The following is a 57,671-nucleotide window of genomic DNA, read 5'->3' as shown; positions in this document are numbered from 1 at the left end:
TAAAAAATATGAAATATTATGAATTTACATCTATTGCTTTTGATTATGGTATCAAAAATATAGGTGTTGCTGTAGGTCAAAATATTACTAAAACAGCAACACCATTAAAACCTATAAGATCTAAAAATGGTGAACCTAATTGGAATGATATAAAAAAAATTATTGATAACTGGCAACCAGAAATAATTATTGTAGGATGGCCTATTAAAATGAATGGTAAACAACAATATATTACAAAAAAAACTTTATATTTTTCACAAAAATTATATTCTATTTTTAAAATTATTGTTCATCTTTATGATGAAAGATTAAGTACTAAAGAAGCTATATATAATATATCAATGTACAAAAAAAAAATAAGAAGTAAATATGACATTAATTCTCTTTCTGCGGTTGTAATATTAGAAAGCTATTTTAAAAGAAAACATATTATAAATTAAAAACAATAAATAAATATATATATATATATATATATTTTTTTTTTATAAATTAATAATATAATAAATATATTATATTAAAAAAAAAAAGGAGGTTATTTTATGATAATAATAAATAGTATTATCAAAAAGATAATGAATTAAAAATTAAATAAATAATTATATATATATATATAATTATTCTTTTTTAAATAATAATTATAATAAAGTTTATTTAATTCATTAAAATTTTAAATTAGAGTATACATGATAATTTCGATGTTTGTTTCAAAAAATTTTCTTGATGCTTATACTATGTTGCTTTTTATGAGATTATGGATGGAAATAGCCAGGTCTGATATTTATAACCCAATATCAATAATTTTAATAAAATTTACTAAAATTACATTTTTTCCATGGAAAAAAATATTAATATGTTTAAGTTATTTTTATTTTTTTATTATATTAAAAATGTATATGTTAGTAATAACTAAATATTGTTTTTTATATTTTTTATACTCACATATGTTTGATTTTAATTATGTATATTTATACATAGGAATGTTTTCTTTATTAAAATCTTATGGATATATAATGTTTTGGAATATTACTATAAGATCTTTAATAAGCTGGATAAATAGAAAAATTAATGTAGTAGAGTATTTTTTTATTGAACTTACAGAGCCTATATTAAGAGTATGCAGACTTTTTGTTCCTAAAATAGGAGAAATTGATATTTCAGCTATGGTAATAATATTTACATTATATTTTTTAAACTTCATAGGAGCTAATCTCTTTCCTGATGTGTGGTATTTATTATAAAAAAAAAAATTTTAATAAAATTTTATGCGATATAATTATGAAAAATATACCTTTAAGCCTATATGTGCATATACCCTGGTGCAAAAAGAAATGTTTTTATTGTGATTTTCATGCACATTTAATTGATGAAAATTCAAAAAAATATATCAGTAAATATATCACTCATTTAATAAATGATTTAAAAAATGATATTAAATTAATTAATAATAGAAAAATTAATACTATTTATATAGGTGGGGGCACACCATCTTTGTTGTCTATTGATAACATTAAATTTCTAATAAATAATATAAAATACTACATCAAATATAGTAAAAACATAGAAATTACTATAGAAGTTAACCCTGATGATATATATAATATAAATATAAATGAATATAAAAAAATAGGTATAAATCGTATTTCAATTGGTGTTCAAAGTTTTAATAAAAAACATTTATCTAATTTAGGAAGAATTCATAATATTAAAAATACAATTAATATTATAAAATTAATTAAAAAAAATAAATTTGAAAATTTTAATATTGATTTAATTTATGGATTACCAAATCAAAATATTAAAGAATCTCAATATGATTTAAATAAAATAATTAAATTTAAAGTACCTCATATTTCATGGTATCAGCTTACCATAGAACCTAATACTCTATTTTATTATATAAAGCCTAAATTACCTAATCATAATATAATCTGGAATATGTTTAAAAATGGTCATAATAAACTTTTAAAATCAGGTTATAAACAATATGAAATATCATCTTATTCTAAAAATAAATTATGTAAACATAATATTAATTATTGGAATTTTGGTGATTATTTAGGAATAGGATGTGGATCACATGGTAAAATAACACAAAATAATGGTAATATTATTAGAACTATAAAAAATAAAAATGTTAAAAGATTTTTATCTGGTGATTATTTAAATAAAAAAAATAAAATTAAAAAAAAAGAAATACCAATTGAATTTTTTATAAATAGATTTAGATTATTTATACCAATTTCACGTAATATTTTTGAGTATTATACTGGGATAAAAGAAAAAATAATACGTAAAAAAATTGATAATGCTATTAAATTAGGATTTATTACAGAAGATAAATATAATTGGTATATAACTAATAAAGGAAAATTATTGTCAAATTATTTATTAGAAAATTTTTAAATTTATATAATTTTAAATTATTTTTTTATTCTTAAATAAAAAAGTAATCATATATTTTTCAATTTTTTTTATATTATTTTTATTATTCATATTTAATTTATATTCATTAATTAATGTAGTTTGTTTTTTTATCCACATAGACCATGCTTTTTCAGATATATTTTTATAAATTATTTTTCCAATAATACCAGGATATTTTTGAAATTTTTGTAAATCATCAATTTTTTTAAAAAATAAACAAAAAATTTTTTTTTTCATTATTATATCCATTTTTTTAATTTTTAATAGTAGTTAATAATTAAATTTTAAAAAAAAATAATTAATTTTTTTTTAATTATAATTATATTAATATTTTTATAATTTTAAATTTATTTTACTTAATATATATTTATTAATATATTTTAAAATCTTAAATACTATACTAATTATTTTTATAAATAATAGTAAATAATAGAAAATATAAAAAACAAAAAACATATTTTTTCTTCTTTATATATATATTTTTTCTTAAATAAAAAAAATGAAAACTTCCATTTTAATGGCCATAATAAAGGAACCCCCTGATAAGTAAACATATCCGCTATTATATGGCTAGTATAACCAATTGTCATAAAATATATTAAATAATTTGATATTTTTATATTTAATAGAATTATTAAATTTAATATATAATAAAATATAATAATTGATAATATACTATGTGTAAAACCCCTATGACCAAATAATTTATAAAATAAAATAGAAATATATTTTAATTTCTTTCCAATAATAGAATTAGGATGATCTAAATCTGGTAAGAAGCATGTAAAAATACATCCTAATATTGATTTAAAAAAGATAATTTTACAAAAATTATTAAAAAAATATATTTTATTTACAATAATTATTGTAGATAAAGCAAAAATAAAATGCCCTGAATATTTCATATTGTTTTATATTTATTTTAAATATATAATATTTATGATTATAAAAAAAATATAATTAATAATATTAATTATTTATAACTAAGGATAATATTGAATAAATATTTAGTTGGTGGAGCAGTTAGAGATTTTATTCTAAAAATTAAAATTAGAGACAGAGATTGGTTAGTTATAGGAGCTACTCCAAAAATGATGATTGATAAAGGTTATTTTCAAGTTGGTAAAGTTTTTCCAATCTTTATACATCCTATTAGTAAAGAAGAATATTCTTTAGCTAGAATTGAAACTAAAATTGGAAAAAAAAATATAGATTTTAATAATAATTACGATAATAAAACTATTTTAAATGAAGATTTAAAAAGAAGAGATATTACTATTAATTCTATAGCAATGAATAAGTATGGAAATTTTATAGATCCTTGTAATGGTTTAAGAGATATAAAGAAAAGAGTTATAAGACACATTTCAAGTGTTTTTAAAGAAGATCCTTTAAGAATATTTAGAGTAGCTAGTTTTGCAGCAAGATTATTACATTTAAATTTTTATGTTTCTAAAAAAACAATATTATTTATGAAAAATATGATAAAAAAAGGTGATTTAAAATATATAAAAGCAGAAAGAATATGGAAAGAAACTAGAAAAGCTTTAATATCAAATAATCCACATATTTATTTTTATATTTTAAATAAATGTGGTGCTTTAAAAGAAACTTTTCCAGAAATATATAATTCAATTAAAAATAAATTAAAATATAATAAAAATAACGAAAAAGCAATAATTAATATTTTTAAAATACGTAAAAATTCAGTTTTTAATGTTTCTGTTAGATTTGCTCTTTTTTGTTTAAAATTTAAAATTAATAAAGTTAAACTAATTAAATCTATATGTACTAGGATTAAAATACCTAATAAAATAGCTAACGTAGCAATTGTATCTACTTTATATTATGATCATATTGATAATATAAAATATAGATCTTCTAAATATATTATAAATATATTTAATAAAATAAATGCTTGGAATAGACCATATATAGTTAAAATGATGTCTATAATATTTTTTTTACATAAAGATAAAAAAAAAAATAAATTTTCAAATAGTTTTTTTTTATATAAATATTTTTATTTAATAAAAAATATTGATTTTAAAGAAGCTATTAAAAAAAAATATGATAAATCATCGATAAATATTGCCTTAAACAATAAACGTATATTATATTTAAATAAATTTTTATAATAATATTAATATTTTATATCTGATATTAACCATTTAGGTTTTACATTTATTTTAAGATCAAATTTAAAGTTTTTATTTTTTTTAAAATTTAACATACCAGCATAAGCAATCATAGCACCATTATCTGTACATAAATCATAACTAGGATAAAATGTATTAATTTTTTTTTTATTAAATACTTTATTAAATTTATATCTTAATTTATTATTAGAACTTACACCTCCGGATATAATTAAATTTTTATGTTTAGTAATTTTTAAAGCTCTTTGAGTTTTTATAATTAAAGTATCTATTATTGCTTTTTCAAAAGAATAAGCAATGTTTGCTTTAATTTTATAATCATTAATATTTAATTCTTTAATTTTATTAATAACAAATGTTTTTAAACCTGAAAAACTAAAATTTAAATTTTTATTATTTTTTACCATTGGTTTAGGAAAATTCATATTTTTATAATTGTTTTTTTTAGCTAATTCTGATATTTTTTTTCCACCAGGATATCCTAAACCTAATAATTTTGCAATTTTATCTAATGATTCTCCTACTGCATCATCTAAAGAGCTTCCCAATATTTCATAATTACCTAAATCAATAGCTTTTATTATTTGAGTATGTTTTCCAGAAATTAATAAAGCAGTAAATGGAAATGAAATATTTTTATTTTCCAACATTGGTGTTAATAAATGTCCCTCCATATGATTTACTTCTTGTATTGGTATACCCCAAGAAAATCCTAATGATTTACTTAATGTAGCTCCTATTAATAAAGAACCTATTAGTCCAGGGCCAGCAGTATAAGCAATACAATCTATCTCATAATATGATATTTTAGCTATTCTAAAAACTTCTTTAATTAAAGGTAATATATTTTTCATATGAGCTCTAGAAGCTAATTCTGGAACTATACCACCATATAAATTATGTATTTTATTTTGTTTGTATGTTTTATTAGCAATTATTCCCTTAAAATCATCATATATAGCAATACCAGTATCATCACATGACGTTTCTATTCCAAGTATTTTCATAATTATTTAAATTATCCAATTTAAATTAAATATTTTTTATTTATATTTTACTAAATAAAATTTAATAATACTAATATATTTTTTATATTAAAATATTTTAAATTATTTAAAAAAATAAATTAATTTTATATTATTTAAAAAAAATAAATTAAGAACAATGATGGAAAATTATAAATTTATTAAAAAAAAAAATAAATATAATCTAAAAAATAACAAATCTTATTATTCAATAGAAGCTGAACAATTATTATTAGGATGTTTAATAATAGATAATAAAAAATGGAATGAAATTTCTAATAATTTAGTTTCAAATGATTTTTTTAGTAAATCACATTATAAAATTTTTTGTGAAATTAAAAGTTTTTTTAAATTAGGTAAATCTATAGATTTAATAACTTTATCAGAATCTTTAGAAAAAAAAAATATTTTAAATTCAATTGGTGGTTTTGCATATTTAGCTGAATTATCTAAAAACGCTCCAAGTACAAAAAATATTAAAGCATATGCTAAAATAATATATGAAAAATCTAAAATAAGACAGATTATTAACCTTGCTTATAAGATAATTGAAAAAATTAAAAAAAAAAGAAAAACTAATTTAAAAAAAATTGTTAAATTTATAGAATTTAATATAAATAAAATAAATAATTATAAAATTAATATTGATAATAAATTTAATAATAACCTTAAAAACATAGAAAATATTTTAGAAAATACAATAAATAAAATAGAGGAGTTTTTTAAAAAATCTAAAAAAGGTATTACAGGTATAGATACTGGTTATAATGATTTAAATAAAAAAACATTAGGTTTACAAAAATCAGATCTTATAATATTAGCCTCAAGACCTTCTATGGGAAAAACTACTTTTGCAACTAATATATGTGAAAATACTGCTATTTTATATGATAAACCTGTTTTAATATTTAGTTTGGAAATGTCTAGTGAACAAATTACTATGAGAATGTTATCATCCTTATCAAGGGTAGATCAATTAAAAATTAAAACAGGACAATTAAATAAAAAAGATTGGAATCGTATATACAATACAATATCTATTTTAATAAAAAAAAAAAATTTATATATAGATGATTCTTCATCTTTAACACCAAATGAAATAAGACTAAAGACAAAAGATATATATAATTTAAATAAGGGTTTAAGTTTAATAATGATTGATTATTTACAATTAATGAAAGTTCCTTCCTTATCTCATAATAGAAATTTAGAAATTTCTGAAATTTCAAGATCTTTAAAATCTTTAGCTAAAGAATTTAAAGTGCCAATTATAGCAATTTCACAATTAAATAGATTATTAGAACAAAGATTGGACAAAAGACCAATAAATTCTGATTTAAGAGAATCAGGTTCAATTGAACAAGATGCTGATTTAATAATGTTTATATATAGAGATGAATTATATAATAATAATAATAATAATAAAAATATTGCTGAAATTATAATTAGTAAACAAAGAAATGGTCCTATTGGAAAAATAAAATTAATTTTTAATAATATATTTTCACGATTTGATAATTATATAAAATAAATAATTTAATTACATTTAATTTGTAATAAAAGAGGTAAGATATTAAAATTAATTTTTTTTTAAAAAAAATATTAAAAGATATATATATAATTTTTATAAATAGTGTTATAATATCTTTTGGAATTTCATTAATTCATTCTTCAGGAACATTAATTGGTAGTACTGCTGGAATAGCATTTATTATAAGTTATATATTTTCTATATCTTTTGGAATAATTTTTTTTTTAATAAATATACCATTTTATTTTTTTTCTATATTTAAAATGGGTATTGAATTTACAATTAAAACTTTTGTTTCTATTATTTTAGTATCAATTATTACTAAAATAAATTCATTATTTATTTCATTAATTATATTTAATAAATTTTATACTACATTTTTAGGTAATATTTTTATTGGTATAGGTTTAATTTCTTTATTTAAAAATAATTCAAGTTTAGGAGGTATTAATATTATATCTTTATGTATAAAAAATAAGTATAAAATAAAAATTGGTAATATACAAATGATAATTGATATATTAATATTTATTTTTTCTTATTTTTTTATTTCTTTTCCTGCAATTTTATATTCTATTTTTGGAGCTATAATATTAAATTTAATTTTATCTATTAATTATAATATTTAATAATATAAAATTAATTATTATAATAAATTTAATAATTAAATTATAATATTATATAATAAAATTAATTTAATAATTAGGAATTTTATATGAAAGTTTTAAAATTTGGTGGAACTTCATTAGCTAATGCACAAAAATTTTTAAATGTAGCTAATATTATTAAAAATAGTTGCAAAAAAAATAAAATTTTTGTTGTTTTATCTGCCCCTTCTAAAATTACTAATTATTTAGTTTATATAATAGAAAGTAAGATTAAAAATAAAATTATTAATAATTATATAAATATTGTAAAAAAAATATTTTTTAATTTAGTTTTAGAATTAAAAAATTATTTAATTAAACTTAATGATAATAAAATTTTTAACATATTACAATATGAATTTAAAGAATTAAAAAATATATTACATGGTATAGGTTTATTAAAAAAATGTCCTAAAAAAACATATGCAAAAATTATTTGTTTAGGAGAAAAATTATCAGTTCAAATTATGAGTGAATTATTAAAATCTTATAATTATAATATTTCTATTATAAATCCAGTTAAATATTTAAAAGCTACAGGTGATATTTTAGAATCAACAGTGGATATTAATAAATCTAGGTATTTAATAAAAAATAAAATAAATAATAAAATATATAAAGATAAAAATAATATTACTCTTATGGCGGGTTTTACTGCTGGAAATTATGATGATGATATAGTTGTTCTTGGAAGAAATGGTTCAGATTATTCTGCTGCAGTTTTAACAGCTTGCTTAAAAGCTAGTTGTTGTGAAATTTGGACAGATGTTGATGGTATATATACATGTGATCCTAAAAAAGTAACTAATGCAATTCTTTTAAAAAATATATCTTATAAAGAAGCTATAGAATTGTCGTATTTTGGAGCTAAAGTATTACATCCTCGTACAATATCACCCTTGTTTAAATATAATATTCCATGTTTAATTAAAAATACTAATAACCCAAAATCACATGGAACCATTATAAGTTCAAATAAAAAAAAAAATAATTATTGTGTTAAGGGTATTACATATTTAAAAGATATTTCTATGTTTAATATTTATGGTTCTAATAAATGTAATATTATTAATATTATATCACGTATATTAAATGTAATATCAAGTAAAAAAATACCTATTAATTTAATAACACAATCTTATTCTGAAAATAGTATTTCTTTTTGTATATTTAACAAAGATATAAATAAAACTAAAATTATATTAGAAAATGAGTTTAGTTTAGAATTTAAAAGTAAAATTTTAAATTATTTAAAAATAATTAAAAATTTATCTATATTATCTTTAGTTGGAGATAATATAAAAAAAAACATTAATATATTACCTAATATTTTTTATTCTTTGTTAAAATCAAAAATCAATATTGTTTCTAATATTCAGGGTTTATCTAAAAATGTTATTTCAGTATTATTAAATAATAGTAATATTAATGATGCAATTAAAATAATTCATCAAAATATATTTTTTAAAAAAAAATATTTAGAATTATTTATTATTGGAATCGGTATAATAGGAAAAACTTTAATAAAACAAATATGTCAGCAACAAATTATTTTAAATAATAAAAATATAAATATAAAAGTATGTGGTATAGCTAATTCTAAATATATTTTAACAAATATTAAAGGAATAAATTTAAATAATTGGAAAAAATCATTTAATAAAAATTATAATATATTTAATATTAAAATATTATTAGAATTAATAAAAAAAAATAATTTATTTAATCCTACAATAATAGATTGTACTTCAAGTAATTTAATATCTAATGAATATGTTAATTTTTTATCAAAAAAAATTAATGTTGTTACTGCTAATAAAAAAGCTAATACATCTTCTTTATATTATTATCAAAAAATAAAATATAATACAATTAATTATAATATAAAATTTTTATATGAAACAAATGTTGGAGCTGGATTACCAATAATAGAAAATTTAAAAAATTTATTATATTCAGGAGATAAAATAATAAATTTTTCAGGAATTTTATCAGGATCATTATCTTTTATATTTGGTAAACTAGATGAAGGTATATCATTTTCTAAAGCAACTAAAATGGCCTGTGATATGGGTTTTACTGAACCAGATCCTAGAGAAGATTTATCTGGAATGGATGTAGCTAGAAAATTATTGATTTTAGCTCGTGAAGTTGGTTACATATTAGAATTAAAAGATATTTATATAGATAATATAATACCAAAAATATTTAATAAATTTAGTAATACAAAAAAATTTATGGAAAATTTATATTTATTAGATAAAGGTTTTAAAAATATTTATAATATAATAAAAAAAAAAAATAAAGTATTAAGATTTATTGGTATTATTAAATCAAATGGAAAATGTGAAATTAAAATTAAAGCTATAAATAAATTTAATCCATTATATGAAATTAAAAATGGTGAAAATGCATTAGTTATATATAGTAAATATTATAATCCAATTCCAATGGTTATACGTGGTTATGGGGCTGGTGATAATGTGACTGCTGCTGGTGTATTTTCTGATTTATTACGTATTATATAGTTTAGTTAGGTAAAATTAAATGGTAAAATTTTATGCACCAGCTTCAATTGGAAATGTGGGTGTTGGTTTTGATGTATTAGGTGTTGCAATATCTCCTATAAATAATACTTTATTAGGTGATTGTGTAACAATAAAATCATCTAAAAAATTTAATTTAGTTTATAAAGGTAGATTTGTTAATTATTTACCAAAAAATTATAAACAAAATATACTTTATCAATGTTGGAAATATTTTTGTAAATTTTTAGGATATAATATACCTATTACTATAAAATTAGAAAAAAATATGCCAATAAGTTCTGGTTTAGGATCAAGCGCATGTTCAATTGTTGCTGGATTTGTTGCTATAAATGATTTTTTTGGTTCACCAATTAATAAAAATTCATTATTAAATTTAATGGGGAAATTAGAGGGATTTATATCTGGTAGTATTCATTATGATAATGTTGCACCTTGTTATTTAGGTAGTTGTCAATTAATTTTAAAAGAAGGTAAAATTATTAGTCAAAGTATTCCTAATTTTAATAATTGGTTATGGATAATGGCTTATCCTGGAATAAAATTATCTACAGCTAAATCTAGGTCTATATTACCATCCTATTATTCTAAAAATAATTGTATTAATCATAGTAGATATTTATCTGGTTTTATTCATGCTTGTTATACTAATCAATCATATTTAGCTATAAATTTAATGAAAGATATAATTGCTGAACCTTATAGAAATATTCTTTTACCTTATTTTTTAGAAGCTCGTGAAAATATAAAAAAACTTGGTGCATTAACATGTGGTATTTCTGGTTCTGGTCCTACTATATTTGCTATATGTGATAAAAAAAAAATAGCTAATAATATAGCCTATTGGTTTAATAAATATTATATTAAAAATAAAGAAGGTTTTGTACATATATGTCGTTTATCAAAAAAAGGAGTACGTAAAATAAGTTAAAAATGAAATTATATAATTTAAAAAATAGAGATGAAAAAATTAATTTTTTAAAAGCGACAGAAACTGGTTTAGGTAGTAATCAAGGTTTATTTTTTCCAGAAAAGTTACCTTTTTTTAATGAAAAAAAAATTATTGATTTATTATCAATGGATTTTGTTTCTAGAAGTACATATATCTTGAATAAAATTATAGGAAATGAAATTCCTTATTCAATATTATATAATATAGTAAAAAAATCTTTTTGTTTTCCAGTACCATTAGTAAAAATAACTAATAATATATTTTGTTTAGAATTATTTCATGGACCAACATTAGCTTTTAAAGATTTCGGTGCTAGGTTTATGTCAAATATTATTTCTTATATTAACAATTTTAAAAAAAATATTACTATTCTTACAGCTACATCTGGAGATACTGGAGCTGCTGTTGCTCATGCATTTTATAAAAAAAAAAATACTAAAGTTGTTATTTTATATCCTAAAGGTAAAATAAGCTATATACAAGAAAAATTGTTTTGTAATTTAGGAAAGAATATAATTACTATAGCAATAAATGGAAGTTTTGATATGTGTCAAAAATTAGTTAAAAAATCATTTAATGATTTTTTATTAAAAAAAAAATTAAATTTAAACTCAGCTAATTCAATTAATATTAGTAGATTAATTGCACAAGTATGTTATTACTTTGAAGCATGTGCAAAATTAAATAATTATGGTTTAAATGATTTAATAATATCTGTTCCAAGTGGTAATTTTGGTAATTTAACTGCAGGTTTGATGGCTAAATCTTTAGGTTTAAATATTAAAAAATTTATTATTGCTACAAATTTAAATGATACTGTACCCCGTTTTTTAGAAAAAGGTATATGGCTTCCTAAAAAAACTATTAATACTTTATCTAATGCTATGGATATTAATAATCCTAATAATTGGCCTAGAATAATTGAATTATTTAATATAAACAATTGGAATTTAAATGATTTATACTATGGTGTTGTTTCTGATTATCATACTAAAAAATCTTTAGTAGAATTATATACACTTAATTATATTTCTGAACCTCATTCAGCTGTTGCTTATAATGTTTTAAAAAATAAAATTAAAAATAAAGAATGTGGAATATTTATAGGAACAGCTCATCCTGCTAAATTTAAAGAAAATATAGAATTAATTATAAAAAAAAATATTTTAATTCCTTATAATTTAAAAAAAAATAATAATTTACCTATACTTTCATATAAAATGGATTATAATTTTAAATTGTTAAAAAATTTTTTATTAAACTTATAATTAATTTATATTAAAAAAATAATATTTTTTATAAATTTTATAAAAATATAAATTATTTTAATATAAAAAAAATAATAATAATATAGTATAATATTAAAATTAATTTTATTAAAAATTATAATATTTTTAATATATATTATATTAAAAAATATTTTTAATTAATTTATTTATATAATTAATAACTTTAAATAAAAATATTTATTTTTTTTATTATAAAATTTATTTATAATATATATATTTTATTTTTTATTTAATGATTATTATTATTTATTAATAAAAATTTATAATTTGTTAAAATTTTTATAAAAATAATTTTAAATTTAATAAAAAAAATTATATTTTTTTATAATGTTTATTATAATAATTAAATATTATAAATAAATTTTAATTTATATTTTATATGGAGAATTAAATGAGTAAAATTATTGGAATTGATTTAGGTACTACTAATTCTTGCGTAGCTATTATGGATGGCGCTCAAGCAAGAGTTTTAGAAAATTCTGAAGGTGAACGTACTACTCCTTCAGTTATTGCTTATACTAAAGATGGAGAAATTTTAGTTGGTCAACCAGCAAAACGTCAATCAATTACTAATCCTAAAAATACATTATTTGCTATTAAAAGACTTATAGGACGTCGTTTTAGTGATGAAGAAGTACAACGTGATATTAAAATAATGCCTTATGAAATTTTAAAAGCTAATAATGGTGATGCTTGGTTAAAAGTAAAAAATAAAAAAATGGCTCCACCACAAATTTCTGCAGAAATTTTAAAAAAAATGAAAAAAACAGCAGAGGATTATTTAGGTGAAAAAATAAGATCTGCAGTTATTACAGTTCCTGCATATTTTAATGATACTCAACGTCAAGCTACAAAAGATGCTGGTCGTATTGCAGGTTTAGATGTAAAAAGAATTATTAATGAACCTACAGCAGCAGCTTTAGCTTATGGTTTAGATAAAAATAAAGGAAATAAGACTATTGCAGTGTATGATTTAGGGGGTGGTACTTTTGATATTTCAATTATAGAAATTGATGATGTTGATGGAGAAAAAACTTTTGAAGTATTATCAACTAATGGTGATACTCATTTAGGGGGTGAAGATTTTGATAGTCGTTTAATTAATTATTTAGTTTCTGAATTTAAAATGGAACAAGGAATAGATTTACATAATGATCCTTTAGCAATGCAAAGACTTAAAGAAGTAGCAGAAAAAGCTAAAATTGAACTTTCATCAGCACAACATACAGAAATTAATTTACCTTATATTACAGCAGATGCTTCTGGTCCTAAACATATGAATACTAAGGTTTCACGTGCTAAATTAGAATCATTAGTAGAAGATTTAGTTTTAAAATCTATAGAACCTCTTAAAAAAGCTTTAGAAGATGCTAAATTAGAAAAAAGTAATATCAATGATATAATTTTAGTTGGTGGACAAACTAGAATGCCTATGGTACAAAAAAAAGTTAAAGAGTTTTTTAATAAAGAACCAAGAAAAGATATAAATCCAGATGAGGCTGTTGCTATAGGAGCTGCTATACAAGGAGGTGTTCTTGCTGGTGATGTAAAAGATGTACTATTATTGGATGTAACACCATTATCTTTAGGAATAGAAACTATGGGTGGTATTATGACATGTTTAATAAATAAAAATACTACTATTCCTACAAAACACAGTCAAATATTTTCTACAGCAGAAGATAATCAACATGCAGTTACAATTCATGTATTACAAGGAGAACGTAAAAAAGCTTCTGATAATAAATCTTTAGGGCAATTTAATTTAGATGGTATTCAACCTTCACCTAGAGGTATACCTCAAATAGAAGTTACTTTTGATATTGATGCTGATGGTATATTACATGTTTCAGCTAAAGATAAAAAAACAAATAAAGAACAAAAAATAAAAATAAAAGCTTCTTCTGGTCTACATGAAAATGAAATTAAAAAAATGGTTCAAGATGCTGAAATTAATGCAGAAGATGATCATAAATTTGAAGAATTAGTACAAATTAAAAATCAAGGTGATCAATTAATTCATAGTACTCATAAAAAAATAAATGAGCTTGGAAATAAAATAAATCCTGAAGATAAAAAAAATATAAATTTAGCTATTAATAATTTAAATTTAGCTATTAAAAATGAAAGTAAAGCTTCTATAGAAAAAAAAATAGAAGAATTATTAAAATTATCTAATAAATTAACTCAATTAGATAAAAATAAACCTGAAAATGTAAAAGAAAAATCAAAAAATAATACTAATAATGCAGAAGATGCTGAATTTGAAGAAGTAAAAAAAGATAAAAATAAAAAATAATTATAATTAAAAATTAAAATAATTATTATTTTATTTAAAAATAATATATATGTTAGTTAATTATTTATTAAAAAAATAATTAATTAACATATATATATTATTTTTAAATAAAAAAAAATTAATATAAGGATTAAATTATGAAAAGAGATTATTATAGAATTCTAGGTATTTCAAAAAGCTCAAATAATCGTGCAATTAAAAAAGCTTATAAACGTTTAGCTATGAGATATCATCCAGATAAAAATCCTAATAATAAAGATGCTGAAAATAAATTTAAAGAAGTTAAAGAAGCATATGAAACTTTAATTGACAGTAATAAACGTGCATATTATGATCAATATGGCCATTATACAAATAGTATTAATAATAATGATAATAGTGGTTTTTCTAATAATTTTAATAATAAGTCTGATTTTGGAGATATATTTGGAGATATATTTGGAGATATATTTGGTAATAAAAGTAATAAATCAAGAAAAGGAGAAGATCTGTTTTTTAATGTAAATCTAACTTTAGAGGAATCTATTTGTGGTGTTGTTAAAAATATAAAGGTTCCTATTTTAAAATTATGTCATATTTGTAAAGGTAGTGGATCTAGACCTGGTACTAAATTAAATCGTTGTAGAACATGTAATGGTAAGGGGCAAATACATATGAGACAGGGTTTTTTTACTGTTCAACAAACTTGTCCTACATGTTATGGTAAGGGTAGTTTTATAAAAAATGTATGTGAGGTTTGTAAAGGTAGTGGTCAATTAGAAATATTAAAATCTTTATCTGTTAAAATACCTTCTGGCGTAAATAATAATGATAAAATAAAATTAAGTGGGGAAGGTTCAGATAATATTAGTGGTGGTTCAAAAGGAGATTTATATATTCAAATATTTGTTAAAAAACATAGTACATTTGAAAGAAAAGGTAATGATTTATATTGTAAAATACCTATCAGTTTCGTTACTGCAGCATTAGGGGGGGATATTGAAATACCTACTATAAATGGTAGAGTTAAATTAAAAATACCAAAAGAAACTCAAACTAATAAATTATTTCGTATTAAAGGTAAAGGAGTTAAATATTTAAAAAGTAGTGTTTGTGGAGATTTATTATGCAAAGTAATTGTTAAAACTCCTACAAATTTAAATGAAAGACAAAAATATCTTCTTAAAAATTTTCATTATGATACTGAATCTAATAAAAATATAAATAATAAGGTTACTGAGGTAGCTAATAAAATTTATCAACGTTCAATTAATTTATTTAATAATATGAAAAAATTTTTTGAAGATATAATAAATAAATGTTAATTTTTTTATATTAATTATTTTTTTAAATTTTATAAATTTTTTTTATTAAACGTGATTTATAACGAGATGATGTATTTTTATGTATAACTCCATAAGTTGCATATTTATCTATAATAGGTTGTAATTTAAAAAAGTATTTTAATGATTTTTCTTTGTTTTTAATAGAAATATATTTTTTTATTTTTTTTATAATATTACGTATTTTGGATTTACATATTTTATTATATATTCTTTTTTTATTATTAGTTATTATTCTTTTTTTTGAAGATTTAATGTTAGCCATATTTATCCTTTATTTTTATATTAAATATAATATAAAAACATTATGTATTAATTTATAATGTTTTTATATTATAATTAATATATTTATATATATTATTTTTATAATAATTATTTTTTATAAATTTTTTTTTAAAAAAAATATTATATAAATATATTTTTTTTAATTTATAAAAAAATATATTTATATTATTTAATAAAATATTATGATTAATTATAAAAATACTTTAAATTTACCTAAAACATTATTTCCTATGCGTGGAAATTTATTTAAAAAAGAGTTAAATATATTAAATTATTGGAATGATAATCATTTATATAAAATTATAAGAAAATCTAAAAAAAATAAAAAAAAATTTATATTACATGATGGCCCTCCTTATGCAAATGGTAAAATACATATGGGGCATGTAATTAATAAAATTTTAAAAGATATAATTATAAAATTTAAAGGATTAGATGGTTTTGATGCTCCTTATATACCTGGTTGGGATTGTCATGGATTACCTATAGAACATAAAATTGAACAGATTTTTAATAAACCTAAAAATATTTCTAATATTAAATTTCAAAATATTTGTCGTAAATATGCAAAAAAACAAATATTACAACAAAAAAATGATTTTATGCGTTTAGGAGTATTAGGTGATTGGAATAATTATTATTGTACTATGGATTCTTATTTAGAAGCTAATACAATAAAATTATTAGGAAAAATAATTAAAAGTGGTAATTTATATAATGGAAAAAAACCTGTTTATTGGTGTTTAAATTGTAATTCAACTTTATCTGAATCTGAAATAGAATATATCGATAAAATTTCTATTTCTATAAATGTTCTTTTTCCTGTTATTGAAATAGATAAAATTAAAAATTTATTTAATACAAAAAAAAATATTAATATATATGCAATTGTTTGGACTACAACACCATGGACATTATTTGCTAATAGTGCTATTTCAGTTAATTCTAATTATTTATACAGTTTAATAGAATTTAATAATAATTTTTTTATTATAGCAAAAAAATTATTATTTAATTTTATTAAAAAAAATAATATTAAAAAATATAAAATAATTAATACTGTAAAAGGTAATAAATTAAAATATATATTATTTAAAAATCCTATAATTGATATTAATGTTCCAATAGTAACAAGTAACCATGTTGATTTAAAATCAGGTACTGGTATTGTACATATAGCTCCAGGACATGGTCCTGAAGATTATATTGTAGGTAATAAATATAATTTAGAAATAAAAAATATAATAGACAATTATGGATATTATAAATTTAATAAAAATAAAAAATTAAATGGCATGTATGTTTTAGATATTAATAATTATGTAATTAATTTATTAATATTAAAAAAACTAATGTTAAATAAAGAAAATTATAAACATAGTTATCCTCATTGTTGGAGACATAAAACCCCAATTATTTTTAGAACTACTAATCAATGGTTTATTAAAATCAATAATCAAAAAATAATTAAAAAAATATTTAAAGAAATAGATGAAGTAGTATGGATACCTTCATGGGGTAAAAAAAATATTAAAAATATGATATCTAAAAGACCAGATTGGTGTATTTCTCGTCAAAGAAAATGGGGTATACCAATAACATTATTTTTAAATAAAAAAACAAAAGAATTACATCCTAAAACTTTAATTTTAATTAAAAAAATATCAAAATTAATAAAAATTTATGGTATTAAAATTTGGTGGTATTTAGATAAAAAAATATTGTTAGGTAAAGATTATAAAAAGTATATAAAAATAAAAGATATTCTAGATGTGTGGTTTGATTCTGGGGGTACATATTATACTGTTGTAAAAAATAAAATGCTTTATAATAATAAAATTGATATTTATTTAGAAGGTTCGGATCAATATAGAGGCTGGTTTATGTCATCATTAATTATATCTGTTATTTCTAAAAATAAATCTCCTTATTGTAATGTTTTATCTCATGGTTTTATTACAGATAATAAAGGAGAAAAAATGTCTAAGTCTATTGGAAATATTATTAATCCTAATTTATTAATAAAAAAATTTGGAGCAGATATAATAAGATTATGGTCATCATCAATTGATTATACAAAAAATATGAATATTTCTGAAGAAAATTTAAATAGTACAGTTGATATATATAGAAAAATAAGAAATACAATAAGATTTTTGTTATCTAATTTATATGATTTTAATCCAAAAAATATTGTTAATTATAATGATATTTTATATTTAGATAGATGGGCTATAAGTTATACAAAAAAAATTCAAGAATTAATTATAAAAAACTATAAATCATATAATTTTAATTTAGTTATTAAAAATATTATGAATTTTTGTTCTATAAAAATGAGTTCTTTTTATTTAGATATTATTAAAGATCGTCAATATACTCTTAATAAAAATAATATAGCAAGAAAAAGTTGTCAAACTACTTTATATTATATTATAGAATCATTAGTAAGATGGATTTCTCCTATAATATCTTTTACTGCAAACGAAATATGGGATTATATTCCAGGAAAAAGATCAAAATATATATTTACTGAAGAATGGTTTAGTGGTTTATATAAATTAAACGATAAAGATATATTAAATCACAATTATTGGAATAAAATTATATTAATTAGAAATGAAGTAAATAAATCTATAGAAAATATACGTAATATTATAGTTTTTAAAAATTCATTAGATTTAGATTTAAAAATATATACTAATAAAGAAAATTTTAATTTTTTAAAAATTCTAGGAAAAGAATTAAAATTTGTTTTTTTAACTTCAAGTGCAGAAGTATTTTATAAAAAAAATAAAAAAGAAAATGGAAAAGAAATTGAAATAATATTAACAAAATCTAAAGGTATAAAATGTTTAAGATGCTGGCATTATTTTAAAAAAGATAAATGTAAAAAATCAAATTATTTAAATTTATGTAATAGATGTATTTCTAATGTTTATGGAAAAGGTGAAATAAGAAAATTCGTTTGATTAAAAAAAAACAATATTATTATTTTATTATTAGTAATTTTATTATATTTTCTATATTTTTTTTAAATTTTTATATTAAAAATATTATTAGAAATATTTTTTTTAATAATAAATATATATATGTTAATAATTATATTAATATAGTTAATGTAAAAAATTATGGTATTATTTTTGGATTTTTTGATTATTATAATTTTTATAAAAATTATTTTTTAATTATTGTTTCATTATTTATAGTTTTAGTTTTTTTTTATATTATTTATTTTTATATAATAGAATTAAACTTAATATTTATTTTATTATATTCTTTTATAATAGGTGGTTTATTAAGTAATATTTTAGATCGTTTTTATTATAATTATGTTCTAGATTTTATAGATTTTCATATAAATAATATACATATTGTTATTTTTAATTTAGCTGATTATTTTATAATATTAGGTTACTTATTTTTATTTTTTTATTTAAAAATAAATAATTAAACAATTTAATTTATATTATTTAATATATATAAGAGTTTAATAAATGAATCAAAAAATTCGTATAGCTATTTCTGGGGCATATGGTCGTATGGGAAAATCTATAATTAGTATTATTGATAAAATTAAAATTTTACAATTAACTGTATTATTAATAAATGAAAATAAAACATTATTTAATATTATTAATAAAAATAAATTAAATAATATAAAAATAAGTAAAAATTTTGAAAATATACATGATTTATTTGATATATTAATTGATTTTACTTGTCCTAAAAGTACTATGAAATATTTATCTTTATGTTATAAATATAAAAAAAAAATAATAATTGGTACAACTGGTTTTAATGAAATAGAAAAAGAAAAAATAAAAAAATATTCAAAAAAAATAGCAATTTTATTATCTTCAAATTTTAGTATTGGTATTAATTTAATATTAAATATATTAGAAAAAATAACTAAAATTATAGGTAATGAAAGTGATATTGAAATAATAGAATTTCATCATAAAAATAAAAAAGATTCACCATCAGGAACAGCATTAACTATAGGAGAAACTATTGCCAAAAGTATGAATTTAAGTTTAAATAAAATTGCAATATATAATAGAAATAAATTTAATGAAAAAAGAAAAAAAAATAGTATAGGATTTTCTACTATAAGAGCTGGAGATACTATAGGGGAACATACTGTAATATTTGCTAATAAAGGTGAACGTATAGAAATAACTCATAAAGCTTCTAGTAGAATTACTTTTGCAAAAGGTGCTTTAAAAGCATCTATATGGTTAAATAAAAAAAAAAATGGATTATTTTCTATGAAAAATGTTTTAAAAAAAATATAAATATTAATTTATAATTTTTTTATTTTAATAAAAAATATTTTTTTTCAAATTATTAAATTTTTTTTAAATTAATATTAAAAAAAAATACATTATAAATTATAAGGTATTTATATGTATAATTTAGCAATTTTATTATTAGAGACAGGTGAAAAATTTTATGGTAAATCTTTTGGGGCAACCGGATTAACTGTAGGTGAAATAGTTTTTAATACATCTATGACTGGGTATCAAGAAATAATATCTGATCCTTCTTATACAAATCAAATTATAACATTAACTTTTCCTCATATAGGAAATATAGGAACTAACGATAATGATAAAGAATCTTATAAAATTTACGCTTCTGGTTTAGTTATAAAAAAATTATCAATTTTAGATAGTAATTATAGAAGTAAAATTAATTTACATTTATACTTAAAAAAAAATAATATTGTATCTATTTCTGAAATAGATACTCGTATGTTAACTAATATTTTAAGAAACAAAGGATCTCAAAAATGTTGTATTATTTCTGGTAGAAAATTAAATTTAAATTTAGCAAAAACTAAAATAAAAAATTTTAAGGGTTTAAAAAATATAGATTTAGTAAAAAAAGTTACAGGTAAAATACCATATAAATGGTATTTAGGGACAATTAATATTATTTATAATAAATTAAATTTATATAAAAATATTTTTTTTAAATTAAATATAATAGTATATGATTATGGAATTAAAAATAGTATTATGAAAATGTTAATAGATCGTGACTGTAATTTAAAGGTTTTTCCTTCTTTTTTTAATATAAAAAAAATTTTAAAAAAAAAAATAAACGGTATATTATTATCTAATGGTCCTGGAGATCCTAATCCTTGTAATTATATTATTAAAAATATAAAAAAAATGTTAAAATATAATATACCAACTTTTGGTATTTGTTTAGGACATCAATTATTAGCTATGTCTTGTGGAGCTAAAATTATTAAAATGAAATTTGGTCATCATGGATCTAATCATCCAGTACAAAACTTAAATAAAAAAAAAATATTAATTACATCTCAGAATCATGGATTTATTGTAAATTTAAATAATATACCAAAAATATTAAAAATATCTTATATATCATTATTTGATAAAACAATACAAGGAATTAAACATAAAAAAAAATTAGCATTTGGATTTCAAGGACATCCAGAAGCAAACCCTGGAACTAATGATATATTTTTTTTATTTGATAGTTTTATTAATATTATGCTTAAATCATTGTACTATAAAATAAAAGTATTTAAGTTATAAGGTTAAAAATGCCAAGAAGAACAGATATAAAATCAATTCTTATTTTAGGAGCAGGACCAATTATTATAGGACAAGCATGTGAATTTGATTATTCTGGAACTCAAGCATGTAAAATTTTAAAAAAAGATGGTTATAGGATTATATTAGTTAATTCTAATCCAGCTACTATAATGACTGATCCTGAAGTAGCTGATGCTACTTATATAGAGCCAATACATTGGAAAATAATAGAAAAAATTATTATTAAAGAAAAACCAGATGCTCTGCTTCCTACTATGGGAGGACAAACTGCTTTAAACTGTGCTTTAATTTTAGAAAAAAAAAATATTTTAAGTAAATATAATGTTAAAATGATCGGTGTTAATGCAAAATCAATTAATAAAGCAGAAAATAGAAAAATATTTGATCAAATTATTAAAAAAATAGGTTTAAAAACACCTAAATCTGATATAGCTCATAATATTGAAGAAGCAAAAAAAATAGTTAAAAATATAGGATTACCATGTATTGTAAGACCATCTTTTACTATGGGAGGTAGTGGTGGAGGTATAGCTTATAATATTAAAGATTTTGAAAAAATATGTATACAAGGATTAAATTTATCTCCTAATAAAGAACTTTTAATTGATCAATCTCTTATTGGTTGGAAAGAATATGAAATGGAAGTTGTAAGAGATAATAATAATAATTGTATTATAGTATGTTCTATCGAAAATATAGATTCTATGGGTATTCATACAGGTGATTCTATTACAGTTGCTCCTGCTCAAACATTAACAGATAAAGAGTATCAAATTATGCGTAATGCATCAATTTCTATTTTAAAAGAAATAGGTATAGAAACAGGTGGATCTAATGTACAATTTGCTGTTAACCCTAAAAATGGAAATTTAATTGTTATTGAAATGAATCCTAGAGTTTCTAGGTCTTCAGCTTTAGCTTCTAAAGCAACAGGGTTTCCTATTGCAAAAATAGCTGCTAAATTAGCTGTAGGTTATACTTTAGATGAATTAAGAAACGAAATTACTGAAAATAAAACACCATCTTCTTTTGAACCATCTATAGATTATATAGTTACAAAAATTCCTAGATTTAATTTTGAAAAATTTTATGGTTCAGATAATAGATTAACAACACAAATGAAATCTGTTGGTGAAGTTATGGCCATAGGTAGAACATTTCAAGAATCTTTACAAAAAGCAATTCGTAGTTTAGAAATAGGAGTTTATGGTTTTAATTCTAAAATAAATTTATATAGTAAAAAAAAAACTTTAAATAAAATAAAATTTGAACTAAGAAATGTAGGATCAAATAGATTATGGTATATAGGTGATGCATTTAGATTGAATATTTCTTTAAATGAAGTATATAATTTAACTAAAATAGATAAATGGTTTTTATCACAAATTAAAGATATTATATTTACTGAAAAAGATATTATTTCAAAAAATATTAAAGATATTAATTATAAATTTTTAAAATATATTAAAAAAAAAGGTTTTTCAGATTTTAGAATAGCATATTTATTACAAGTTAAAGAAAAAATAATACGTAATTTACGTTATAAATATAATTTACATCCTGTTTATAAAAGAGTAGATACATGTGCTGCAGAATTTAAAACAAAAACATCATATATGTATTCTACTTATGAAAATGAATGTGAATCATTATCTGATAATAATAAAAAAAAAAAAATTATAGTTTTAGGAAGCGGACCTAATCGTATAGGACAAGGAATTGAATTTGATTATTGTTGTGTTCACTCAGTTTTAGCTTTACGTGAAAGTGGATTTGAAACGATTATGATTAATTGTAATCCAGAAACAGTATCTACTGATTATGATATTTCTGATAAATTATATTTTGAACCAATTACTTTAGAAGACATATTAGAAATTATTATTATTGAAAAACCTAAAGGTGTAATAATTCAATTTGGAGGACAAACTCCATTAAAATTATCAAATTATTTATATAAATTAAAAATTCCTATTTTAGGTACTAATCCTAAATATATAAACATTGCAGAAAATAGAGAATTTTTTAAAAAAATTATACTTAAATTAGGTCTTAAACAACCAAAAAATAGTACAGCAACATCTTTAATACAAGCTATAATAAAATCTAGAAATATTGGATATCCAATTGTTATAAGACCGTCTAATGTATTAGGAGGAAGAGCTATGAAAATAATATATAATTTATACGATTTAAAGCTTTATTTTAAAATGGCAAAAAGTAATTCTTATAATATGCCTGTTTTATTAGATAGATTTTTGAGTGATGCAGTAGAAGTTGATGTTGATTTAATATGTGATGGTAGAAATGTATTAATCTGTGGTATTATGGAGCATATAGAACAAGCAGGTATTCATTCTGGAGATTCAGCATGTTCTTTACCAGTTTATACTATTAGTAAAAAAATTCAGGATGAAATACGTTTACAATCTTCTAGAATAGCTATTGCTTTAAATGTAGTAGGTTTGATGAATATTCAATTTGCAGTTAAAAATAATAAAACATATATTATAGAAGTTAATCTTAGAGCATCTAGAACTGTACCTTTTTTATCTAAAGCTATTGGAGTTCCATTTGCTAAAGTTGCTACTAAAGTTATAGTTGGAAGAGACTTAATTAAACAAAAGATTTTTCATGAAGTTATACCACCCTATTTTTCTATTAAAGAAGTAGTTTTACCTTTTAATAAATTTATTGGTATACATCCAACTTTAGGTCCTGAAATGCGTTCTACTGGTGAAGTTATGGGTATAGATAGTAGATTTAATATTGCATTTTCTAAAGCTATGTTAGGTTCTCAATCATTAATAAAAAAAAATAATAGAGTTTTAATTTCAGTAAATAATCATGATAAAAAAATTATAGGAAATATAGCAAAAAAACTTATTTATTATGGTTTTAAATTAGATGCTACATATAATACTTATATGAATTTAAAAAAAATAGGTATAAAATGTAGAGTAATAAGTAAAAATAAAAAAAAATATCCTAATATTATTGATATGATAATTAGTAAAAAATATTGTTATATTATTAATACAAATAATAATATAAAGGGTAGTATTTCTGATTCTATATGTAAATTAGCTTTACAAAATAAAATACATTATGATACTACTTTAAATGGAAGTTTTGCTTCTATATTAACTTTAAAAAATAAATTTAAAGATTATAATGTTATATCTTTACAAGAATTACATAAAAATATATAAATTATATTAAATAATAAATATATTTAAATTTTTTTATAAATTATATTTTATTTATAATTTTTATATAATATTATTATTATATTTTAATATATTAATTTTAATATTATATATTAATTATAAATTATATTAAATAAATATTATAAATAAAATTATAATATTTATTTATTATATAAAAATAAAAAAAATAAAAATAAAAAAAAATAATTTTATAAATAATTTAATATTTTATTTTTTTATATTTTATATTTATTTTTATAAAATAATAAATTACTTAATTTGCAATATTTTTTTATAGAAATATTTTCTGCTCTTAAATTTGGGTTTATTTTTAAACTTAATAATTCTTTATTATTAAATATTAATTTTAAATTATTTTTTAAAATTTTTCTTCTATTATTAAATGATTTATTAGTAATATATTTTATTATATTAATATTTATTGTATTATAAGGTAAAATTTTATATGGTATTAATTTAATAAAAAAAGAATCAACTTTAGGTATTGGTATAAAATATTTTGGTAATATTTTTATTAATTTATAAATTTTACAATAATATTGTACTATTATACTTAATCTTCCGTATATTTTAGTATTAATTGAAGCTGTAATACGTTCTGCTAATTCTTTTTGTATTATAAAATACATATCTTTAATATTATTATTAAAATTTAATATTAAATTTAATATTATTTTAACAGAAACATTATAAGGTAAACTACCTAAAATTCTAAATAAATTTTGATTATTTTTTAAAAAAAAATTTTTTAAATTTAAATAAATAGCATTTTGTCTAAAAATTTTTATTTTAGAACCTATAATAGAATGTTTAATCAAAAAATTAATCATATCTTTATCAATTTCTACAGCATATATATTATTAATTTTATTAATAATATTTAAAGTTAATGAGCCTAATCCTGGTCCAATTTCTAATACTAAATCAAAATAATTTAAATTTATAAATTTAATAATTTTTTTTATAATTTTTTTATTAAATAAAAAATGTTGACCAAATTTTTTTTTAGCTAAAAATTTATATTTTTTTTTAATAATATACATAACAATATTTTATTTTATATTTTAATAAATATAAATTATTATAAAATTTTAATAATATTAATTAAACTTAAACTAAAATATTATAATTTATAAATTATAATATTATATAATTTATAAAAAAAAAATAAGTTAAATATGGAAAATTTAATTAATAATTTAGAATTAAGATCAAATTATTTTATATTAATTGCTGTTTTTATTGTTTCTTTTTTAGAATCATTAGCGTTAACTGGATTATTTTTACCTGGTACTATATTAATGATTACTTTAGGAACATTTATAGGAAACCATAAAATATCATTATATTCTTCTTGGTTTATAGGGATAATAGGTTGTTTATTAGGAGATTGGATATCGTATTTTATTGGTGTAAAATTAAAAAAAAAATCTATTGAAAAACTAAAATTTTTAAATGTATCAATAATAGAAAAAATTGAATATTATTTAAATAATTATAGTATAATAACTATATTTTTAGGTAAGTTTATAGGTCCAATAAGACCGTTAATACCTATTTTATCTGGAATATTAGGAGTTCCAATAAAAAAATTCTTTTATCCAGATTTATTAGGATGTATTTTATGGCCATTATTATATTTTATACCTGGTATAATAGCAAAAACTGTTTCAAATATACCAGATAAAGATAAAGGAAATTTTAAATTATTAATTTTTTCTTTCATATTATTATTGTGGTGTGAACTATATTTATTTTGGAAATTATTTAGTAATAGTAAAAATAATTGGTTTATTAAAAATTTATCAAAAAAAAATATTATAATATTAATACCAATATTTTTATTATTTATAATAATAAATATTATATTTTTAAATTTAAGTCCACAAACCATTGTTTTAAAAAATTTATTAATTCAAATATTTAAATTATTTTAAAACATATATTTAAATTTTTTAATTTCATAATTTTTTATATATTTTTCATATTTCATAGTTAAACTAATATTATCTAATTTATTAATTAAAATATAAAGTTTAGATTTACTAATATTAAAATTGTAAATTAAATTAGGTTTTTTTATAATTAATTTACAATTTTTTAAATTAACTTTAAATTTTATTTTAGGGTTATCATAAACTAAATTGAATAGATTATCAATAATTTTTTCTTCCAATTTAATTGGGATTATATGATTATTTAAAGCATTATTATAAAATATATCAGCAAATTTTGAAGAAATAATTACTTTAAAACCAAAATCTAATAAAGCCCATACAGCATGCTCACGAGAAGAACCACATCCAAAATTATTTCTAGTTAATAATATACTAGATTTTTGAAATTCATTTTTATTTAAAACAAAATTATAATTAATTTTATTAATATTATCATTTAGAAAACGCCAATTATAAAATAAATATTTACCAAAACCTTTTTTATGAACTCTTTGTAAAAATTGTTTAGGAATAATAGCATCTGTATCTACATTAGGTATATTTAAAGGTAATACTGTACCTACATGATTTAGTAATTTTTTCATATATATAACCATTTTAAATTTTAAAAAAAATCTCTTACATCAGAAAAATATCCTTTTATTGCTGATGCTGCTGCCATTAATGGACTTAATAAATGAGTTCTACTATCCCTACCTTGTCTTCCCTCAAAATTTCTATTACTTGTAGAAGCACATCTGTCTCCTGGATTAAGTTTATCATCATTCATAGCCAAACACATAGAACATCCTGGTAATCTCCATTCAAAACCTGAATTTATAAATATTTTATGTAAATTTTCTTTTTCAGCTTGAATTTTAACTGGATTAGATCCTGGTACAATAATAGCTTGTTTTATATTTTTAGATATTTTTTTACCATTAACAATATAAGCAATAGACCTTAAATCTTCTATTCTAGAATTAGTACATGATCCTATAAAAATTTTATCTATTTTAATTTTTTTTAAATTAACACCATGATTTAAATTCATATAATATAAAGCATTTTGAGCTGATATTTGTTCTTCAATATTATTATATAATTTAGGATTTGGTATATTTTGATCAATACCAATTACATGACCAGGATTAGTACCCCATGTAACTTGAGGTTTAATATTTGTTATATTAAATTTAAAAATTTTATCAAAATTACTATTTATATCTGATTTTAATTTTTTCCAATAATTTACTGCTTTTTCCCAATATTTTCCTTTAGGTGAAAACTTTTTATTTTTTAAGTATTTAAAAGTTATATTATCAGGAGCTATTAATCCAGATTTTGCCCCCATTTCAATAGACATATTGCACAAAGTCATTCTTCCTTCCATACTTAAATTTTTAATTACGGATCCACAAAATTCTATTATATATCCTGTTCCACCAGAATGACCAATTTTACCAATAATAAACAAAGCTATATCTTTAGCTGAAATATAAGGCTTTAATTCTCCAAATATTTCTATTTTCATATTTTTAAATTTACTTTGTTTTAAAGTTTGAGTGGCTAATACATGTTCTACTTCTGAAGTTCCTATTCCAAAAGATAAAGCACCAAATGCGCCATGAGTAGCAGTATGTGAGTCACCGCATACTATAGTATTACCAGGTAAAGTAATTCCTTGTTCTGGTCCTACAACATGCACGATTCCTTGTAAAGGATGATTTAAATCATATAATTTAATTTTAAAATCTTTACAATTTTTAATTAATGTTTTCATTTGAATACTTGCTAAATTTCCAGAAGCTTCTATATCTTTGGTTTTAGTAGAAACATTATGATCCATGGTAGCAAAAGTTTTAGATGGACAACGTACCTTACGATTATTTATTCTTAATCCATCAAAAGCTTGAGGAGAAGTTACTTCGTGTATTAAATGTTTATCAATATATAATATAGTTTCTTCATCAATATTTTTATATACTATATGATTATTATATATTTTTTCGTATAGTGTTTTGCTCATTAATATTATTTTCCTTAATTATAAAACAAGAAATTAAAGACCCAATTTCACTAGTACTAATAAAATCTTTACTATTTAATGTTAAATCTTTAGTTTTATATCCATATTTTAAAACTTTATTTATAGAATTATCTATTATATCAGATTCTTTTACTAAATTAAAACTATATTTTAATAACATTGAAAAAGATAATATTTGAGCTATAGGATTAGCTATATTTTTACCTGAAATATCTGGAGCAGAACCACCAGCTGGTTCATATATTCCAAATTTATTTTCATTTAAACTTGCAGAAGGTAACATACCTATAGAACCAGAAATCATAGCACATTCATCTGAAATTATATCTCCAAATAAATTAGAACACAATATAACATCAAATTGTGATGGATTTTTAATTAATTGCATAGTAATATTATCTATATACATATGATTTAATTCTACTTTAGGATATAGTTTAGATATATTGCAAACAGTTTTTCTCCATAATATAGAAGATTGTAAAACATTAGATTTATCAACCGAAGTAACTTTAAGTTTTCTTTCTAAAGCCTTTTTAAAAGCAACATGAGCAATTTTCTCAATTTCAAATTTATAGTATATTTCAGTATCAAAAGCATATTTTAATTTATTATAACCATTATATCCTTTAGGTTTTCCAAAATAAATTCCACTAATTAATTCTCTTACACATAAAATATCCAAACCTTTATTATAAATTTCTTTTTTTAAAGGACACAAATATTCTAATCCTAAATATAATTTTGATGGTCTTAAATTATTAAAAAGTTTAAAATATTTACGTAAAAATAATAACGATCCTATTTCTGGTTTTTTTTTTGATGGCAAATTATCCCATCTATTTCCTCCAACTGATCCTAATAAAATTGCATTAGATTTTAAACAACCTAATAAAGTATTTAAAGGTAACGGTATATTTATATCATCAATAGCTATTCCACCAATTTTATATTCTTTAGTAATTATATTTAATTTAAATATTTTATTTATTAAATATATAATTTTATATACTTGTTTCATAACTTCTGGACCAATACCATCACCTGGTAAAACAGCTATTTTATAATTACTAAACATTATTTTTTTATATCCTTTTATATTTTTTTTAATTTAGTTTTTACTTTATTTGACAACCAAATGTTATTTAAAGCATTAATTATAGATATAATTGAAGATTTTAAAATATCATAATCTATACCTATACCGTAAAATTTACGATTATTATAAATTAATGTAATACTGATTTTTTTTTTATTATTATTTTGAAATTTTAATTTATATTTTATTATTTTAATATTTAATAATGTTATTTTTTTTATAACTTTATATAAAGCATCAATTGGTCCATAACCAATTGATATATCAGATTTTAAATTTTTACCACACCATATTTTAATAAATGCTGTAGATTTAGTTTTTAAATTTGAAGTAATATTAAAATATTTTAAAGAAAAATAATTTAATATTTCATTTTTTTTTTTTAAAAAAGCTAAATGTTCTAAATTATAATCAAATACTTGACCATTTTTATCTGCAAATTTTAAAAATAAAGAATATAATTTATTTATATTATATTCATTACTTTTATAACCCATTTTTTTCATTCTATGTTTAACCGCTGCTCTTCCTGATCTTGATGTTAAGTTTAATTTTGATTTATTTAATCCAATAAATTTTGGAGTCATAATTTCATAATTTTCTCTATTTTTTAAAACCCCGTCTTGATGAATACCTGAAGAATGTGAAAAAGCATTAGAACCAACTATAGATTTATTCATAGGTATATTTATATTGCATATTTTACTTATAATTTTACTAGTATTATATATTTCTTTATGATTTATATTAGTAAATAAATTTAATATTTTTTTTCTAGTATGTATTGCCATAATAACTTCTTCTAAAGCACAATTTCCTGCTCTTTCGCCCAAACCATTAATTGTTCCTTCTACTTGTCTTGCCCCATATTGTATTGCAGAAATAGCATTACCTGTTGCCATTCCTAAATCATTATGAGTATGAACTGAAATAATAGCTTTATCAATATTAATTACACTATTCATAATTTTTTTTATAATATTACCGTATTCATTTGGTAATGTATATCCAACAGTATCAGGTATATTAATTGTGTTTGCTCCTGCTTTTATAACTGATTCTATTATATAACATAAATCATTAATTGGTGTTCTTCCACCATCTTCACAAGAAAACTCTATATCATCAGTATATTTTTTTGCATATTTAACCATATTTACAGCAAGACAAATTATATCTGATAATTTACTTTTTAATTTAGTTTTTATATGTATTGGTGAAGTAGCAATAAAAATATGTATTCTATAAAAATTAGAAAACTTTAAAGATTCATAAGCAGCATCAATATCTTTTTTTAAACATCTAGCTAAAGCACATATTCTACTTTTTTTTATATTTTTTGCTATAGTTTTTACTGATTCAAATTCTCCTGGAGAAGATATAGGAAATCCAACTTCAATAATATCAATACCCATACGTTCTAAAGAAAAAGCGATTTCTAATTTATTATTTACATTTAAACTTGATTGTAATGATTGTTCTCCATCTCTCAAAGTAGTATCAAAAATTATAACTTTATTATTCAATATATTTTATCCTTTAAATTTATATTAAATAATTTAAAATATATTAATAAAAAAAATAAAAAAAAAGCGGGAAACGAGACTCGAACTCGCAACCCCAACCTTGGCAAGGTTGTGCTCTACCAATTGAGCTATTCCCGCATATATTTTATTATATTATATTACAATAATTATTTTATATCAAGTATTTTATTATTGTTAAATATATCACTTTAATATTTTACTATTATTTATAATAATTATATTTTTTTAATAATTTTATTTATTAAAAATTTAAAAATTTAAAATAACAAATTATTATTAAAAAAATAATTTAAAAAAAATAAAAATTATATAAAATGATTGAAAAAAAAATAAATTTCATTATATATTTTCTTATATTTAATTTAATATTTAATTTTTTATTAAATATTAATATATTTAAATTTAATATTCATGATAAAATTATTAAAAATAAATTTATAAATATATGTAATATATATATTTATAATACAAAAAATAATATAAATAAAAAATACTTATTTAAAAATATTAAAAAAAAATATTATTATCTTAATAAAAAATTATTAAAAAAAATAGATTTAATAAAAAAAAAAAAAAATAAAAATTATCATTTTAAAATAAATTTAAATATAAAAAATAAAGAAAAAAAAATTAATATTTATAAAAGAGAAATATATACTGAATATTATAATAAAAAAATTGAATATAAAAATATAATAATCAATAGTAATTATTGTTCATTTAAAAAAAAAATATATTATAATAATAACAAGCTTATAAAAAAAATAATGCAACAATATTATTATAATATAAAAAATAATAAATATATTTATAATAATAATTTAATTATAAAAAAATTATATAAAATATTTCATAATATAATTAATTGTTTTAAATTTATAAATAGTTTTAATTTTTCTAAATTAAAAATTAAAGATAAAATATTAAAATTATTATATTTAAAATATATAATTAATAAAAATAATTTAATTATAAATAAAATAAAATTAGTAAAGTTAAATTATAAAAATAATTTTTATTATTTTAATAAAAATAATAAATTTAATAAAAATAAAATTTTAAATTATCAAATAAAAATAAAAAGAAAAAATATTAAATTATTATTAAAAAATTATAAATATTTAAATATTAATTTAGTAAAATTAAAATCACAATATATAAAATTAAATATATTATTACTTATAATAAAAGATTGTAACTATAGATATTTATTTTGGATATCAAATAAATCATATATTAATTATAATTATTTACTTTACATTTATAATTTTTTAATTATAACAATATTTTTATTAAAATACATATGTTTTTTTAATATTAATTTTATAATTAATATAATATTAATTATAATATTAATGATTTTTTATATAAATTTTATTTTAAAATTTGCTAAAAAAAATAATTATTTTTTTTTGAATAACATTTATTCATTATTTAAATATAATTTTTTATTATTATATAATATTATTTTTGTTATTTTTTTTTTATCTATAACATTAATTTTATTATGGGATTTTATTTATTATTTTGAAAATTTATATATTAAAGATAAATATAAAATTATTGTTATTACAATGCTAAAAATATTTTCTATAATGTTTTTAATAAAACAAATATGTTTTTATATATTAAATAAAAATAAAAAAATAATAAAAAAAATAAAAAAAATTATTTATAATTTTAAAAAAAAAAAATATCATTATTTATTTTTTTTAAGATTTATTGTTCCGTTTTTTATTTTACTTATATTAATATTTTTTTTAAAAAATTTTAATTTTATTAAAGATTTTAATAGATTTTTTTTAATTTTTATTTGTTTATATGTAAGTGTATTTATATTTAATTTAAAAAAAACTAACATACCTCTTTATTTAAATAAAAATATAAAAATAAATTTTATCATTAATCAAATCTTATGGAATTTATTGTTTTTTTTATCTTTATTATTTGTAATATTAATATTATATGGATATACATATGCTATAAAAGATTTATTAATAAAACTTTTATCATCATTATTGATTTGGTTTTTAAATTTAATAATATTTTTTATAATAAAAAAAATGATAATATTAAAATACTTTTATGCTATTAAATATGTTATAGATTCAAATAAAATTAAAGATATACATAGTATTATGGAAAATAAAAAAGATGTAAATAATAATAATAAATTATATAAAAAAAGTAATATTATTAATATAAAGAATACAAAAATTAAAATAATTAGATTAATTAAATTTACTTTAATTATTATTAGTTTAATTATGATTTATTTAATTTGGTTTAAGATATATATTATTTTAAATTTTATTGAAAATATAAAATTATTTTATATAATTAAAAATATAAAATTTATTGACTATAAAAATTTTAAATTTATTAAATTAAAATCAATATTATTAATAATATTAACATTATTAATTACATTTCAATTAGTTAGTAATATACCTATATTATTAGAACTTTTTATATTAAAATATTTAGATTTAATGCCAAATACAAAATATGCTATTATAAATTTAACTAAAAAATTTTTGTTTTTTTTTGGAATATTTATTATTGTTTCATTATTAAAAATAAAATTAAATAAATTAAAATGGTTATTTACTGCTTTAGGTTTAGGATTGGGTTTTGGTTTACAAGAAATATTTGCAAATTTTATATCTGGTTTAATAATATTATTTGAGAAACCAATAAGAATTAATGATACTGTTACAATTAAAAATTTTACTGGTAATATAAAAAGTATTAATACAAGAGCCACAACTATTATAGATTGTAATAGAAGAGAAGTTATTATACCAAATAAATCTTTTATAACTGAACAATTTATTAATTGGTCTCTATCGGATTCTATAACAAGAATTGTTTTAAATATTACGGCACCGATTAAAATTGATAGTAATAAAATAATCAAAATTTTAATAGATTCTTCTAAAAAATGTAATTATGTATTAAATAAACCTAATCCAGAAGCTTTTCTAGTAGATTTTAAACAAGGTATTCAAATTTTTGAAATGAGAATTTATACTTCTAAATTAAAAAATAGAAAATTATTAAAACATTCATTAAATATGTTAATTTTAAATTCTTTTAAAGATAATAATATTGATATACCTTTTTTATTTCTACAAATAAAAAATAATAAATAAAAATTATATAATATTTATAATTTTTTTATTTTTAATAAAAAAAACATATTTTATTGAACGAGCGTTTACTTTAATTATATCATTTTTTTTTATAAATAAATGAACTTTAATATTTAAATTGTTACCTAAAAATACATATTTAATATTATTTGATATAGAATATTTTTTTATCTTATAGTTTTAATAACTAATAAATTTATAAAATTAGAAATATTTATATCTATAGGAAAATTATTACACATAACAATATTACACTCTATTTTTAATTTTATCCAAAACTTTTATTTTTTATAATTTTTTTTTAAAATTTTAATATGTTCAAAATTATTTTTTTTATTATTTTTTTATTTAATAAATTAAGTAACTTTATACTAATAAATGATTTCCTTTAACAGGAAGGTTACAAACTTAATATTTTCAATATTATAAGGTTAATTTTTAATTATTATTTTTTTCTATTTTAAGTTTTTAATTGACATTTCCTATAAAATTTTTATAATCTTTAAAATTTTATTATTATCAATTCCCTTTTTACCTCATGATAAAAAGGGTAATTTTAAAAAAAAAAAATTAATATTTATTTTTTTTAAAAAATTACATCATATTATTCATACCACCAATTCCTCCTGATGGCCCGCTCATATTATTAATGTCAGATTTATCTTCTTTTGGTAAATCAGTTATCATACATTCTGTAGTTACCATTAAACCAGCAACAGAAGCTGCATATTGTAAAGCAGATCTAGTTACTTTAGTTGGATCAAGTATACCAAATTTAATCATATTACCATATTCTGCAGTAGCTGCATTATAACCATAATTACCTTTACCACCTTTTACAGCATTAGCTACAACAGAAGGTTCTTCTCCTGCATTAGCTACTATTTGACGAAGAGGAGCTTCCATAGCTTTTATTGCTATGCGAATACCTACATTTTGATCTTCATTATCACCAGACATATTAATTATTCTAGAAGCAACACGTATTAACGCAACACCACCACCAGCTACTACTCCTTCTTCTACAGCAGCTCTGGTAGCATGTAAAGCATCTTCTACTCTTGCTTTTTTTTCTTTCATTTCTACTTCTGTTGCTGCTCCTACTTTTAAAACAGCTACTCCACCAGCAAGTTTTGCTACTCTTTCTTGAAGTTTTTCTTTATCATAATCAGAAGTAGCATTTTTTATTTGTTGATAAATTTGTTTTACACGATTTTTTATTGCACTATCCTTTCCTAAACCATCAATTATAGTAGTATTATCTTTATTTATAACAATTTTTTTTGATTGTCCTAAAGACTCTATATTTATTTTATCTAATTCTAATCCAATTTCTTCTGATATAACAGTACCTCCTGTTAAAATAGCTATATCTTGTAACATAGATTTACGTCTATCGCCAAATCCAGGTGCTTTAACAGCAGCAACTTTAACAATCCCTCTCATAGTATTAACTACTAAAGTAGCTAATGCTTCACCTTCTATATCTTCTGCTATTATTAACATAGGTTTATTAGATTTAGCAACTCGTTCTAATATAGATAATAGTTCACGTATACTAGATATTTTTTTATCTACCAATAAAATATAAGGATGATCTAATTCTACAGTTCCATTTTCTTGTTTATTTATAAAATAAGGAGATAAATATCCTCTATCAAATTGCATTCCTTCTACTACATCTAATTCATCTTCTAAACCAGTACCTTCTTCAACTGTAATAACTCCTTCTTTTCCAACTTTACTCATTGCTTGTGATATTAATTTTCCAACATTTTCATCAGCATTAGCTGATATAGTACCTACTTGTGTAATAGATTTAGAATTTTCACAAGGTACTGAAATTAATTTTAATTCTTTTACAGCTGATATTACAGCTTTATCTATACCTCTTTTTAAATCCATAGGATTCATACCTGCAGCAACTGCTTTTAAACCTTCATTTACAATAGATTGTGCTAATAAAGTTGCTGTTGTAGTACCATCACCAGCAGCATCATTTGCTTTAGATGCAACTTCTTTTACCATTTGAGCACCCATATTTTCAAATTTATCTTCTAATTCTATTTCTCTTGCTACAGTTACACCATCTTTAGTAATAATAGGAGCTCCAAAAGATTTATCCAATACAGCATTACGTCCTTTTGGGCCTAAAGTAACCTTAACTGCGTCAGCTAATAAATTAACACCTCTTAACATTTTTGATCTAGCATCATTACCAAATTTAATTTCTTTAGACGTCATTTTTATTATTTCCTTAGTAAAATAATTGTTTTTACTTTATAAATTTAATTTTATTCTATAATTGCTAATACATCATTTTCAGAAATAATTAAAATTTCTTCATTATCAATTTTTTCTATTTTAGAATTATATCCTTCATTAAATATAACAATATCGTTAACTTTTATATCTAAAGGTCTTATTTTACCATTTTCTAATATTCTTCCTTTACCTACAGCTATAACTTTACCTCTATTAGATTTACCAGCTGCAGATCCAGTTAATAAAATACCCCCTGATGAAGAAGATTCAACTTTTTGTTTTTTTAATATAATTTTATCATGTAATGGACGAATTTTCATTTTTATTCCTTTTTTTTAATTGTTGTTTCTTAATTTTTTAGCTATTAATATATATTATGAAAAAAATATAGTCAAATTTAAATTCTATTTATTAGTTAGTTTTTACTATAAAATTTATGAAAATAAAAAAAAATCTTGACCTTTAATTAAATTTAATATTTAATATATATATAGTTATATAAATTTGCCCGAATAGCTCAGTCGGTAGAGCAGGGGACTGAAAATCCCCGTGTCGGTGGTTCAATTCCACCTTCGGGCATAAAATTAAATATCAATATTAGATGCTAAAAAATAATTTTTTTTTATAAATTTTTTTCTAGTTTTTACAGAATCACCCATAAGTTTTTTAAATAGTTTATTAGCTTTTTTTGTATTTTTAATTGTTACCCTTAACATTTTTCTTGTTTTAGGGTTCATAGTTGTATTCCACAATTGTTTAGGATTCATTTCTCCTAAACCTTTATATCTTTGTATAGAAAATTTACTTTTTGATTTTTTTAAAATCCATTTTATAACATCTTTTATATTGCTAAATATTTTATTTTTATTATTAATTTTTACAATAATTATTTTAATGTTATTAATTTTATATATATTATTATTTAATAAACATATATTATTATAATTTTTACTTAATAAAAATTTATAATTAAATTTATAATATTTATTATAATTATTATATTTTATACATAAAATTGGTTCAAATATATTTAGATTTATATTTTTTTTTATACTTAATGTATACTTTTCATTTTCAATTAAATTTAAATTTTCTTTAAGATTTAAAATCCAATTTTTAATATCATCTATTTTTTTTAGATTATTTAAGTTAATTTTTTGTCTTAAACTAATTAAAATATTTTTAGGATATAAATATTTTAAATTTTTTATAATATAATTTAATTTATTATAATTTAAAATTATTTTTTTAAACTCATTTCCGTTTATATTATATATAGTTTTTCTATTATTTATAATTTTAATAATAATATTTTTTAGTGAAAAAGATAATTGATAATCGTACATAGATCTATTATCTTGAATATATTGTTTTTTTTTCCCTTTCATAATTTTATATAATGGAGGTTGTGCTATATATACATATCCTAATTTTATTATTTCTGGTATTTGACGATAAAAAAAAGTTAGTAATAAAGTACGAATATGAGATCCATCTACATCAGCATCAGTCATTATTATAATACGATGATATCTCAATCTTTCAATATTATAATTATTTTTTCCAATACCACATCCTAAAGAATTTATTATAGTTAGTATTTCACTAGAATGTAGTACTTTTTCAAAATTTACTTTTTCTACATTTAAAATTTTTCCTTTTAAAGGTAAAATAGCTTGATTTTTTCTATTTCTACCTTGTTTTGCAGATCCACCAGCAGAATCACCTTCAACTAAATATATTTCTGATAAAGATGGATCTTTTTCTTGACAATCAGCTAATTTAAAAGGTAAATCCATAATATCTAAATTATTTTTTTTTTTTGAAAGTTCTTTAATTTTTTTTGAATTTTCTCTTAATTTAGCAGCTTCTATAATTTTATTTACAATGTTTTTTGCATCATTAGAATTTTCTAATAAATATTCCATAAAATATTCATTTATTTGTGATTCTACTATATGTCTTACTTCAGAAGAAACTAATTTTTCTTTAGTTTGAGATGAAAATTTAGGATTTAATAATTTTATTGAAATTATTGCTACTAATCCCTCTTTAATATCATCACCTATAACATGTATTTTATTTTTTTTTTTATATAAATCTTCTTTTTCTATATACAAATTTATAGTTCTAGTAAGAGAAGAACGAAAGCCTGATAGATGAGCTCCTCCTTCAGTTTGAGGAATATTATTAGTAAAACAATGTATTTGTTCTTTAAAACTATTATTCCATTGCATAGCAATTTCTACTGTAATATTATTTTTTTTAGAACAAAAATAAAATATTTTTTTATTTATTATATTATTATGATTATTTAAATATTCAATAAAATCTTTTATCCCTCCATTATTATAATAACTATTTTTTGAATTATTTTTATTATTATATAATATTATACAAATACTACTATTTAAAAATGATAATTCTAATAAACGTTTAAATAAAATATTATGTTTAAATATAATATTATTATTAAATATTTTTTTATTAGGCCAAAATCTAATATAAGTTCCTTGTTTTTCAGTTTTATTGATAAAAACTAATGGTGTTTTAGGAATTCCATTATAATATATTTGTTTATAAACTTTATTATTATTATAAATTATTAATTTTAATTTTTCTGATAAAGCGTTTACTACAGAAATACCTACACCATGTAATCCACCTGAAATTTTATAAGAATTATTATCAAATTTAGCTCCAGAATGTAATATTGTCATAATAACTTCTACTGCATTAATACCTTCTTCTTTATGAATATCAACTGGAATACCACGACCATTATCATATACAGAAACAGAATTATCTATATGAATTGTTATTAAAATTTTATTACAATATCCAGCTAAAGATTCATCTATAGCATTATCAATGATTTCAAATATCATACGATGTAAACCAGTACTATCATCAGTATCACCTATATACATTCCTGGACGTTTTCTTACTGCATCTAAACCTTTTAAAATTTTAATATTTGAAGAGTTATATTTTTTATACAAATTAATATCCATTATTAATATTATTAATATAATTTTTTTATAAATATAAATTATATTAATAGATTTTTTTAAAATAAATATATTTTTTTAATTTATAATTTAATTGGCATTACAATATAAGAATTATAAGGATTATCTTTATTTTCTATTTTAATACTAGAAATATCATCATTTAATAAAAAATTAACAAAACCACATTTAAAAAAATTTAATATATCTATTATATATTTTGCATTAAAAGCTATTTTAAAATTATTACCAAAATAATTTATTTTAATTTTTTCCTTTGCTATTTCTTCTATTTCGTTTTTAGATATAATAATAGCATAGTTTTTTTTTATATTCATATAAATGATATTATTTTTATTAGAAATAATAGAAACCCTTTTAATAGCTGTTTTTAATATATTATTATTAAATTCAATAAAATAATTATATTTTTTATTAAATATAGTATTATATGAAGGAAAACTACCATTTATTAATTTTGTAGTAAATAATGTTTTTTTAAATTTAAATGATATACTATTAATATTAATTTTAATATTAATAATACTATTTTTTTTTTTTTTTAATAATTTTATTAATTCTATTATGCTTTTTCTAGGAATAATTATAGAAAAATCTGGTATTTTATTTAAATTTTTATAATTACATAAAGATATTCTATATCCATCTGTAGTTACTGTATGCATAATATTTTTTTTAGACTTAATTAACATCCCATTAATATAATATCTAGCATCTTTTATACCCATAGAAAATTGAGTTGACTCAATTAATTTTATTAAAGTAAAATTTAATAAATTAAATTTTAATAAAAATTTATTATTAACAAAATTAGGAAATAAATTTGAAGGTAATACAGATAAAACAAAACTAATATAATTATTTTTTATTGTCATTCTATTATTTGTTAAACTAATTTCCATTATATCATTATAAGAAAAATTTCGACAAATCTCTAAAAATTTTTTAGCAGATACACTTATTTCCCCTTCCTTAATTATTTTACATAATTTTATTTTTGTTGAAATTTCAATTTCTAAATTATGAGAAATTAAAAATAATATATTTTTTTTTAATTTTATTAAAATGTTATTTAATATAGGCAAATTAGATTTATTTATACATATATTAGTAATTTTTTGTAATGGTTCTAATAAATTTTCACGCATTATAACAAATTTCATATTTTAATATACATTATTAAAAAAAATTAAAATTATGTATTTATAAATTTTAATTTTTAAATAAATTATTTATAATTATTTTAACATTTTATTTATAAATTAACATAAAAGGAAAAATTAAATTATGAAACGTACATTTCAACCTTCAATAATTAAAAAAATACGTTTACATGGATTTCGTTCTAGAATGTCAACTAAAAAAGGTAGAGCTATAATATCAAGACGTAGAAATAAAGGTAGAATTCATTTAACAGTTTCTTCTAGGTAAAATATTTATGTATAAATTCAAAAAAAAACAAAAAATAAATAAATTTAAAGATTTTAAAAATAATTTTAAAAAAATATATTTTTTTTATTCATCATGTATATTATTATATACAAAAAATAATAAATTTAATTATTCTAGGTTAGGTATTATAATTTCAAAAAAAAATGTTAAATATTCTCATGATAGAAATAAAATAAAAAGGTATGTAAAAGAAAGTTTTAGATTAAATCAAAATATTTGTAAAAAAAAAGATTATATTGTTATAATAAGAAAATGTATAACTAAGTTTTCTAATAATATTATATTTAATAATTTAAATAAATTATGGAAAAAAAATAAAAAAAAAAAAAATAAAATAAATTAAATATTTTATTTTTTTTAAATTAATATATTAAATATGTAAATAATTTTAAAAATAATATTAATATAATAACAAAAAGAGAAAAATTATGTTAAAAAAACATAAATTTATATTTTTTTTTATTTTCATTTTTATATATTTTTTTATATCAAGTATTTCTTTTTATTCTAATTTTTATAAAAATCATAATGGAATACTTATATTAGAAAATTATAATAATATATTAAAAAAAAATAAAATAAAAATTCAAACAAATGTAATATCTGCTAAAATAAATATTAATAAAGGTTTTATTGAAAATATAAAATTATTAAAATATAAAGATAAAAAAACATCTAAATTATTAACTTTAATAAAAAATAAATCTGATTTTATATGTAATTTTAATGATGGATTAATTAAAAATAATAAAATATTTAAAGATATAAATTATTATAATAAATATTATTTACCTAAATTTATTAAACTTAAAGAAAAACAAAATAAAATAATAATAAGTATATATAGTAAAAATATAAATAATTTAATTTTAAAAAAAAGCTTTATATTTTATTTTAATAAATATAAAATAGATTTAAAATATAATATTTTAAATTTTTCAAAAAAACCAGTAAAAATATCATTATTTAATAATTTAAAACAAAATATAAACATAGAAAATAATTTAAAAAAAGATAATAATTATTATAAAAAAAATTTAATAGTAGCTTTTAGTACATCAAAAGAAAAATATAAAGAATATGATTTTAAAGAAATAAAAAATAATATAAAAATAAAAGAAATTACAGAAAATGGATGGATTGCTATATTACAAAAATATTTTTTAACTGTAATAATACCTCATAATTATAATAATTTAATTTATATAAATAGTATAAAAAATAAAATTATTAATTTAGGATATTATACAAAACCATGTTTAATATATAAAAACAATTATAAAACATTTGAAACAACTTTGTTATTAAGTCCTAAAATTAAAAATTATATAAATGAATATCCATATTTATATTTAACAATAAATTATGGGTTATTTTGGTTTATTTCAAAACCATTGTTTATATTATTAAATTTTATTAATTTTATTGTTAATAATTGGGGTTTATCAATTATTATAATTACATTATTATTACGTTATATTATGTATCCTGTTACAAAAATTCAGTATATTTATATGATAAAAATGGGTTTTTTACAACCTGAAATTAATTTAATATATAAAAATTTTTCTTATGATAAAAATTTATTAAGAGATAAAATTATTAATTTATATAGAAGAGAAAAAATAAATCCACTTAGTAGTTTTTTACCATTAATAATTCAAACACCAGTTTTTTTATCTTTATATTACATGATAACAAATTCTGCTGAATTAAATAATGCTCCTTTTATATTTTGGATTAAAGATTTATCTTCTCAAGACCCTTATTATGTATTACCTATATTAATGGGTATTACTATATCAATAATTCAAAAAATGTCATCATCTTATATTTATGATTATAAACAAAAAAAAATATTAAATATTATACCTATAATATTTACAATATTTTTCTTATGGTTACCATCAGGATTAGTTATATATTATATAGTAAGTAATATATTTACAATATTACAACAAAACTTTATATATAATAATATAGTAGAAAAAAGAAAAAAAAATATAATATAAAATGAAAAATATAATAAATAAAAATTTTAATAATTTAGATACTATTATAGCACAAGTTACACCATATGGTAATAGTGGTGTTGGTATTATTAGAATATCTGGTAAAAAAACTGAATATATTTCAAATAAAATTTTAAATAAAATAATAAAACCCCGTATAGCAAATTATTTAATTTTTAGAGATCATAAAAATAATATTTTAGATAAAGGTATAGCTATTTTTTTTAAAAAACCTTATTCTTTTACTGGCGAAGATATATTAGAATTACATTGTCATGGAAACCCAATTTCTTTAATATCATTGATGAATTATATTATTAATAAATTTAATATTCGTTTTGCTAAACCTGGAGAATTTTCATATAGAGCTTTTTTAAATAATAAAATAGATTTAATACAAGCTGAATCTATAATGGATTTAATAAATTCTAATTCAAAATTTGCAGTAAAATCTTCTATAAATTCTTTAAATGGTAACTTATCATTATGTATTAATAATATTATTAAAGAAATAATAAAAACAAGAATATATATAGAAACTATTATAAATTTTTCAGAATATGAGACTGAAGTTATTCCAATATTTAAAATTTCAAATAAATTAAATAAAATTATCAAAATTATAAAAAATATATGTTATGAATCAAAATTAGGTAAATTAAAACAACATGGTATTAAAATAGTTATTTTAGGAAAACCAAATTCTGGAAAATCTACTATATTTAATTTAATTACAAAAAAAAATATATCTATTGTAACTAATATTCCAGGAACAACAAGAGATATAATAAGAAAAAATATATATATTAATGGAATACCAATACAAATAATAGATACTGCTGGCTTAAGAAAATCTTATGATATTATAGAAAAAATAGGTATAGAAAAAACTAAAAAAGAAATAAATAATGCAGATCATTTATTATTAGTTATTGATAGTAATATTTCAAAAAATTACAAAATAAAAGAATTATTTTTTAATGTATATAATAAAATTGATAAAAATAAAATAACTATAATAGAAAATAAAATAGATATTAAAAAAAAAAAAGCAGACATTATAAAAAATAAAAAAGGATATAATATTATTAAAATGTCTGCTTTAACTGGTTTAGGAAAAAATATATTATTTAATCATTTAACAAAAATTTCATATTTTAATAAAGATTTATCTACAATATTTATAAATAATAAACGTCATATTAAAATATTAAAAAAAACATTAGAATATATAAAACAAAGTAAATATTTATTAGATACAGGAAATTATATTGATATTATTGCTAATAAGTTAAATTTAGCACAAAAAGAAATTAGTAAAATAACAGGAAATTTTACAACAAAAGATCTTTTAAAAAATATATTTTCTAAATTTTGTATTGGTAAATAATAAAATATTATAAACTTTTATTTTTTATTAGTTTTATTATATTTAATTTAGCCATTTCTTTAGATAATTTAACTATATTTTTAATATAATTTATATCTCCAATTGGAAATTTACTAATATTTTTTTCAGCTCTTTTTTTAGATTCTAATACTAATTTTTCATCTATATCATTTCCTCTAATAGCTTCATCTGCAAGAACAGTTACAATTTTAGGTTGTATTTCTAAAATACCTCCAGAAACATAAATGTATTCATTTTTTTTTGATTTATTTTTAAATATTGAAATTTTACCAGGTTTAATAGTTGTTAAAAGAGCCATATGACCATAAAATATTCCTAACTCACCTTCAATACCATTTATCGTCATTTTATAAATATGATCTTTAAAAATTTTTTTTTTTGCACTTACTACATTTAATAAATATAATTTCATTTTTAAATAATCTCATAAAATTATTAAAATATTTTTATTGTTTATAATTTTTAAAATTATTAATAACTTCTTCTATAGAACCTACCATATAGAAAAAATTTTCTGGTATATAATCTAAATTTCCGTCAATAATTTGTTTAAAACCATTAATTGTATTTTTTAAAGATACATATTTTCCTTTAATACCACTAAAAACTTCTGCTACAAAAAATGGTTGTGATAAAAATTTTTGTATTTTTCTTGCTCTAAAAACTAAATTTTTATCTTTTTCTGATAATTCATCTATACCTAATATTGCTATAATATCTTTAAGTTCTTGATATCTTTGTAAAATTGATTTTACTTTACAAGCAATATTATAATGATTTTCACCAATAATTATAGGATCTAATTGACGACTACTAGATTCTAATGGATCAACAGCAGGATATATACCTAATGAAGCAATGTTACGACTTAATGTTATAGTAGAATCTAAATGAGTAAAAGTAGTAGCAGGAGAAGGATCAGTTAAATCATCAGCTGGAACATAAACAGCTTGTATAGAAGTTATTGAACCTATTTTCGTAGAAGTTATTCTTTCTTGTAAAATACCCATTTCTTCAGCTAAAGTTGGTTGATATCCTACAGCTGATGGTATTCTTCCTAATAATGCTGAAACTTCAGTACCTGCTAAAGTGTATCTATATATATTATCTATAAATAAAAGAACATTATTACCATCATCACGAAATTTTTCTGCTATAGTTAATCCTGTTAATGCAACTCTTAATCTATTACCTGGTGGTTCATTCATTTGTCCATACACAAGAGCTACTTTATCTAATACTTTAGATTCTTTCATTTCATTATAAAAATCATTTCCTTCTCTAGTACGTTCACCTACTCCTGTAAAAACAGAATAACCAGAATGTTCTATAGCAATATTACGAATTAATTCCATCATATTAACCGTTTTACCAACACCAGCTCCTCCGAATAAACCTACTTTACCACCTTTAGCAAAAGGACATATTAGATCTATAACCTTAATTCCTGTTTCTAATATATCCTGATTTTGAGATTGTTCCTTAAAACTTGGTGAATCTCTATGTATTGACCACTTTTCTTTAGATAATATTTTTCCTTTCATATCTATAGGTTTACCCAATACATTCATTATACGTCCTAAAGTTTTTTTTCCTACAGGAATTTTAATAGGGTTTTTTAAGTCTATAATTTTCATTCCTCTACTTAATCCATCTGAAGAACCCATTACAATAGTTCTTACTATTCCTCCACCTAATTGTTGTTGTACTTCTAATATTATATTTTTATTACTTTTTACTTGAAGAGCATTATAAATTTTTGGTATATAATTTATATTAAATTCTACATCTACTATAGCTCCTATTATTCTTATAATTTTACCAAGTTTCATATAAATATTCCTCTTAAATAAAAAAAACTAATAAATAAATGTACCGGAAACAATTTCACTTAATTCTTTTGTAATATTTGTTTGTCTAATTTTATTATATAATAATTTTAATTCCATAATTAAATTATTACTATTTTCTGTAGCTGATTTCATAGCTATCATACGAGATGATTGTTCACTAACAATATTTTCTAAAACACAATTATATATTTGTGATTCAATATATCTAACTAATAATGTATCTAATAAAAATTTAGAATCACCTTCATATATATAATCCCATCTATTTTTATTTTTTTTTTTATTATCGGAATAAATATTAATTGGAAGTAATTTTATAATTTTAGGTTTTTGTTTCATTGTATTATAAAATTTATTATATGATAAATATAATGTTTCTATTTTATTTTTATCATATAAATTTAACATAGATTTAATTACACCAATTAAATCTATTAAATTAGGTTTAATATTTAAATTATCACATTGTGAAACAATTTTATAATTTAAATTTTTAAAAAAAGATATTCCTTTTAAACCTATTATTGAAATATAAGAATTAATATTTTTTTTTTTTAAATATTTTATTTTATTTAATGTTTTTCTAAATAATAAATTATTTAAACTACCACATAAACCTCTATCACTAGAAATAATTATAAAACCAACATTATTTTTTTTTTTTTTTTTAAAATAATTATGTTTATATTCTAAATTACCTAATAAAAGATGTTCTATTACTTTTTTTATAGCTTTAATATAATAGCTACTATTTTTCATGTTAATTTTAGTTTTTAACATTTTAGAAGTAGCTATCATTTCCATAACTTTGGTTATTTTTTTAGTATTTTCTATACTAATAATTTTATTTCTAATGTTTTTTATATTTGACATTTATTTTACCATATTTGTCTTCTTATATTCTTTTATAATATTTTTTAATTCAGATATAAATTTATTAGGATCTTCTTTAAATTTATTTATTTTATTTTTATTATATTTTATGTAATCTAGTAAATTAGATTCAAATTCATTTATTTTGTTTAATTTAATTTCATCTATAAATCCAGAATCAATTATAAATAATATAATAGCTTGTTTTACAACAGACATAGGTTTATGAGGTAATTGTTTTAATAGTTCTGTTATTTTTTGTCCATTTTCTAATTTTTTACGAGTTTTGTCATCTAAATCAGATGTAAATTGTGAAAAAGCAGCTAATTCATTATATTGAGCTAAAGAATTTTTAATACCACTAGATAAATGTTTTATTAATTTTGTTTGAGCTGCGCTACCTACACGAGAGACTGATATTCCAGGATTAATAGCAGGACGAATTCCAGAATTAAATAAATTTGTTTCTAAAAATATTTGTCCATCTGTAATTGATATAACATTAGTTGGTACAAAAGCGGAAACATCTCCAGACTGGGTTTCTATTATTGGTAATGATGTTAAAGAACCAGTTTTATTTTTTATTTTACCTTTTGTAATACGTTCTATATAATTAGAATTTACACGAGCAGATCTTTCTAATAAACGTGCATGTAAATAAAATATATCTCCTGGAAAAGCTTCTCTACCAGGTGGTCTTTTTAATAATAAAGATATTTGACGATAAGCAATAGCTTGTTTAGATAAATCATCATATACTATTAAAGCATCTTCACCATTATCTCTAAAAAATTCTCCTATAGTACAACCTGCATATGGAGCTAAATATTGCATAGAAGCAGATTCTGATGCACTAGCAACTACTACTACTGTATAAGATAAAGCACCATATTTTTCTAATTTAGAAACTAAATTATGTACAGTAGAAGCTTTTTGCCCAATAGCAACATATATACATTTAACTTTTTTATTATATTGATTTATTATTGTATCAATAGCTAAAGTAGTTTTTCCAGTTTGTCTATCTCCTATTATAAGTTCCCTTTGTCCTCTACCAATAGGTATCATAGAATCGATTATTTTATAACCAGTTTGTAATGGTGTATTAATTGGTTCTCTATCAATAACACCTGGAGCTATTTTTTCAATTGATGAAAAATTTTTACTATTTATAATTCCTTTTCCATCAATCTCTTTACCTAAAGTATTAACTACTCTACCTAATAATTGTTCTCCAACTGGTATTTCTAAAATTTTACCAGTACATTTTACTTTCATACCTTCTTTTAAATTAATATATTTACCCATTACAATAGCACCTACAAAATCTTGTTCCAAATTTAATGCAATAGCATATAAATTATTAGATAATTCTATCATTTCTCCTTGCATTACATCTTTTATTCCATTAATCCAAATAATACCATCATTAACAGCTATAATAGTTCCTTCGTTTTTTTTTTCTTCATTAATTTTTAATTCAGATATTTTTTTTTTAATTAATTCACTAATTTCATTAGAATTAAATTGCATTTTATTTCCTTAAAATTTTAAACATTTTTCTATACAATTTATTTTATTTAAAATACTATAATCTAAAATTTTATTGTTAATAACAATAATAATTCCAGCTATCATATTATTTTTTAAATTATATTTAAATATTACCTTATTATAATATTTAATTTTAATTTTATTTTTAATTAATTTTATTTTATTTTTATAATCTTTATTTATAGTTATTAATTTTATTTTATTAATTTTATAATATTTATATCTTAATTTCTTAAATTCTTTAAATATTTTTGGAATCAATGTTAATCTTTCATTTTTTATTAAAATTTTTATAAAATTTATATAAAAAAAATTTAATTTATTTTTAATAAAAGTTTTTTCTATTATTTTATATATTTTTTTTAAATTTATATAATTTAACGATTTTATATTTTTATAAATATTACATATAACTTTAGAAGTTATATGTAACATATAATACCAATAATTAATTTTATTATTTTCTACAGAAAATTCAAAAATAGCTTTTGTATAAATTCTAATTATTTTAATTATTTTTATATTCATATTAATTTTATTTATAGTTTTTTTATTATATCATTTAACAAATCTTCATGATTATTTTTGTAATAGTATTTTTCTGTTATTTTTTTTATTCCTATAATTACTAAGTTAGAAAAATCTTTTTTCAATTTTTCTTTTGCAATTTTTATTTCTAATTTTATTTTAATTAAAGCATTTTTAATTATTTTATTATGTTCTTCCATAGATTTTTTTTTAGATATTTTTATTATTTTTTTACTTTTTTTATTAGCATTTTTTATTATTAAATCAGATATTTTTTTTGTTTTTTTAATTTTTTGTAACATTTTATTTTTTATTATTTTAAAATTTTTTTTAGATAATTCTATTTTTTTTAATTCATTAATTATTTTTTTTTGATGATTATTAATTTTATTTATTATAGGAGGCCATATATATTTCATACAAAATAGTACAAATATTATAAAAGATATAGTTTGTCCTAAAATTGTGCTATTTATATCCATATATTATTTCCTTTTCTTTAATTTATAATTATTTTTATAATTAAATTAAAAAAAAATATTATTTGTTTACAGCAAACATTATATATAAGCCCAAACCTACAGAAATCATTGGTATTGCATCTACTAATCCCATAATAATAAAAAACTGATTTCTTAAAGTTGGTATAAGATCAGGTTGTCTAGCTGCCCCTTCTAAAAATTTACCACCCAAAATACTTATACCTATTGATGCTCCTATAGAAGATAAACCTAACATTATAGCAGACGCTAAATATAATACATTTGTATTATTCATTTTTTTCCTTTATAATATTTTAAATTAGTTTACTATTATAATATAATTTTAGCACATAGATAAATATACTATTGTTAAAATCATAAAAATAAAAGCTTGTAATGGTATAATTATTAAATGTAAAATAGACCATGGAACATTTAATAACCATTGAATCCACCATGGTAACAAACTTGATATTAATATAAATATTAGTTCACTTGAATACATATTACCAAATAATCTTAAACTTAAAGAAATAGGTTTAGATAATAAATTAATTATTTCTAATATTAAATTAATAGGTATAAAAATATAATGATTAAAAGGGCAAAAAGATAATTCTTTGATAAATTTAATTACACCTTTATTTTTTATATTATAAAATATAATTAAAAAAAATACATTTAATGCCATAGAAATACAAATATTTATATCAGATGATGGAACTATATGAAATGTATTATATCCTGATATTTTATATAATAATGAAGGTATCCAATCAATAGGAATTAAATCCATTAAATTCATAAAAAAAATCCACGTAAAAATTGTAAAAGATAAAGGTGCTATAATTTTATTTTTAATTAAAAATATATTATTAACATTACTATTTATAAAATCAACTATAATTTCTATTAATGATTGTAATTTGTTTGGAATTTTATTATTTATATTATAAGCAATATAATAAAAAGTAGTAAAAATTATACTACCTATTATAAATGATAATAATATTGAATCAATATTTAATAAAAAAAAACTTTGTTTTATATTATCATTATAATTTACTAATTTTAAATTATGTAAATCTAATTGTAAGTGATTTAAATGATGTTCTATATAATTATTAATGTTTTTATTTTCTTTCATTTTTTTTTATTATAATTATAAATTAATATATTATTTTATATTTTAATATTTTATTTTAAAATCAATATTAAATTACAATTTTAATAAATATTATTGTTTATTATATTACTTTTTTAAAATAAATTATACACTATAATTATAAAAAATGCAAATTTATAATGATTTAAATTTTATATTTTTTTTTTAAATATATCAAAATAGCTTTAACTGCTGATGGAGTAATACCAGAAATAGTTTTAATTTGTTCTATTAATTTAGGATTATATTTTTTTAATTTTTTAATTAATTCTACTGATAATCCTTTTATTTTATTATATTTTACATTTTTAGGTAATATAGTATATTTATTATTATTTTTTTTATTAATTATTTTAATATCTTTAAGTTTTATATAACCATTATATTTAATTTGTATTTCTATTTGATCTAATATTTCTGAATTAAAAAATTTTAAATAAAAATTAGTATATTTAATAATTTTTTTATAATTAAAATTTGGTCTTTTTAATAATTCTTTTATATAATATTTTTTTTTATAAATTCTATTTTTAATATTAATATTTTTAAAAAAAACAAAATTATTATTAATATAATTATTTATTTTATAAATATAATTTTTTTTTTGATTAAATAATTTCCAATGAATTTTTGATATTAATCCTAATTTATATCCAATTTCTGTAAGTCTTAAATCAGAATTATCTTCTCTTAAATATAATCTACTTTCAGCTCTAGATGTAAACATTCTATAAGGTTCTTTAGTTCCTAAATTACATAAATCATCTATTAATACTCCTATATAAGAATAATATTTTTTAGGATACCATGGTTCTTTGTTCATATTTAATAATGATGCATTTATACCTGCTAATAAACCTTGAGCTGCTGCTTCTTCATATCCAGTAGTACCATTTATTTGACCAGCTAAAAATAAACCTTTTATGTGTTTACTTTCTAAAGTAAGTAATAAATCTCTAGGATCAAAAAAATTGTATTCTATTGCATAACCAGGTCTAGTAATTTTAGCTGATTCTAAACCATTAATTGAATTTATAAATTTTTTTTGAATATTAATTGGTAAACTAGTAGATATACCATTAGGATATATTTCATTGCTAAATAAACCTTCTGGTTCTAAAAATATTTGATGTTTATCACGATTGGGAAAACGAATTATTTTATCTTCAATAGAAGGACAATATCTAGGACCTAATCCCTTAATTAAACCATTATATAAAGGACTATTAATTAAAGAATTTTGTATAATTTCATGAGTATTTTTATTAGTGTTAGTTATATAACAAGGCATTTGAGGTAAATTTTTATATAATTTTCCCATAAATGAAAATTTAGGTATAGGAATATCACTATATTGTTTTTTTAATATTTTAAAATTTATTGTATTTTTATCAATTCTTGGAGGTGTTCCAGTTTTTAATCTACTAACTCTAAAAGGTAAATAATTTAAATTTTTAGATAATAAATTAGAAGGTAATTCATTTTCTCTACCACCATTATATTTATTAAAACCTATGTGAATTTTACCACTTAAAAATGTTCCAACAGTTAATATAATACTATTTGAATAAAATTTTAAATAATTTTTAGTTTCTATTCCAGATATAATATTATATTTTTTTATTATTAATTTAGTTACTTCTGATTCTAAAATAGTAATATATTTTTTTTTTTTTAATGTATTAAATATAATTTTTTTATATAAGTTTCTATCTGCCTGAGCTCTTGTCGATCTTACTGCAGGTCCTTTACTATAATTTAAAATTTTAAATTGAATTCCTGAATAATCTATTGCTTTTGCCATTAAACCTCCAAGAGAATCTATTTCTTTTACTAAATGACTTTTTCCTATTCCTCCAATAGATGGATTGCATGACATTTGACCAATTGTGTGAATATTTTGTGTTATTAATAAAGTTTTTCTTTTCATATTATTAGAAGCTATAGCTGCTTCTGTACCAGCATGTCCAGCTCCTATAATTATTACATCAAATTTATTTAAATTATTCAAAATAATTCCTTTATAAAAATTAAATAATATTTTTTTTTAAATTATATTTTATAATAATATATTTTTTTAAATTAATTTTATATTTTTTTTATAATTATTTTTTTCAATTATTTTTATTTTTTTAATTAATAATTAAAATTGCTCTATTTCTAACAAAACACCTCAAGATTTAAGAATATAAAAGAAAAGTTTGACTATTATTTAAAATGTAGTATTATATTTTATACTATTTAATTTGATAATATATTGAAAATAGCTAAAACAATTTTTAATATATTTGATTTTTAAATTTTTTGTTTTATAAATTTTAAAATACTAGAAGTTTGTATCTGGGTTTTTACAATTGAAGAGTTTGATCATGGCTCAGATTGAACGCTAGCGACAGGCTTAACACATGCAAGTCGTGCGAATTTTGTTTAAGTTAGATGACAAAAAGCGGCGAACGGGTGAGTAATATCTAGGAATCTACCTAGCAGAATGGGATAACTATTGGAAACGATAGCTAATACCATATAATGTCAATATTTATTTTAGTCAATATTTTAAAATAAATGGTGATTTATATTTTTATAAATATTTAAGTTTTATATTGATTTTGTAGTAACTAAAAATTAATATAAAATTTAATCTTATTTAAAATGTAAATATTAATGATTTATAAAAATTAATATTTTTTAAATAGTTATAAATAAGTATTTAACATACTTTTATAATACTATTTATATTTAAGTTTAAGATTTAAATAAATATCATTTTAAAAAAAAAATTTATAATAATATAATTTATATTATAATTTTTTATAATATAAATTATCTTATAAAATATAAATTTTTATAAATTTATCACTATTGATGACCAAAGCGGGAATAATTTTAATAATATATGCTCTCGCGCTGTTAGATGAGCCTAGACGAGATTAGCTTGTTGGTAAGGTAAAGGCTTACCAAGGCCACGATCTCTAGTTGGTCTGAGAGGATGACCAGCCACACTGGAACTGAGATACGGTCCAGACTCTTACGGGAGGCAGCAGTGGGGAATATTGCACAATGGGCGCAAGCCTGATGCAGCTATGTCGCGTGTATGAAGAAGACCTTAGGGTTGTAAAGTACTTTCGATAGCATAAGAAGATAATAAAATTAATAATTTTATTGTCAGACGTTAGCTATAGAAGAAGCACCGGCTAACTCCGTGCCAGCAGCCGCGGTAATACGGGGGGTGCTAGCGTTAATCGGAATTACTGGGCGTAAAGAGCATGTAGGTGGTTTATTAAGTCAGATGTGAAATCCCTAGACTTAATTTAGGAACTGCATTTGAAACTAATAGGCTAGAGTTTCGTAGAGGGAGGTAGAATTCTAGGTGTAGCGGTGAAATGCATAGATATCTAGAGGAATATCAGTGGCGAAGGCGGCCTCCTGGACGATAACTGACGCTCAAATGCGAAAGCATGGGTAGCAAACAGGATTAGATACCCTGGTAGTCCATGCTGTAAACGATGTCGACTAAGAGGTTGGAAGCAAGACTTTTAATCTCTGTAGCTAACGCGTTAAGTCGACCGCCTGGGGAGTACGGTCGCAAGGCTAAAACTCAAATGAATTGACGGGGGCCTGCACAAGCGGTGGAGCATGTGGTTTAATTCGATGCAACGCGTAAAACCTTACCTGGTCTTGACATCCACAAAATTTTACAGAAATGTAGAAGTGCAATTTGAATTGTGAGACAGGTGCTGCATGGCTGTCGTCAGCTCGTGTTGTGAAATGTTGGGTTAAGTCCCGCAACGAGCGCAACCCTTGTTCTTTGTTGCCATAGAATTTTATTTATTCAGGAACTCAAAGGAGACTGCCAGTGATAAACTGGAGGAAGGTGGGGACGACGTCAAGTCATCATGGCCCTTATGACCAGGGCTACACACGTGCTACAATGGCATATACAAAGAGATGCAATATTGCAAAATAAAGCCAATCTTATAAAATATGTCTTAGTTCGGACTGGAGTCTGCAACTCGACTCCACGAAGTCGGAATCGCTAGTAATCGTGGATCAGCATGCCACGGTGAATATGTTTCCAGGCCTTGTACACACCGCCCGTCACACCATGGGAGTGGTTTGCAAAAGAAGTAAGAAAATTAACCTTCTTAACAAGGAAATAACTTACCACTTTGTGACTCATAACTGGGGTGAAGTCGTAACAAGGTAACCGTAGGGGAACCTGTGGTTGGATTACCTCCTTAAATTATTAAAAAAATTGAGTATTTTATAATTTTTATTGTAATAAATAGGCTTGTAGCTCAGAAGGTTTAGAGCACACCCCTGATAAGGGTGAGGTCGGTGGTTCGAATCCACTCAAGCCTATTTTTTTTTCAGTAAGGGGGTTATAGCTTAGTTGGTAGAGCGCCTGCTTTGCAAGCAGGAGGTCAGCGGTTCAACTCCGCTTAACTCCATGTAATAATATTTTAATAAAATTATAAATAAGTAATAACGTATATGGTGGATGCCTTGGCAATCAAAGACGATGAAGGACGTGCTAATCTGCGAAAAGCATCGATTTGCTGATATGAAGCATTTAAGTCGATGATATCCTAATGGGTAAACCCGGTGTTAAATTGTAATCTTTATTTACAATCTTTTTTGAGATTATGAAATAACATCATCACAATAATTACTATTGTGAGGAAAACCAGGAGAATTGAAACATCTTAGTATCCTGAGGAAAAGAAATCAATGAGATTCCCTTAGTAGTGGCGAGCGAAAAGGGAACAGTCCGAAATTATCCTATCTTATATAGTAGAATGTTCTGGAAAGTACAACAATATAGAGTGAAAGTCTCGTATACTAAAATAAGTAGTATATTTGTAATAAGAGTATGTATTAATAGTATAAAAAAAAGATAATTTCATAGAGTAAAACGAGACACGTGATATCTTGTTTGAAGAAAGGGGGACCACCCTCTAAGACTAAATACTCTTGATTGACCGATAGCGAACTAGTACCGTGAGGGAAAGGTGAAAAGAACCCCTGGTAGGGGAGTGAAATAGAACCTGAAACCATATATGTATAAGCAGTGGGAGCTTTTTTTTAACAAGCAACTGCGTACCTTTTGTATAATGGGTCAGCGACTTGTATATTGTAGCAAGGTTAACTTTTTTTAATATAAGGTAGCCGTAGGGAAACCGAGTCTTAACAAGGCGTTTAAGTTGCAGTATACAGACCCGAAACCTGGTGATCTAGCCATGGGCAGGTTGAAAATTAGATAAAACTAATTGGAGGACCGAACCGACTAATGTTGCAAAATTAGCGGATGACTTGTGGCTAGGGGTGAAAGGCCAATCAAACCAGGAGATAGCTGGTTCTCCTCGAAAGCTATTTAGGTAGCGCCTCATAATATCATCTTTAGGGGTAGAGCACTGTTTCAGTTAGGGAATCATACCGATTTACCAAGTTGATACAAACTCCGAATACTAAAGAATGTAAATATGGGAGACACACGGCGGGTGCTAACGTCCGTCGTGGAAAGGGAAACAACCCAGACCGTCAGCTAAGGTCCCAAAATCACAATTAAGTGGAAAACGATGTGGGAGGGCATAAACAGCCAGGATGTTGGCTTAGAAGCAGCCACCATTTAAAGAAAGCGTAATAGCTCACTGGTCGAGTCAACCTGCGCGGAAGATATAACGGGGCTCAAATTGTGTACCGAAGCTACGGCAACAATTTTATTATATTGTTGGGTAGAGGAGCGTTCTGTAAGCTGTAGAAGATATATTGGGAAATATATTGGAGGTATCAGAAGTGCGAATGCTGACATGAGTAACGATAAAGCGGGTTAAAAACCTGCTCGCCGAAAGACTAAGGTTTCCTGTCCTACGTTAATCGAGGCAGGGTAAGTCGATTCCTAAGATCAGGCCGAAAGGCGTAGTCGATGGATAACAGGTTAAGATTCCTGTACTTA

General features: G+C 19.8%; 45 protein-coding genes, 4 tRNA genes and 2 rRNA genes (1 of these 51 cut by a window edge). 27 read left to right on the top strand and 24 right to left on the bottom strand.

Annotation, left to right across the window (positions count from 1 at the left end):
* Window positions 1-8 precede the first annotated feature (8 nt).
* The 3 genes from ruvX (at window position 9) to hemW (ending at window position 2,403) form a co-directional block, all read left to right on the top strand.
* Window positions 9-440, top strand: a complete 432-nt coding sequence (gene ruvX / locus GFK87_RS01775) for a Holliday junction resolvase RuvX (protein WP_226799088.1) — start codon at window positions 9-11, stop codon at window positions 438-440.
* Between the two features lie 255 nt (window positions 441-695).
* Window positions 696-1,238 (top strand): YggT family protein, encoded by a 543-nt coding sequence (locus GFK87_RS01770; RefSeq protein ID WP_226799086.1) that lies wholly within the window; start codon window positions 696-698, stop codon window positions 1,236-1,238.
* 37 nt (window positions 1,239-1,275) lie between these two features.
* Window positions 1,276-2,403, top strand: coding sequence for a radical SAM family heme chaperone HemW (hemW, locus tag GFK87_RS01765; RefSeq protein WP_226799084.1), 1,128 nt, complete (start codon window positions 1,276-1,278; stop codon window positions 2,401-2,403).
* A gap of 12 nt (window positions 2,404-2,415) precedes the next feature.
* Here the strand turns inward: hemW and GFK87_RS01760 are convergent, their stop codons facing one another.
* A complete protein-coding gene (locus GFK87_RS01760) occupies window positions 2,416-2,661 on the bottom strand; it encodes an oxidative damage protection protein (protein WP_226799082.1) in 246 nt (81 codons plus the stop codon).
* A 173-nt stretch (window positions 2,662-2,834) separates the two neighbouring features.
* Window positions 2,835-3,329: a metal-dependent hydrolase gene (locus GFK87_RS01755; protein ID WP_226799080.1), complete on the bottom strand. Its 495-nt coding sequence runs from the start codon at window positions 3,327-3,329 to the stop codon at window positions 2,835-2,837.
* Window positions 3,330-3,419: 90 nt separating this feature from the next.
* Here GFK87_RS01755 and GFK87_RS01750 point away from each other — a divergent pair, with 90 nt between their 5' ends.
* A complete protein-coding gene (locus tag GFK87_RS01750; RefSeq protein WP_226799078.1) occupies window positions 3,420-4,562 on the top strand; it encodes a hypothetical protein in 1,143 nt (380 codons plus the stop codon).
* A 5-nt stretch (window positions 4,563-4,567) separates the two neighbouring features.
* Here GFK87_RS01750 and tsaD read toward each other — a convergent pair whose 3' ends face one another.
* Complete coding sequence (tsaD, locus tag GFK87_RS01745) at window positions 4,568-5,590, bottom strand: tRNA (adenosine(37)-N6)-threonylcarbamoyltransferase complex transferase subunit TsaD (RefSeq protein ID WP_226799076.1); 1,023 nt, start codon at window positions 5,588-5,590, stop codon at window positions 4,568-4,570.
* A gap of 157 nt (window positions 5,591-5,747) precedes the next feature.
* Between tsaD and dnaB the strand changes: the two genes are divergently transcribed.
* The 7 genes from dnaB (at window position 5,748) to dnaJ (ending at window position 16,176) form a co-directional block, all read left to right on the top strand.
* Window positions 5,748-7,139 (top strand): replicative DNA helicase, encoded by a 1,392-nt coding sequence (gene dnaB / locus GFK87_RS01740; RefSeq protein WP_408610801.1) that lies wholly within the window; start codon window positions 5,748-5,750, stop codon window positions 7,137-7,139.
* A 41-nt stretch (window positions 7,140-7,180) separates the two neighbouring features.
* Window positions 7,181-7,768, top strand: a complete 588-nt coding sequence (locus GFK87_RS01735; protein ID WP_320411431.1) for a YitT family protein — start codon at window positions 7,181-7,183, stop codon at window positions 7,766-7,768.
* Window positions 7,769-7,854: 86 nt separating this feature from the next.
* Window positions 7,855-10,314, top strand: coding sequence for a bifunctional aspartate kinase/homoserine dehydrogenase I (thrA, locus tag GFK87_RS01730; RefSeq protein WP_226799073.1), 2,460 nt, complete (start codon window positions 7,855-7,857; stop codon window positions 10,312-10,314).
* 19 nt (window positions 10,315-10,333) lie between these two features.
* Window positions 10,334-11,263 (top strand): homoserine kinase, encoded by a 930-nt coding sequence (gene thrB / locus GFK87_RS01725; RefSeq protein WP_226799071.1) that lies wholly within the window; start codon window positions 10,334-10,336, stop codon window positions 11,261-11,263.
* Between the two features lie 2 nt (window positions 11,264-11,265).
* On the top strand, window positions 11,266-12,552 hold the full coding sequence (gene thrC / locus GFK87_RS01720) for a threonine synthase (protein WP_226799069.1): 1,287 nt from the start codon (window positions 11,266-11,268) through the stop codon (window positions 12,550-12,552).
* A gap of 412 nt (window positions 12,553-12,964) precedes the next feature.
* A complete protein-coding gene (gene dnaK, locus GFK87_RS01715) occupies window positions 12,965-14,872 on the top strand; it encodes a molecular chaperone DnaK (protein WP_226799067.1) in 1,908 nt (635 codons plus the stop codon).
* 134 nt (window positions 14,873-15,006) lie between these two features.
* Window positions 15,007-16,176, top strand: coding sequence for a molecular chaperone DnaJ (gene dnaJ / locus GFK87_RS01710; RefSeq protein ID WP_226799351.1), 1,170 nt, complete (start codon window positions 15,007-15,009; stop codon window positions 16,174-16,176).
* A gap of 22 nt (window positions 16,177-16,198) precedes the next feature.
* On the opposite strand, the gene rpsT is transcribed toward dnaJ, so the two are convergent.
* On the bottom strand, window positions 16,199-16,459 hold the full coding sequence (rpsT, locus tag GFK87_RS01705; protein ID WP_226799065.1) for a 30S ribosomal protein S20: 261 nt from the start codon (window positions 16,457-16,459) through the stop codon (window positions 16,199-16,201).
* A 202-nt stretch (window positions 16,460-16,661) separates the two neighbouring features.
* Between rpsT and ileS the strand changes: the two genes are divergently transcribed.
* The 5 genes from ileS to carB all read left to right on the top strand — a co-directional run bounded on the left by ileS (window position 16,662) and on the right by carB (window position 25,285).
* Window positions 16,662-19,451: an isoleucine--tRNA ligase gene (ileS, locus tag GFK87_RS01700; protein ID WP_226799063.1), complete on the top strand. Its 2,790-nt coding sequence runs from the start codon at window positions 16,662-16,664 to the stop codon at window positions 19,449-19,451.
* A complete protein-coding gene (locus GFK87_RS01695; RefSeq protein WP_226799061.1) occupies window positions 19,448-19,933 on the top strand; it encodes a signal peptidase II in 486 nt (161 codons plus the stop codon). Before ileS ends, GFK87_RS01695 begins: the two co-directional genes overlap by 4 nt.
* Before the next feature lie 43 nt (window positions 19,934-19,976).
* Window positions 19,977-20,777, top strand: a complete 801-nt coding sequence (dapB, locus tag GFK87_RS01690) for a 4-hydroxy-tetrahydrodipicolinate reductase (RefSeq protein WP_226799059.1) — start codon at window positions 19,977-19,979, stop codon at window positions 20,775-20,777.
* A gap of 111 nt (window positions 20,778-20,888) precedes the next feature.
* Window positions 20,889-22,052 carry a glutamine-hydrolyzing carbamoyl-phosphate synthase small subunit gene (carA, locus tag GFK87_RS01685; RefSeq protein ID WP_226799057.1) on the top strand — a complete coding sequence of 388 codons (1,164 nt, stop codon included), beginning with the start codon at window positions 20,889-20,891 and terminating at the stop codon, window positions 22,050-22,052.
* Window positions 22,053-22,060: 8 nt separating this feature from the next.
* Window positions 22,061-25,285 carry a carbamoyl-phosphate synthase large subunit gene (gene carB / locus GFK87_RS01680; RefSeq protein WP_226799055.1) on the top strand — a complete coding sequence of 1,075 codons (3,225 nt, stop codon included), beginning with the start codon at window positions 22,061-22,063 and terminating at the stop codon, window positions 25,283-25,285.
* 233 nt (window positions 25,286-25,518) lie between these two features.
* On the opposite strand, the gene rsmA is transcribed toward carB, so the two are convergent.
* Window positions 25,519-26,346, bottom strand: a complete 828-nt coding sequence (gene rsmA, locus GFK87_RS01675; protein ID WP_226799053.1) for a 16S rRNA (adenine(1518)-N(6)/adenine(1519)-N(6))-dimethyltransferase RsmA — start codon at window positions 26,344-26,346, stop codon at window positions 25,519-25,521.
* A gap of 135 nt (window positions 26,347-26,481) precedes the next feature.
* Here rsmA and GFK87_RS01670 point away from each other — a divergent pair, with 135 nt between their 5' ends.
* Window positions 26,482-27,240 carry a DedA family protein gene (locus tag GFK87_RS01670; RefSeq protein WP_226799051.1) on the top strand — a complete coding sequence of 253 codons (759 nt, stop codon included), beginning with the start codon at window positions 26,482-26,484 and terminating at the stop codon, window positions 27,238-27,240.
* Here GFK87_RS01670 and leuD read toward each other — a convergent pair.
* The 5 genes from leuD to GFK87_RS01645 form a co-directional block, all read right to left on the bottom strand.
* Window positions 27,237-27,845: a 3-isopropylmalate dehydratase small subunit gene (gene leuD, locus GFK87_RS01665; protein WP_226799049.1), complete on the bottom strand. Its 609-nt coding sequence runs from the start codon at window positions 27,843-27,845 to the stop codon at window positions 27,237-27,239. The two genes, GFK87_RS01670 and leuD, sit on opposite strands and share 4 nt — an antisense overlap.
* 20 nt (window positions 27,846-27,865) lie before the next feature.
* Window positions 27,866-29,269 (bottom strand): 3-isopropylmalate dehydratase large subunit, encoded by a 1,404-nt coding sequence (gene leuC, locus GFK87_RS01660; protein WP_226799047.1) that lies wholly within the window; start codon window positions 29,267-29,269, stop codon window positions 27,866-27,868.
* Window positions 29,238-30,368 carry a 3-isopropylmalate dehydrogenase gene (leuB, locus tag GFK87_RS01655; protein WP_226799045.1) on the bottom strand — a complete coding sequence of 377 codons (1,131 nt, stop codon included), beginning with the start codon at window positions 30,366-30,368 and terminating at the stop codon, window positions 29,238-29,240. Before leuB ends, leuC begins: the two co-directional genes overlap by 32 nt.
* Before the next feature lie 17 nt (window positions 30,369-30,385).
* The gene (leuA, locus tag GFK87_RS01650) at window positions 30,386-31,915 is read right to left on the bottom strand and encodes a 2-isopropylmalate synthase (protein WP_226799043.1); all 1,530 of its coding nucleotides are present in this window, start codon (window positions 31,913-31,915) and stop codon (window positions 30,386-30,388) included.
* Window positions 31,916-31,980: 65 nt separating this feature from the next.
* Window positions 31,981-32,053: transfer RNA gene (locus GFK87_RS01645), tRNA-Gly, on the bottom strand.
* A gap of 197 nt (window positions 32,054-32,250) precedes the next feature.
* Between GFK87_RS01645 and GFK87_RS01640 the strand changes: the two genes are divergently transcribed.
* Entirely contained in the window at window positions 32,251-35,091 is a 2,841-nt protein-coding gene (locus tag GFK87_RS01640) for a mechanosensitive ion channel domain-containing protein (protein WP_226799041.1), read from the top strand.
* A 3-nt stretch (window positions 35,092-35,094) separates the two neighbouring features.
* Here GFK87_RS01640 and GFK87_RS01795 read toward each other — a convergent pair whose 3' ends face one another.
* The 3 genes from GFK87_RS01795 to GFK87_RS01625 all read right to left on the bottom strand — a co-directional run bounded on the left by GFK87_RS01795 (window position 35,095) and on the right by GFK87_RS01625 (window position 37,676).
* Window positions 35,095-35,202 (bottom strand): S1 domain-containing protein, encoded by a 108-nt coding sequence (locus tag GFK87_RS01795; protein ID WP_408610806.1) that lies wholly within the window; start codon window positions 35,200-35,202, stop codon window positions 35,095-35,097.
* A gap of 483 nt (window positions 35,203-35,685) precedes the next feature.
* Window positions 35,686-37,335: a chaperonin GroEL gene (groL, locus tag GFK87_RS01630; protein ID WP_226799039.1), complete on the bottom strand. Its 1,650-nt coding sequence runs from the start codon at window positions 37,333-37,335 to the stop codon at window positions 35,686-35,688.
* Window positions 37,336-37,385: 50 nt separating this feature from the next.
* Window positions 37,386-37,676 (bottom strand): co-chaperone GroES, encoded by a 291-nt coding sequence (locus GFK87_RS01625; protein WP_226799037.1) that lies wholly within the window; start codon window positions 37,674-37,676, stop codon window positions 37,386-37,388.
* A 186-nt stretch (window positions 37,677-37,862) separates the two neighbouring features.
* Here GFK87_RS01625 and GFK87_RS01620 point away from each other — a divergent pair.
* Window positions 37,863-37,935 (top strand) — tRNA-Phe (locus GFK87_RS01620).
* A 5-nt stretch (window positions 37,936-37,940) separates the two neighbouring features.
* Here the strand turns inward: GFK87_RS01620 and gyrB are convergent.
* Together gyrB and dnaN are read right to left on the bottom strand one after the other, a co-directional pair.
* Window positions 37,941-40,358, bottom strand: a complete 2,418-nt coding sequence (gene gyrB / locus GFK87_RS01615) for a DNA topoisomerase (ATP-hydrolyzing) subunit B (protein ID WP_226799035.1) — start codon at window positions 40,356-40,358, stop codon at window positions 37,941-37,943.
* 92 nt (window positions 40,359-40,450) lie between these two features.
* Window positions 40,451-41,551: a DNA polymerase III subunit beta gene (dnaN, locus tag GFK87_RS01610; RefSeq protein ID WP_226799033.1), complete on the bottom strand. Its 1,101-nt coding sequence runs from the start codon at window positions 41,549-41,551 to the stop codon at window positions 40,451-40,453.
* Between the two features lie 124 nt (window positions 41,552-41,675).
* Here dnaN and rpmH point away from each other — a divergent pair, with 124 nt between their 5' ends.
* From rpmH to mnmE, 4 genes are all read left to right on the top strand, one after another.
* The gene (gene rpmH / locus GFK87_RS01605) at window positions 41,676-41,819 is read left to right on the top strand and encodes a 50S ribosomal protein L34 (protein WP_226799031.1); all 144 of its coding nucleotides are present in this window, start codon (window positions 41,676-41,678) and stop codon (window positions 41,817-41,819) included.
* A gap of 7 nt (window positions 41,820-41,826) precedes the next feature.
* Window positions 41,827-42,183 (top strand): ribonuclease P protein component, encoded by a 357-nt coding sequence (rnpA, locus tag GFK87_RS01600; RefSeq protein WP_226799029.1) that lies wholly within the window; start codon window positions 41,827-41,829, stop codon window positions 42,181-42,183.
* An 85-nt stretch (window positions 42,184-42,268) separates the two neighbouring features.
* A complete protein-coding gene (gene yidC, locus GFK87_RS01595; RefSeq protein ID WP_226799027.1) occupies window positions 42,269-43,852 on the top strand; it encodes a membrane protein insertase YidC in 1,584 nt (527 codons plus the stop codon).
* Between the two features lies 1 nt (window position 43,853).
* Window positions 43,854-45,242 (top strand): tRNA uridine-5-carboxymethylaminomethyl(34) synthesis GTPase MnmE, encoded by a 1,389-nt coding sequence (mnmE, locus tag GFK87_RS01590; protein ID WP_226799025.1) that lies wholly within the window; start codon window positions 43,854-43,856, stop codon window positions 45,240-45,242.
* Window positions 45,243-45,249: 7 nt separating this feature from the next.
* Here mnmE and GFK87_RS01585 read toward each other — a convergent pair whose 3' ends face one another.
* From GFK87_RS01585 to mnmG, 9 genes are all read right to left on the bottom strand, one after another.
* Complete coding sequence (locus tag GFK87_RS01585) at window positions 45,250-45,675, bottom strand: F0F1 ATP synthase subunit epsilon (RefSeq protein ID WP_226799023.1); 426 nt, start codon at window positions 45,673-45,675, stop codon at window positions 45,250-45,252.
* Window positions 45,676-45,709: 34 nt separating this feature from the next.
* Entirely contained in the window at window positions 45,710-47,095 is a 1,386-nt protein-coding gene (gene atpD, locus GFK87_RS01580; RefSeq protein ID WP_226799021.1) for a F0F1 ATP synthase subunit beta, read from the bottom strand.
* 27 nt (window positions 47,096-47,122) lie between these two features.
* Window positions 47,123-47,989: an ATP synthase F1 subunit gamma gene (gene atpG, locus GFK87_RS01575; RefSeq protein ID WP_226799019.1), complete on the bottom strand. Its 867-nt coding sequence runs from the start codon at window positions 47,987-47,989 to the stop codon at window positions 47,123-47,125.
* Window positions 47,990-49,522, bottom strand: coding sequence for a F0F1 ATP synthase subunit alpha (gene atpA / locus GFK87_RS01570; protein ID WP_226799017.1), 1,533 nt, complete (start codon window positions 49,520-49,522; stop codon window positions 47,990-47,992).
* A 9-nt stretch (window positions 49,523-49,531) separates the two neighbouring features.
* Window positions 49,532-50,071, bottom strand: a complete 540-nt coding sequence (atpH, locus tag GFK87_RS01565; RefSeq protein WP_226799015.1) for an ATP synthase F1 subunit delta — start codon at window positions 50,069-50,071, stop codon at window positions 49,532-49,534.
* An 11-nt stretch (window positions 50,072-50,082) separates the two neighbouring features.
* On the bottom strand, window positions 50,083-50,553 hold the full coding sequence (atpF, locus tag GFK87_RS01560) for a F0F1 ATP synthase subunit B (protein ID WP_226799013.1): 471 nt from the start codon (window positions 50,551-50,553) through the stop codon (window positions 50,083-50,085).
* A 58-nt stretch (window positions 50,554-50,611) separates the two neighbouring features.
* A complete protein-coding gene (atpE, locus tag GFK87_RS01555) occupies window positions 50,612-50,848 on the bottom strand; it encodes a F0F1 ATP synthase subunit C (protein ID WP_226799011.1) in 237 nt (78 codons plus the stop codon).
* Between the two features lie 48 nt (window positions 50,849-50,896).
* Window positions 50,897-51,700 (bottom strand): F0F1 ATP synthase subunit A, encoded by an 804-nt coding sequence (atpB, locus tag GFK87_RS01550; protein WP_226799009.1) that lies wholly within the window; start codon window positions 51,698-51,700, stop codon window positions 50,897-50,899.
* Between the two features lie 163 nt (window positions 51,701-51,863).
* The gene (gene mnmG, locus GFK87_RS01545; RefSeq protein WP_226799007.1) at window positions 51,864-53,729 is read right to left on the bottom strand and encodes a tRNA uridine-5-carboxymethylaminomethyl(34) synthesis enzyme MnmG; all 1,866 of its coding nucleotides are present in this window, start codon (window positions 53,727-53,729) and stop codon (window positions 51,864-51,866) included.
* 340 nt (window positions 53,730-54,069) lie between these two features.
* Here mnmG and GFK87_RS01540 point away from each other — a divergent pair.
* The 4 genes from GFK87_RS01540 to GFK87_RS01525 all read left to right on the top strand — a co-directional run.
* Window positions 54,070-55,956 (top strand): 16S ribosomal RNA (locus GFK87_RS01540).
* Window positions 55,957-56,002: 46 nt separating this feature from the next.
* Window positions 56,003-56,077: transfer RNA gene (locus GFK87_RS01535), tRNA-Ile, on the top strand.
* A 16-nt stretch (window positions 56,078-56,093) separates the two neighbouring features.
* Window positions 56,094-56,166, top strand: a tRNA-Ala gene (locus GFK87_RS01530).
* A 21-nt stretch (window positions 56,167-56,187) separates the two neighbouring features.
* Window positions 56,188-57,671, top strand: a 23S ribosomal RNA gene (locus GFK87_RS01525); it runs 1,521 nt beyond the window's last position.
* The 16S and 23S rRNA genes sit together here with 2 tRNA genes alongside, the layout of an rRNA operon.

The sequence above is a fragment of the Candidatus Annandia pinicola genome (genome assembly GCF_020541245.1).
In the GTDB taxonomy this organism is placed as follows: domain Bacteria; phylum Pseudomonadota; class Gammaproteobacteria; order Enterobacterales; family Enterobacteriaceae_A; genus Annandia; species Annandia pinicola.
Note: the sequence above shows the minus strand (reverse complement) of the source record. Positions and strands in the feature narration are given on the sequence as shown.

Coding starts and splice junctions, on each gene's coding strand:
- ruvX (WP_226799088.1), top strand. CDS start 9: ATGAAATATTATGAATTTACATCTATTGCTTTTGATTATGGTATCAAA.
- GFK87_RS01770 (WP_226799086.1), top strand. CDS start 696: ATGTTTGTTTCAAAAAATTTTCTTGATGCTTATACTATGTTGCTTTTT.
- hemW (WP_226799084.1), top strand. CDS start 1,276: ATGAAAAATATACCTTTAAGCCTATATGTGCATATACCCTGGTGCAAA.
- GFK87_RS01760 (WP_226799082.1), bottom strand. CDS start 2,661: ATGAAAAAAAAAATTTTTTGTTTATTTTTTAAAAAAATTGATGATTTA.
- GFK87_RS01755 (WP_226799080.1), bottom strand. CDS start 3,329: ATGAAATATTCAGGGCATTTTATTTTTGCTTTATCTACAATAATTATT.
- tsaD (WP_226799076.1), bottom strand. CDS start 5,590: ATGAAAATACTTGGAATAGAAACGTCATGTGATGATACTGGTATTGCT.
- dnaB (WP_408610801.1), top strand. CDS start 5,748: ATGATGGAAAATTATAAATTTATTAAAAAAAAAAATAAATATAATCTA.
- thrA (WP_226799073.1), top strand. CDS start 7,855: ATGAAAGTTTTAAAATTTGGTGGAACTTCATTAGCTAATGCACAAAAA.
- thrB (WP_226799071.1), top strand. CDS start 10,334: ATGGTAAAATTTTATGCACCAGCTTCAATTGGAAATGTGGGTGTTGGT.
- thrC (WP_226799069.1), top strand. CDS start 11,266: ATGAAATTATATAATTTAAAAAATAGAGATGAAAAAATTAATTTTTTA.
- dnaK (WP_226799067.1), top strand. CDS start 12,965: ATGAGTAAAATTATTGGAATTGATTTAGGTACTACTAATTCTTGCGTA.
- rpsT (WP_226799065.1), bottom strand. CDS start 16,459: ATGGCTAACATTAAATCTTCAAAAAAAAGAATAATAACTAATAATAAA.
- ileS (WP_226799063.1), top strand. CDS start 16,662: ATGATTAATTATAAAAATACTTTAAATTTACCTAAAACATTATTTCCT.
- dapB (WP_226799059.1), top strand. CDS start 19,977: ATGAATCAAAAAATTCGTATAGCTATTTCTGGGGCATATGGTCGTATG.
- carA (WP_226799057.1), top strand. CDS start 20,889: ATGTATAATTTAGCAATTTTATTATTAGAGACAGGTGAAAAATTTTAT.
- carB (WP_226799055.1), top strand. CDS start 22,061: ATGCCAAGAAGAACAGATATAAAATCAATTCTTATTTTAGGAGCAGGA.
- rsmA (WP_226799053.1), bottom strand. CDS start 26,346: ATGTATATTATTAAAAAAAAATATAAATTTTTAGCTAAAAAAAAATTT.
- GFK87_RS01670 (WP_226799051.1), top strand. CDS start 26,482: ATGGAAAATTTAATTAATAATTTAGAATTAAGATCAAATTATTTTATA.
- leuD (WP_226799049.1), bottom strand. CDS start 27,845: ATGAAAAAATTACTAAATCATGTAGGTACAGTATTACCTTTAAATATA.
- leuC (WP_226799047.1), bottom strand. CDS start 29,269: ATGAGCAAAACACTATACGAAAAAATATATAATAATCATATAGTATAT.
- leuB (WP_226799045.1), bottom strand. CDS start 30,368: ATGTTTAGTAATTATAAAATAGCTGTTTTACCAGGTGATGGTATTGGT.
- GFK87_RS01640 (WP_226799041.1), top strand. CDS start 32,251: ATGATTGAAAAAAAAATAAATTTCATTATATATTTTCTTATATTTAAT.
- groL (WP_226799039.1), bottom strand. CDS start 37,335: ATGACGTCTAAAGAAATTAAATTTGGTAATGATGCTAGATCAAAAATG.
- GFK87_RS01625 (WP_226799037.1), bottom strand. CDS start 37,676: ATGAAAATTCGTCCATTACATGATAAAATTATATTAAAAAAACAAAAA.
- dnaN (WP_226799033.1), bottom strand. CDS start 41,551: ATGAAATTTGTTATAATGCGTGAAAATTTATTAGAACCATTACAAAAA.
- rpmH (WP_226799031.1), top strand. CDS start 41,676: ATGAAACGTACATTTCAACCTTCAATAATTAAAAAAATACGTTTACAT.
- rnpA (WP_226799029.1), top strand. CDS start 41,827: ATGTATAAATTCAAAAAAAAACAAAAAATAAATAAATTTAAAGATTTT.
- yidC (WP_226799027.1), top strand. CDS start 42,269: ATGTTAAAAAAACATAAATTTATATTTTTTTTTATTTTCATTTTTATA.
- mnmE (WP_226799025.1), top strand. CDS start 43,854: ATGAAAAATATAATAAATAAAAATTTTAATAATTTAGATACTATTATA.
- GFK87_RS01585 (WP_226799023.1), bottom strand. CDS start 45,675: ATGAAATTATATTTATTAAATGTAGTAAGTGCAAAAAAAAAAATTTTT.
- atpD (WP_226799021.1), bottom strand. CDS start 47,095: ATGAAACTTGGTAAAATTATAAGAATAATAGGAGCTATAGTAGATGTA.
- atpG (WP_226799019.1), bottom strand. CDS start 47,989: ATGTCAAATATAAAAAACATTAGAAATAAAATTATTAGTATAGAAAAT.
- atpA (WP_226799017.1), bottom strand. CDS start 49,522: ATGCAATTTAATTCTAATGAAATTAGTGAATTAATTAAAAAAAAAATA.
- atpH (WP_226799015.1), bottom strand. CDS start 50,071: ATGAATATAAAAATAATTAAAATAATTAGAATTTATACAAAAGCTATT.
- atpF (WP_226799013.1), bottom strand. CDS start 50,553: ATGGATATAAATAGCACAATTTTAGGACAAACTATATCTTTTATAATA.
- atpE (WP_226799011.1), bottom strand. CDS start 50,848: ATGAATAATACAAATGTATTATATTTAGCGTCTGCTATAATGTTAGGT.
- atpB (WP_226799009.1), bottom strand. CDS start 51,700: ATGAAAGAAAATAAAAACATTAATAATTATATAGAACATCATTTAAAT.